The organism is Mesorhizobium sp. L2C084A000 (assembly GCF_000502875.1).
In the GTDB taxonomy this organism is placed as follows: domain Bacteria; phylum Pseudomonadota; class Alphaproteobacteria; order Rhizobiales; family Rhizobiaceae; genus Mesorhizobium.
Genome location: NZ_AYWX01000014.1, coordinates 55884 through 112340, shown reverse-complemented (window position 1 = coordinate 112340; position 56457 = coordinate 55884). Strand labels below are relative to the sequence as shown.

Below are 56457 nucleotides of genomic sequence, written 5' to 3'. Positions count from 1 at the left end.
GTTCGCCAAGCTTCACCAGACGGGTCGTGGTCTCGGACTTGTCGTGCAGCTCGCGGTTGAGGAGCGCCAGCTGATCGGCACGCTCGTTGACCACTCCTTCCGCGCGGCGCAGCTCGCTGATGTCGTTGAGCGTGAGGACCAGGCCGCCTTCGGACCTGCTGAGCGGACTGCAACTGGCGATGACCGGCAGATGCGAGCCGTCGGATCTGGTCAGGCGCACTTCGCCCTGGTGTTGCCGGCCCGTGGCTAACGCCATTTCGATGGGAGAAGCGCCAGCGGCGAACGCACCGCCTCTGGGGTCGCGAACCGTCAGCACCGAATCCCATTGCTGCCCGACGATCTTGTCGGCGCGCCGCCCGATCATCGTTGCCGCCGCTGGATTGGCGCTGGCGACGCGGCCGTCGCCGTTCAGAACCGCGATGCCTTCGGCAGCCGTTTCGACGATGTCCTCGACATGCGCACGCGCCGATGCAAGCTGGTCCGCCATCGTGTTGAAGCCATGGGCCAGCTGCCCGAATTCATCGTTGCGGGCGTGGCTGATGCGCGTCATGGCGTTGCCTTTCGCCAGCGCTTCCATGCCGCGCATCATGTCCCCGAGGCCAGAGCTGAAACGACGGAGCAGCAGCCATGCGAAGCCGACCGCGACCAGCACGGCGGCCGTCGCGCTGAGGCCAACCAGCCAGAGCAGGCTGTTGGTGCTTTGTTCGGCGGCCTGCAGAACGGGGTCATATTCCAGCAGCACGGCACCGATGATCGTATCCTCGGGATTTTCGATCGGAACGGCCAGTATGGCGTTCACTTCCTCCGGGTCGACAAATCTGCGCGGAATGCCGTCCGCCAAGGTCTGGCCTATTTCGTTGCCGGGGTCGTGACCGAATTTGTCGCCGACCTGGTGCTCTTCGTCGGCGGCATGGGCAAGGATGGTCTTGTTGTTGTCGAGGACCAGGAAATCCCGGTGCAGGCGGCGGTGCTGGTGCTCCATGAATTGCTTGAGCGCCTCGGGCCGCTCGAGCAGCGAAGGCGTCCCATCGGATGATTTGAAAACGATGGTGTCGGCCAATTCCCGCGCGACGTTGGTCGCTTCGGTCAACCCCAACGATTTGGTCGCCGCTATCTGCGTAAAGATCGCAACGCCGCCGACCAGCCCGATCAGGGCCGCGGCGGCCACCATGGAGAGAATGATCTGGCTCTTGATACGCATGTCATGGCTCCGCCGAGAACGACAGCATTGCGCATGTCAAATCGAGCCAGCATCTCATTTCCGGGTTTTTATTACCAAATGCTTATCAACGTCCTAACGATGGCAGGCGAAGCCGCTCCACACGCGGAGGGAGCGGACTGGGCTCCCCACCTCCCCCTTGTGGGGAGGTCGGACCGCAGGTCCGGGTGGGGGTGCTGGCGCCAACCCCCACCCCGATCCGCTTTGCGGATCGACTTGCCGGGGCGAGCCACCGGTCTCGCCCGTGCTTCGGACCCCCACAAGGGGGAGGGTAAAGTCACCCCGCCATGGCCATCGGCACGGCGCTCTTGTTGGGGATCTGGATGTCGATTTCCAGTGTCGACATGGTCTCGCCGCGGTCCATCGAGACCTGCAGATAGTCCTGGTCGATCTGCACATGCTTGGCAATGACGGCCATGATCTCCTCGCGCAGGATGGAGACGAGGTCGGGCTGGCTGCGGTTGCGGCGCTCGTAGGCGAGCAGCACTTGCAGCCGCTCGCGCGCCACCGGGGCGCTGGAGCGCCGCTTGAAGATGTCGAGCAGGTTCATGCCGCCCTCCTTCCCAAAAGACGATCGAGGAAGCCCTTGCGCTCGAAGGGCACGATGACGGGCAATTCCTCGCCCTCCAGCCGCCTGGCGGCGTCGATATAGGCCTTGGCGGCCGCATTGAGCGGCTCCGACAGCGTCACCGGCGAACCGAGGTTGGAGGCGCGCAGCACGTCCTGGCTCTCGGGGATGATGCCGAGCAGCGGCACCGACAGGATTTCCAGAACGTCGTCGATGGACAGCATTTCGCCACGCGAGGCGCGCGCTGCATCGTAGCGGGTGACCAGCACATGCTTGGCGATCTGCTCGCCCTGCTCGGCCCGCAAGGTGCGGGCGTCGAGCAGGCCGATGATGCGGTCGGAATCGCGCACCGACGACACTTCCGGGTTGGTGACGATGACCGCCTCGTCGGCAAAGCGCATGGCGAGCTGCGCGCCGCGCTCGATGCCGGCCGGGCTGTCGCAGAACACGTAGTCGAACACCGAGCGCAGCTTGTCGATGACTTCGCCGACGCCCTCCTCGGTCAGCGCATCCTTGTCGCGCGTCTGCGAGGCCGGCAGCAGGAACAGCGTCTCGACCCGCTTGTCGCGGATCAGCGCCTGCGAGAGTTTCGCCTGGCCCTGGATGACGTTGACGAGGTCGAACACCACCCGCCGCTCGGCGCCCATGATCAGGTCGAGGTTGCGCAGGCCGACGTCAAAGTCGACCAAGGCCACCCTCTTGCCGGTCTTGGCCACGGCCGCCCCGAGGGCCGCCGTCGAGGTCGTCTTGCCGACGCCCCCCTTGCCCGAGGTGACCACCACTACCTTGCCCATTGAATAGCCTCCGTTGTTGTTCATTTGTTTTTGGTCGAGCGGCCCTCGCCGCCCGGTCGAAGTCAGCTCAGCGTCGAAACCCGCAGCGCGTCCCCGTCGAGAAATGCCTGCACCGGCTTGCCGCGCGAAACGCCTTCCATCTCCTCGGCGGTGACGTACCAGCCGTCGACCGCCAGCAGTTCCGCCTCGTTCTTGCGGCAGAAGATGCGCGCGCTTTTGTTGCCCAGCGCACCCGCCGAAGCGCGCCCGCGCAGCGTGCCGTAGACATGGATCGAACCCGCCGCGATGATCTCCGACCCGGAAGCGACCGAACCCAGCACGATGACATCGCCATGCGGATGCACGATCGCCTGGCCGGAGCGGATCGGCGCCTTGATCATCAGCGTGCCCGAAGCTTCAACCTGCGGCTCGCTAACGCCCGCCTTGCTTGCGTCAACCTTGCCGACCTTGTCCTTGTCCGGGCCGGCTTCAGGCGCCCTGCCCTCGGCCTTGTCGAAACCCTCCGCCCGCGCCTCGCGGGGCAGCAACCCATCCGTCGTCGCCTCCTTGGCGCCGACCAGCACCGGCGGCAGGTTGGGCTCGAGTGCGGTGTGGCCGTCGAGCTCGATGGCGTAGATGCGGATGCCACGATGGCCAAGCACGCCGACCAGCGATTCGATCGCGGCGACATCGGGCTTCAAGGTGTTGAGATCAAGCACCACCGGCCGCCCGGCAAAATAGCCGGGCGAGTTGCCGATCCAGTGATCCAGCCCCTCGAGCCACACGTCCAAAGGCGCCTCCGGAGTCAACGTGAAAGCGACGAAAGAGCGGGCACGAAAACGAATGGATTTGGCCTCGAGGGGGGCGGCAAAGGTCACGGCTGGCGAATCCTTACTGAGAGGTAAACGCTAGCGGGAGGATGGTTAACGAATGGTTAATAAGGGTGTGGCTACTTGGCAGCCCGCGTGAGGTTGGAAGTTGGCTAGACGCCTGTAGTCAGACTGGCACATCGCCGGCAATGTCGCGACAGGACGACTCGTCTGCCTCCTATCGGCTTCCGAGCGCCTGACGCCGAGATCGTCGACTTGATGCAGCAACGGCAGATTCGCTCTCCGCGCACCGACGCTTTCCTCGACCAGATGCGTAGTGCTCCGTCCTGCGCCATGGAGAAGTAGGTCGCCCGAACGCTGAACCCTTTACATTCGTGCCGAATCCTTGGCGTATCCTGTCTCAAATGGCTGCAGGCGTGGATGTAGGCAGTTCTCGGCGAGCGAGCAGCTTGTCGATCCGCCTTCCGTCCATGTCCAGAATCTCGACGCGCCAGCCCTCGTAGTCAAAGTGCTCGCCAGCTTCAGGAAGGTGTCCAAGCTGGGACAAGGCAAAGCCTGCGAATGTGTGAAAATCACCCTCCGCCAATCCTGACTTGAAGCCAAGTCGCGCGAAGGCATCGTGCGCCAGCATCATGCCGTCGATCAGGAGGGAGCCGTCCTCCCGCACGACGACATCGGGGTCTTCACCGTCCAGATCCGGCAGGTCTCCGGCGATGGCTTCGAGCAGATCGGTCTGGGTGACAATCCCCTCCAGGCTGCCATATTCGTCGATGACGATCGCCAGGCGCACCGGGGCCCTCTTGAATTGATCGAGCACGCGGAAGATCGGCGTACCCTCGTGAACGATCACAGGTTCGCGCATGACCGCCATCGGATCGAGCGCCTTGCCGTCGAGCACCTGGTCGAGGAGATCCTTCTTCAGGATCATGCCCAACGGTTCGTCGATGTCGCCTCGGCCGACCAACAGCTGTTCATGGCGGCAGTCCCGAATGGTGCGTAGAATCTCGTCAGGACTATCATCGGCATCGATCCAGTCAACGTCGCGGCGCGGCGTCATAATATCTGCGATACGTCGGTCGCCTATGTTGAAGACGCGCTCGACGAGTTCCTGCTGTGTCTGGTGGAGCAATCCGGCTTCCTGACTTGCGGCGACGAGCAGCTTCAGCTCTTCGGGCGAATGCAGGGATCCCTCGCCTGTGCCCGGCCGCAGGCCGCACAGGCGCAGCACAAGGTTGCCTAGACCGTTCAGACCGATGATGGCCGGGCGCAGCAGAAACAGGAAGAGCCCGAGTGGACGCACCACCCAGAGCGCGGTCCCCTCGCTGCGCTGGAGTGCCAGGCTCTTGGGCGCCAGCTCACCGAGCACGATATGCAGCGCCGTTATGATGACGAAGGAAATCGCGACAGCGATCACGTGAGAACTGGCCGTGGCAAGCGATCCCGGCAACGCGCTTAACAAGGGCTCGATCAGATGGGCGAGCGCGGGTTCGCCGACCCAGCCAAGGGCCAGCGAGGATATGGTGATGCCGAGCTGCGTTGCCGCCAGATTGGCGTCGAGGTTGTCGACGGCGCGCTTCAAAGCGATGGCATTGAGCCGACCCGAATTGACTAGTTCGGTTACGCGGCTGCGACGGACAGCGACAAGTGAAAATTCCGCCGCGACAAAGAACCCATTGGCGGCGACGAGGGCAAGTACGGCGAATATTCCGAGTAAATCGTAAATACTGCCATCGGGACTAGACATGATCTCCTTTTGGGCGGAATGCGCCACGTACTGTTGATGGAATCTATGTATAACATGGCCTCGTCGCAGCACCACGGATATGCCTGCGGCGGTGGGACGCGGGCCGTTGGTACTCCGCTCCTTGCCGTGCCCGCTGAAGTGGGAAGGCGGCGAGTATTTGTCCTGCCGTCCCGGCAGCGAACATGCCCTGCCCGATTGGACAAGGCATGTTCGACCATTTCGTCACATCATGCGTTTGATGTCGGCATAAGCGCCGTCCGTCTTCAGCGTCACAGTGACCTCGGCATCGGTCCGGTTGCGCCAGAACCAGCCGTGATTGCCGTCGAAAGCCGCTTCGAGCACGCCTGAGCTCTCAGCCACGGCGCGGCCCTTCTCGTAACTGATCGTTTTCCCGCCGCCGTCACCGTGCATGTCGAAGTTTACTGCCGCTCCGTTGGCCGTCCATGAATAGACCGCCTTGGCTCCGATCGCCATCGCAAGCTTGACCTCCGCGCCTTCGCCCGGCTTCAGCGTAACCGATATCTCGTCGGCGCGTCCCGCTGGCGCTGACTGGGCAGCGGCGGAACCGATCACCAATTCGGCGAAGACGCGTCCCAGCAGGCTCGATTCCTGATCGGGAGCGGCGGGAGCGGGAGCTTCGCCCTGCTGGCTGGCGGCACGGTCTCGTTCCGCCTCGTCGGCGAGCTGGGTTTTGATCTCTCCCATCTCTGTGAGATTGAGCGCCCGCCCGATGCCCGTTGGATCGATGGCGTATTCGGCAGGCAGCACGATGGTTACGAGGATGGCGGCAGCTGCGATGATGGCGATGACGGTTGAGCGGAGCAGCTGCCTGGAGGTCGGCAGTTCGGCGCGGGTCGGAATGTCGGTGTTGTACATGGAGAAGTCCTTCTCTTGACGTTCAGGAAACAAACAAGCCAGTGAGCTGATATCCGATCAGCACGAACCCGGCGGTCATCATGACGGTGTTGGCGGCGTAAGCGTGCCGCCAGAAACTATCGGTCCGCCGCCAGAAGCCCATGACGATCAGGATGGCGGCAAGCGCCAGAAGCTGGCCGATCTCGACGCCGACATTGAAGGCGAGCAGGTTGGGCACCAGGCCATCGGGCGAGATGTCGTATTCGATGATCTTGGTCGACAGGCCGAAGCCGTGGAAGAAGCCGAAGATCAGGGTCGCGATCTTGGTGTTCGGCTGGAAGCCAAGCCATCTTTGGAAAGCGCCCATGTTGTCGAGCGCCTTGTAGACGACCGACAGGCCGATGATCGCGTCGATGACGTAGCTGTTGATCCCGACGTTGAAATAGACGCCGAGCAGCATGGTCGTGGAGTGGCCGAGCGCGAACAGACTGACATAGATGCCGATGTGCTTCATCCGGTAGAGGAAGAAAATCACGCCGAACAGGAACAGGATGTGGTCGTATCCTGTCACCATGTGTTTGGCGCCGAGATAGATGAAGGGCAAGAGATTGATGCCCGAGATCTCCTGGATGTAGCCCTTGTCGCCGGCGGCGACGGCATGGGCGAACGCCGCTCCGGCCAGGAGAGGCAGGGTCAGGAGAGCGAGCAACATAGGAATGGCGGGCCGCCAGCGCGCGCAAGGCGAGCATGGCGGGCCCTGATAGCAGGGTCCTTGCATGAGAATTCCAATCTTCGTCGTTGAGGGTGGCCGCGCGAGCGGCCGCGATCATGCGGCGAGGATCGGTCGCGGAGGGCGATCGAGCCGGGAGCTTGCTTCCGGATCGGGCAAGGACGGCGGATAAATCACCCAGTTCCGCCCGGCCGCAGGGACGGCCGGCGCGAAGTCCGGAAGCGTGCTCGCCGTCTCGTGCGAGTGGTCGGCCGGATTATGGCCATGGGAATGGCCGGGCCCCTGCTCCTCGGTCGCACCGTCATCGTGGACGTGCCCGTGAGTCTCGATCTGTCCCGCCAGTTCGGCATGGCGGGCGGCCTCGGCGGCAGCAAGCGCGATAGGATCGTGCGAGATCGAACCGCCCATAGGCGAGAGCAGCATGCCGAGCGCCATCGCGAAAGCGATGACGAGGCGAAAGGCTGCGCTATGGACCCAATTCGGCATGCTTGGCGATTATTCCCTAAAATCTTAACGAGTGGTTACATGCACGGAATCGGGGCTAGTTTGAGGCTTGTATATCCTCTCCAGGAGGATAGTATCAATGGCATGAGCGAGCAATCTCACATCCACGAAACCCATCCCGATATCGTCAAGCGCCTGAAACGAGCCAACGGACATCTTAAGGGCGTCATCGAAATGATCGAAGCGGCCCGGCCCTGCCTCGATCTCGCCCAACAGCTTCATGCTGTCGAGAAGGCCATTTCGCAGGCCAAGAAGACCTTGATCCAGGATCACCTCAACCATTGCCTTGAAGACGTCGTCGGGCCGCTGGCGCGCGAGCAGCGCCGCTCAATCGACGAGTTCAAGGATATCACCAAGTACCTGTGAGAAGCGCCATGATGGACAAAGTTCGCGATTGGTTCGGGTTTGGCCCGATGACGCATGGTATAGGCGGGCACGGACATGATCACGGTGATGGCGGCCATGGCCACACCCATGGCGTCATCGATCCGACGATCGCCACGACGACGCGCGGCATCTGGGCGATCAAATGGTCGTTCGTCGTTCTGGCCATCACGGCAGCGCTCCAGCTTGTGATCGTGCTCCTCTCCGGCAGCGTGGCGCTGCTGGCCGACACGATCCACAATGTCGGCGACGCCGTCACTGCCATTCCGCTGTGGATCGCCTTCCTGCTGGCTCGCCGCAAACCCAGCAAGACATTCACCTACGGCCTGGGCCGGGTCGAGGATCTGGCCGGGATCGTCATCGTTCTGATCATCCTCTTCAGCGCCCTCGTCGCCGGCTATGAGGCGATCGACCGGTTGATCAATCCGAAGCCCATCACATTTCTTGGCTGGGTCGCCATCGCCGGCATCATAGGCTTCATCGGCAACGAGGCCGTCGCCGTGTTTCGTATCCGTGTCGGCCGCGAGATCAACAGCGCGGCACTGATCGCCGACGGCTATCATGCCCGCACCGACGGCTTTACCAGTCTGGCGGTCGTGCTTGGCGCCATTGGCGTGTGGCTGGGCTTTCCGCTTGCCGATCCGATCATCGGACTGTTGATCACGCTGGCGATCTTCGCCATCGTATGGCAGTCGTCGAAAGCCGTGTTGACCCGCATGCTCGACGGCGTCGAGCCTGGCATCGTCGATGAAATCCATCATGCCGCCAAGCATGTATCCGGCATCGAGCGTGTCCAAAGCGTGCAGGCGCGCTGGATCGGCCACCGCCTGCATGCNTGCCGCCAAGCATGTATCCGGCATCGAGCGTGTCCAAAGCGTGCAGGCGCGCTGGATCGGCCACCGCCTGCATGCGGACGTGGCCATCAGTGTTCCGGAGATGGCGACGGCCAACGACGTGCTGGGTGTAACTGAAGCCCTCAAAGAGGAGCTGTTCGCCCACTTGCCGGCGTTGGCCGAGGCCAACGTTCGCTTGGTGAGCCCGGCCGCCACTGGCGCGGAAACCTCTCATGCTCACCATCATCCGCCGGAGCCCTTCAAGGTCGCCTGCGATCTGGCTGAAGGGACATTGGAAATCGTCGATACACCGGCTGGNCCGCCGGAGCCCTTCAAGGTCGCCTGCGATCTGGCTGAAGGGACATTGGAAATCGTCGATACACCGGCTGGCGAGCGGATGCTGCTGACCGTCGATCGGCATGTCGACGATCTGACGGCGACGGTATTCATCGACCGGCCCAACGGGACGGAGACGCTTCGCCTTGAGCCTGTCGCTGACAACCATCATCGGCTTGAGAGCTCGGTGGCTCCGGCCGAGCCGCATCAATTCCAGGCAAGGCTAGTGCTGACTGCGAAAGATCGCGAACAGGTGCTGCCGTTCAAGATGGTCGAACCCGAAGGTCACCATTATTAGGTCGACAGACAGATACGCTGTTCAATGACCGATCTCGCAGCCTACGCTGGTCTTTTCCTGGCAGCCTTNATTAGGTCGACAGACAGATACGCTGTTCAATGACCGATCTCGCAGCCTACGCTGGTCTTTTCCTGGCAGCCTTCATCGCCGCGACGATCTTGCCGATGCAATCGGAAGCGGTGCTGATCGGGCTCTTGCTTGCGGATTATTCGCCCTGGTTGCTAATCGGAGTCGCGAGCGCCGGCAACGTGCTTGGGTCGGTGATCAACTGGTTGCTCGGCCGAGGCATTGAGCGCTTTCGGGACCGGCGGTGGTTTCCGGCGAACCAAACGCNCATTTCGGCCTGCTTGCAATGCCAGACGTGCTGCCTGACCGGAAACGATGAAGTGCGAGTGAAAATGCGACCGACAGGCATGGTATCAGGCGTCGCGCTGTTGCTCGCTTCCGCCGCGGCGGCGAACGCCCATCCGCATGTCTTTGCCGAAGCGAAGCTCGACCTGACCGTCGGTCCAGACAGGACCGTTAAGTCGCTTCGGCATCTCTGGCGTTTCGACGACCTCTTTTCCAGCACTGTGCTGATGGAATTCGACAAGAATTCCGACCNCCCGTTGGCTCTTGCTGGAAAAGTCAGCATCGGCGTCTATGACCCGACCTTCTACACGGCGATCGATTTTACCGACGACGACAAGATTGCTGTGGCTGGCCTGCCTGAAGCCTGCTCGCGCGCGGTCGTGCGTCCCGATCCGGACACGGCCATCGCGCAGAACCAGAAGAGCCTGACAGACGCGTTCTTTAGCGACCCGACGGGGACCGATCTCGGCAAAATTTTCGCGACGCGCCTTGAATTGACGTGCGGCTGAAGCGGAGCCGTTTCGATGGCCTTGTTCCAAACGATTGTCGAATTCCAGCGTACGATCTACCTGGCGCTGGCCGAGCAGATCAAGCTGCTTTCGGCCGGTGGCGATTGGCTGGCATTCATGGCCTTCCTGCCGATGGGGGTTCTATTCGGTGCGGCGCACGCCTTGACCCCTGGGCACAGCAAGGCTGTACTCGCGACATATCTAGCTGGTTCAGGCGCGAAGGTTTCGCGCGGCCTTCTCGTATCACTGACACTTTCCTTCACGCATGTGACGATTGCGGTGATGATCGCAGCTCTCTCGTTGCCTCTCGTCTCAATTGCCCTGGGAAGCGTTGGCCGCGCTCCGCTGCTGGAAGACATCAGCCGCGGACTGCTTGGGTTGATCGGACTATGGATGCTGTGGCGAGCACTCAGTCATGGGCGCCATCACAAGCACGAAGGTGAAGCCGTCGGAGTCATGGCCGGACTAATTCCTTGTCCGCTCACCCTATTCGTCATGACATTTGCGATCACGCGCGGCGTGCCGGCGGCCGGCATTCTGTTCGCCGGCACAATGATGATCGGCGTGGCGATCACGTTGTCAGCCGTCGCAGTTCTCTCGATCCTGTTACGCGAACGCCTGGTGAGGTTTGTCGAAGGCAGGTCGCGTCTATTCGAAGCGATCACCCGCTCCATTGAGGGCTTGGCTGGCACTGCCCTGATCGTCCTCGCGATCCACGAAATACGTCCCTGATTTGACGAAGCGCCGGCCAAAACGCAAAAACCCGCCTGCGCGGCGGGTCACCGGCGCAAATCAGCACCATAGGCAAAAATGTAGCATAGCTGCCCTCACCGGTCAAGAAAAAATTCCTATCGGCATCGACACAGGCTGCCTGCCCGGACACATGCATTCCCGACCAAAGGCCAGCGGCGCAACTGCGGTGGAGGCCGACATTTCAACGAAAGTAAATTCAGATCCAGCTTGACGGAACATTAGCCATAGCTAATTGTTGATCTGTGCGGCAGGTGGTGCCCTCCATCGCCTGCCGAAGATCGGCCGTCCGATCGGCCCGCGTCCTCCGCCAGAGGCGCGGGCTTTCGGGGCCGCCGCGCAATCCAGCCGGTATTTTCCGTTCTTCAGCTTCCGATCATTTCGCCAGTCCCTCATCGGGGTTTCGCCGCCTTTTGGCCTTGAGGCCGCGGGCGGCTTGCTCCACCGCGGCGCGGTCGTTGCCCAGGCGGTCGAGCAGTTCCTGCGCCTCGTCGCCGGAGATGCCGGTGCGCACCGCCAGCGCCTCGACCTCCAGCACGTCGGAGCTGGCGATCTCGCCGGTTTCAGGCAGCGCATCGTCCGCCGTCAGCGGCAGGGCTGCCTCGCGGTCGATCTCGGCCTCGGCCTGGTGCCAGTGCCGCTCAGGGTCGCCTTGCATGCGGCCTTCCCGTTCCCAGATCTGGTAGGCGCGCTCACGAATTCTGTCGTCCCGGTCGTCGCTCATGGTCAGTCCTCCTTGGGGTCAGAGTTGAACGCCGCGCCAATGCGGACGCTCCGGATAATCCGCGCGATCGGATCGTGCGGCGCGCGGGCTCTACTGGCATTGCCGTCTCGGCCCGCCGGAGTATGGCTGATAGGAGTTGTCTTCCGGGCGATAGGAGCGGTAGCGGCTGAAGCAGTAATCGACATGGTCGGCCGAAAGTGCTTCGCCGCCATCGTCGGCAGCGTAGACCCCCAGGCCGGCGCCGTTTTCGTCGCCATCGCCGGCAACCGGCTGGCCGACCTGACCGGCGGCTTGAAGATAGGGCGAGATGCAGGGGCGCAGCTGCCCGCTGTAGGAGCGATAGCTGTTGTCGTCCGGATGGTAGGAGCGATAGCGGCTGGCGCACCAGGCGAGATGCGGAGGCGGCAATTCGGTCGTCTTGGGCGCGATGGCGCCGGTGACGGTGGGGTCGGGCGGTGTTTCCTGCGGTTTGGCGGGGATGTCGGGCGGCGCGGACTGTTTGGCCGGCAGGCGTTCGAGGCCCTGCCCGGCTTTGTTCACCGGCCGCGCCTTTTTGGTCCACAGCTCCGCCACGCTGACGGTGGCCGTTGCCTGGCGCGGCGGCTTTGCGGCAAGCAGCCAGGCCGCAAAACCCAGTCCGCTGCCGAAGACCGCAAGGGTCAGCACGAAGCCGCAGACCAGTCCCAAAACCGCTTTCACGACACGCTCCTTAAGTCCCTGCTCATAGAATGCGGGGCCTCAAGGCTGGTTCCAGAAAAAGGCCGGCGCCGAAGCTGCCAATCTCCCCACAAGTGGGGGTTGAGAAGTGGTCCGCGTAGCGGACGGAAAGCCAATTGCTTGGCTTTCCGAACGACGAACGGCCGGCAGGCCAGAGGGGGGCGCCGTAGGGCGCGACGGGCGGAGGCTTCCCTCCCCCGCAAGCCCCGACAAAGAGGGCCAAAACCCCCGCCCAGACACAGTTCAGAAACAATATTCAACAGTTCGGAAAAACTGGCGAAAAGATCGGATGGCATAAGCATCCCACAACAACTGGAAAAATGGCCGTGCCGGGCGATGCCCGGCCTGGACGGGAAAGTATGGAAATGGATCACGGTGTCGACATCGCCGAACTGGACGCGGAACGATCGGGGCTGGAAAGCGGCCCGGCAGATGTCGATGCGCTGGTAAAAACGGCCCCCGCAACAGCCAGGCGCGGGCAAATCCTGACGGGCGCCGACTTTGCCCGGCACGGCCTCCCCGGCGAGCGGCTCGACACCGTCTTCGAACAGCTTGCCGAAATGTTTGCAGCGCTGCCGGCGGTGATCTCCGACGGGCGTGTCTGGACCTATCGTGAACTGGACAGCCGGGCCAACCAGTTCGCCCGCCTGCTGGTCAAGCGCGGCTTGCGACCGGGCCACCGCGTCGGGCTTATCCTCGACCGCTCGGCGGAGACCTATGTCGCGCTGCTCGCGGTGATGAAGGCAGGTGCTGCCTTCGTGCCGCTGGCCACCGCTTTTCCCGAGGAGCGGATGGCGCTCATCATCGAAGACGCCGGCGTCAGCCTGATCGTCACCATCGCCGCCTATGCATCGCGCGCCGGTCAACTGCCGGTTCCGCATCTGCTGATCGACAGCACTGCCGCCGAAATCTCCAAAGAGTCCGGCGCGCCGCTGAAGCCGAATGCGAAGGCCGCTTCATCAGACGACACCTGCTACATCCTCTACACCTCGGGCACCACAGGCAAGCCCAAGGGCGTCGTCATCAAGCACCAGAGTTTCGTCAATTTCATCCGCGTCGCCGCCGCCTCCTACGGCTACCGGCCGGGCGATCGCGTCTACCAGGGCATGACCATCGCCTTCGACTTTTCCTCCGAAGAGATCTGGGTGCCGTTCGTCGCCGGCGCGACGGTGGTGCCGGCACCGGGCCAGATGCCGCTGGTGGGCGAGGAACTGGCCGATTTCCTGCGGCTCCATGACATCACCTGCATCGCCTGCAGCCCGACGCTGCTGTCGTCGATGACGTCAGATGTGCCCAGCCTGCGCACGCTGCTGGTCGGCGGCGAGGCCTGCCCGCACAATCTGGTGGTGCGCTGGTCGAAGCCGGGGCGGCAGATCCTCAACACCTATGGCCCGACCGAGGCGACCGTCACCGCCACAATGGGCGCGCTGACGCCGGACAGCCCCGTCACCATCGGTGCGCCGCTGCCGACCTACTCGATCGTCATTCTCGACGCTTCGCTGCCGCAGCTCGCCGAGCCGGGCGAACTGGGCGAGATCGGCATCGCCGGCATCGGGCTCGCGGTCGGCTATCTCAACAGGCCTGACCTGACCGAACAGAAATTCATCGCCGATTTCGTCGGCCTGCCGAACAATCCGTCGAAGCGCATCTACCGGACCGGCGACCTTGGCCGCATCAACGACCAAAGCGAGATCGAATATAACGGCCGCATCGACACCCAGGTCAAGATCCGCGGCTACCGCATCGAGCTCGGCGAGATCGAGGCGGTGCTGCTCGATCAGCCCGAGATCGCCCAGGCCGCGGTCACCACCTGGGAGATCGAGCCCGGCCGCGTCGAACTCGTCGCCTATTACGCAGCGAAGGCCGGCCAGAAGGCGATCTCGCGCGCCGACCTCGCCAGGACGATGAAGCGGCGGCTGCCCGACTACATGGTGCCCTCCTATCTGGAGGAACTGCCTGTTATCCCGATGACGGTCTCCAACAAGGTGGATTTGCGCCAGCTGCCGAAGCCGACAAGTGTGCGGCTTTCGGGCGATCGCGCCATGGTCGCGCCCGCCAATGACGACGAGCGTTTCCTGGCCGACGCACTGGCCGCCGTATTGAAATTCGAGGAAGTGTCCGTCGAGGACAATTTCTTCGACGATCTCGGCGCCAACTCGCTGCTGATGGCGCATTTCTGCGCGCGCCTGCGCACCAGGAAGGAATGGGCGACGGCGTCGATGCGCGACATCTATCTCCACCCGACCGTGGCGCGGCTCGCGCTGCATCTCGGCGTGGCGGACGAGATGACGACGGCCACCAACGAGCCCGTCCTCACCCGCCGGGCCTCGAATTTCGCCTACTGGACCTGCGGCGCCGCACAGCTGCTGTTCTACGCGCTCTACAGCTATGGCGCCCTGTGGGCGGTCAATGACGGCCTCAACTGGATGTATGACGCGCTCGACGATCCGCTGCAGCTGTACATCAGGTGCGTGGCGCTTTCGGCCGCCGTGTTCTTTGGTATGTCGGGCTTTGCCGTCATCGCCAAATGGGTGCTGGTCGGCCGCTGGAAGGCCGAGGCGTTTCCCATCTGGGGCGTGCGTTACTTCCGCTTCTGGGTGGTCAAGACGTTGATCCGCACCGCGCCCGTCGTGCTGTTCCGCGGCAGCCCGCTCTACAGCATCTATCTGCAGCTTCTCGGCACCAAGCTCGGCAAGAACGCCGTCATCGAATCGAAATCCGTGCCCGTCTGCACGGATCTCATCTCGATCGGCGCCAACACCATCCTGCGCAAGGAATCGATGATCCTCGGCTTCCGGGCGCAGTCCGGCTATATCCACACCGGGCCGCTGACCATCGGCCGCGATGCCTTCGTCGGCGTCGGCTCGACGCTCGACATCGACACGAGGATCGGCGATGGCGCCCAGCTCGGCCATTCGTCCTCGCTGCACCGCGGCCAAAGCATCCCCGACGGCGAACGCTGGCATGGCTCGCCGGCCGTGCCGACCACGGCCGACTATTGCAAGGTGCGCAATGTCGATCCTTCCAACATCCGGCGCTTCCTGTTCGAAGCGGTTCAGCTGATCGGGCTGTTTGCCATCGTCACTCCCTTGCCGCTCTTGTTCCACAGCTATTGGGAAAATGTCGGCGACGACTACCAGGAAACGATCGGTGTCGTCGCGATCGGCACCACGGTCACGCTGTTCGGCTACATGGCCGCATCCTTCCTGGCGGCGACGCTGGTGCCGCGCCTGGTCAGCCTGCTGTTGAAGCCCGGCCGCACCTACACGCTGTACGGCTTCCGCTACTGGCTGCAGACTGTCGCCGAATTCTCGAGCAACTCCCGCGTGCTCGGCCTGCTGGCCGGCGACAGCTCGGCCATCGTGCACTACATGCGAGCCATCGGCTGGAACCTCAACAAGGTGGTACAGACCGGCTCCAATTTCGGTTCCAACCAGCAGCACGAAAACCCGCTTCTGTGCGAGATCGGCACCGAGACCATGGTGTCGGACGGGCTGTTCATGATCAACATGCACAAATCCGCCTCCGCCTTCCGGCTCGAGCCGACGAGGATCGGCGAGCGCAACTATCTCGGCAACAACATCTACTATCCGCCGGACGGACGCACCGGCGACAACGTCCTGCTCGGCACCAAGGTGATGATCCCCATCGACGGGCCGCTGCGCGAGAATGTCGGGCTTCTGGGTTCGCCTGCCTTTGAAATCCCGCGCATGGTGAACCGCGACAAGGAACTCATCGCCGGCATCGACGAGGACGACCGGCGCCGGCGCATCCCGCACAAGAACCGCCACAATCTGGTGACGATCCTGCTGTTCGTGGCAACGCAATGGATCATGTTGTTCGCCACGCTAGCGATCTGGGACCGGGCGCTGAACTACTATACCGAATGGGCTGAAGTCGCACTGTTCGTCGCCGTGCTCCTGACCTCGGCGATCACCATTCCGTTCTACATCTTCGTGGAACGGGCGAGCCTTGGTTTCGGCCGGCTGAAGCCGCAGATGACGACGATCTACGACGTCACGTTCTGGCGCCACGAACGCCACTGGAAGCTGGCGGATTCGCCGATCGTGCGCCTGTTCGCCGGCACGCCGTTCCGGCCGATGATCCTGCGCCTGCTGGGCGTCAAGGTCGGCAAGCGGGTTTATGACGGCGGCAGCAATTTGACCGAACGCTCGCTGGTGGAGATCGGCGACGACGTCACCCTCAACGAGGGCTGCGTCATCCAGGCCCATTCGCTGGAAGAAGGCGCCTTCAAGTCCGACTTCATCCGCATCGGCAAGGGCTGCACGCTCGGACCCTCCGCCTTTGTCCATTACGGCGTCGTGATGGGCGAAGGCTCGGTGGTCGATGTCGACTCCTTCGTCATGAAGGGCGAAGAGCTGGAGCCCAACTCCATATGGCGTGGCAACCCGGCCAAGCTGCATCGCTTCGTCGNATGAAGGGCGAAGAGCTGGAGCCCAACTCCATATGGCGTGGCAACCCGGCCAAGCTGCATCGCTTCGTCGAACCGATCACCGACGATGGCTCCAAGGCATCGGCCAGGGCATCGGCTTGAAGAAGGGCATCGGCTTGAACACCGGAGATATCCGTCTCGTTGCCGTGACCGAGGCCAACCGTGCCCAGGTCATGGCCCTGGAACTCGCGCTGGAGCAGAGGGATTTCGTCGCCGGCAATGCGGACTCGCTGGAAGAAGCCGGGACTGACGAAGACGCGAGGCCACGCGTCGTCATGGCTGGCGATCGTGTTGTCGGCTTCCTGATGTACGAGGCGCCGGAGGATGACGACGAGGCACGCATCTATCGCTTCATGATCGACCGCGCCGCTCAGGGCAAAGGCTACGGCAAGGCCGCACTGCTCGAAGTGCTGGTCGAAATACAGGGGCTCGGCCACATCAGCCACGTCTCGATCTGCTACGAACCGGAGAACGATGCGGCGCGAAATCTCTATCGCAGCGCCGGTTTCGTCGAAGAAGGGCTCGACGAGGACGGAGAAATGATCGCCGATCTCGCTTTGCCGGCCCGGACGCACGAGCCGTGATGCGGCTGCCCGAGGAAATCGCCTTGGCCGAAGCGATCGCCGCCATCGCACCATCGGGAGTCCGGATCGGATGCCGGATGATCCGCGACGGCGACGACGCCCATCTGCTGCCTGGGGAAGCGCATTCCATCCCCGCGCGTCAGCCTGGCATGCGGCGCGCCAGCGGCGCGGCCCGGTGGATCGCGCACGGACTGCTGGCGGAGCTTGGCGTCGGCGACGTCGCCATCCTGCGCTCGCCAACCGGCGCGCCGGTCTGGCCCGACGGAATAACCGGTTCGCTCGCGCACGACGACGACATGGCCGTGGCGGCGATTGCACCGATTGGCGATATCGCCTCGCTCGGCATCGACGTCGAGCCCGCGCAGCCTCTCCCGGATGACATTTTGGCGCTCGTGACAACACCCGCGGACCGCACGGACGCAGCCGACCGGCATCTTGCCGGCCGCATCCTCTTTGCCGCCAAGGAAGCCGTTTACAAGGCCGTCTATCCGCTCGATCGCGAGGTGCTGGGCTATGAGGACATCGCCATCGACCTGAACGCAGGCCGCGCAACGACGAAGACGCGCCGCAAGGCCAGCCTCGCCTATTGCGTTGCCCCGCGCGTGGTGGTGCTGGCATTTGTCGAGAAAAACGCGCGGTAGCGCGCAGCCCTATTCGCCAACGATCTCCCTATATCCCCTCACCCCGCCATCGAGCCCGCGCAGCCGCCAGTTCTCGCCGTCCCGTCCCTCGACATGGCAAGGCCCGATCGGCACCTTGCCGCCGCCCTCCGGCAGGTCGAGCACATAGACGGGGTTGCAGATGCCCGACAGCCGCGCCCGCAGCGCTTCAGTCAGCGCCTGTCCCTGTGCAATCGTCGTGCGCCGGTGCGCCATGCCGCGCGCGAGGTCGCCATGGTGCAGGTAGTAGGGTTTGACGCCGAGGCGGTACATCAGCTCGCGGCAGAGTTCTTCCAGCGCCTCGATGCTGTCGTTGACGCCCTTGAGCAGAACGCTCTGGTTCAGCAGCACGAAGCCGGCTCGCCGAAGCGTGCGGCAGGCGGCCTCGGTTGCGTCGGTGATCTCGCGCGCATGGTTGAAATGGGTGACGACAGTGACCATCAGCCGGCCCTGCAGCGCCGCGACGAGCCCTGATGTAATGCGCGACGGCAGCACCACCGGCACGCGCGTATGGATGCGCAGCAGCCGCACATGCGCAATGGCTTCGATGCGCGCGAAGATTTCAGCCAGTACCTTGTCGGGCAGCGACAGCGGATCGCCGCCGGTCAGGATCACCTCACGGATTTCGGGGTGATCCGCGATGTAGGCCAGCGCCGGCTCCAACGCCTCGCGCGTATAACCCCTGCCGATCGAGGTCAGCGATTCCTTGCGGAAGCAGAACCGGCAATAGACCGCGCATTGATAGGTCGGGAACAACAGCACCCGGTCGGCATGGCGATGCGTCAATCGCGGCACCGGGCTGAAGTCATGGTCGGCGATCGGATCGTCGAGTTCGCCTTCCACCTCCTCCAGTTCCTGCGGAGAGGGGATGACCTGCGCCCGGATCGGATCGGCGGGGTCATTCCAGTCGATCAGGTCGAGATAGGCTTTGGGCGCACGCACCTTGTGGTTCGCGGCCGCCGCTTGCGCCGCCGCGCGCTCAGCTGGCGACAACGGCAGGGACGCCAGATCGCGCACGTGGCGCACGCCGGCGCGAATTTCGGCCTGCCAGGCGGTGTCGGGGTGGAATTTGGTGTCTGTGGTCATCGGAGTTTCTCGGGCGGGTATATTTGGGCCGGACCTATCCGCTGGATGACTGATTAGGTCAACCACGCAGATTGTCAGCGCTGTGATCCTTCACACCCCCCTCTGTCCTGCCGGACATCTCCCCCGCAAGGGGGGAGATTGGATGTCGTTATCGCTTTCGCCAACCGTCGACGTCGCAAGACAAGCGCCGCGATTGAGGCGCCGATCTCCCCCCTTGCGGGGGAGATGCCCGGCAGGGCAGAGGGGGGTGTTCAAGCGCCAACCAACTTTCGCCGCATCGACCACAACCACAATTTCGGGCAAGCTCGCACCCGACAGCGCCGCATGGGGAGATGCGGCGCCGCCAGGGAGGACTGCCATGACCAACACACCGGCGCTGCCGCGCTATACCGATGCCATTGCACGCTTTCGCATCGACGATGAGATCGCAAGACTTCACGGCGATCCCGCGACGGGCATCAACGCCTGCATCGAATGCTGCGATCGCCACACCGGGCAAAACCGGCTGGCGCTGCGCGCCATCTCCGCCGGGGGCGCGCTGCGGGAATTCAGCTTCGACGATCTCAAGGACATGTCCGCGCGCGTCGGCAATACCCTCAAACAGGCCGGCGTCGGCTCCGGCGACATCGTCGCCGGCATGCTGCCGCGCATTCCCGAACTGGTGGCGCTCATCCTCGGCACCTGGCGCATCGGCGCGGTCTACCAGCCGCTGTTCACCGCCTTTGGCCCCAAGGCCATCGACCACCGGCTGAAGACCAGCGGCGCGAAGCTCGTCGTCACCAACATTGCCAATCGCGGCAAACTCGACCAGGTGGAGGATTGCCCTCGGGTTGCAACCATCCTTGCCCCAGGCGAAGCCCTGCCGGCCGGCGACATCGATTTCCGCGCCGACTTCGCCGCCGCCTCGCCCGAGTGCCAGCCGGTGATGCGCAAGGGCGACGATTTGTTCATGATGATGTCGACCTCGGGCACGACAGGTTTCCCCAAGGGCGTTCCGGTGCCGCTCAGCGCGCTGCTGGCCTTCGGCGCCTATATGCGGGATGCCATCGGGCTGCGGCCCGCCGACGTCTTCTGGAACATCGCCGATCCCGGCTGGGCCTACGGCCTCTATTACGCCATAACAGGCCCGCTGCTGCTTGGCATCGCCACGACCTTCAACGAGGGCGCCTTCACCGCCAGGAGCACCTACGACATCATCGAGCGCCTCGGCGTCACCAGCCTTGCCGGCTCGCCCACCGCCTTCCGCCTGCTGCTGGCCGAAGGACCCGAGGCCGCCGCCCGCGTCAAGGGCCGCCTGCGTGTGGTGAGCAGCGCCGGCGAGCCGCTCAACCCGGAGGTGATCCGCTGGTTCGACGCTCATCTCGCCGCCCCCATCCACGACCATTACGGCCAGACCGAGAACGGCATGATGGTCAACAACCATCACGGCCTGTCGCACCCCGTACGCCACGGCTCGGCCGGCTTTGCCATGCCGGGCTACCGCGTCGTCGTGCTCGACGAGGCCGGCAACGAGCTTAGCCCCAACCAGCCCGGCATTCTCGCCGTCGACATCGCCAACTCGCCGCTGCGCTGGTTCGGCGGCTATCATCAGGCCGAAACCCCTGCCATTGCGGGTGGCTATTACCGCACCGGCGACACGGTCGAGTTCGAGCCCGACGGTTCGATCTCCTTCATCGGCCGCGCCGACGACGTCATCACCTCGGCCGGCTACCGCATCGGCCCGTTCGACGTCGAAAGCGCGCTGCTCGAGCATCCGGCGGTCAACGAGGCAGCGGTCGTCGGCGTGCCCGATCCGCAGCGCACCGAAATCGTCAAGGCCTTCGTCGTTCTGGCGCCCGCCTTTCGAGGCAGCGAGGCGCTGGCCGAGGAACTGGCGCAGCATGTCCGCAAGCGCCTCTCGGCCCACGCCTATCCGCGCGAAGTCGAGTTCGTCAGCGAGTTGCCGAAGACGCCGAGCGGCAAGATCCAGCGGTTCCTGCTGAGGAAGGCCGAGGTGGAGAAGCGGAAGGGGTGACGCTGCCGATCTCCCCACTTGTGGGGGTGATCGCAGTTGCAACGCCGCGCTTCTGCTACTACCGCCCAGCGGTGCCCGCCATCGCCACAAAGGCGCTCTCGATGGTCTCGAACGTCAGCTCCGGATAGAGCGCGCCGGCTTCCGGCGTGGCCGTTTCGAGCGCCGTCTCACCGCGTATCCAAAACGCCCGCAGCAGTCCGAGCCAGGGGGCTGATGCGATCATCGCCTCAAGCTCCGCCGCACTCTGGGGCACGATGCGCGGCGAGCGGCCGCTGACCCGGCGCCACAGATCGATCATTTCGTTCTGGGTGATCTCGTTCTGGGCGATGCGGATCTCGCTGCGGATGGCACTGGGGTCGTTCAACGCGCGCAAGGTGACGGCGGCGATGTCCTTCTCGCTGACAAACGTCGCCGGCACATTGCCGTCGCCATAAAGCGTCACCTCTTCGGGCGGCAAGGGCGACGAGCCGAAGCGCATCAGGTCGCCCAGCGTCGTCACCCAGGTCGAGAAGAAGCCGTTGGTGTAGATCACCGTATAGGGCAGATCCGCTTGCCTGATCGCGTCGAACACGGCTCGCTTGAGGTCGAGCGGCGGAACCGAGCCCGGTGCAGCGGCGGCAAAGTCGAGGCCGAAGCCGGCGGAAGGTACATAGCGGGAGACGCCGGCATCCCTGAGCGCCCGCACCAACGTCATCTCGCTGGCCGAATCCACATGCACCGAGCTGATGACTCGATCCACCGCACCGGCGGCGCGGACAAGGCTGCCATAGTCGTCGAGATCGCCGACATGGATTTTGGCGCCGAGCTCCTTCAGCGAATGCAGCCGTTCTTCATTACCGGCTGTTGTCGGACGAACCAGAACGTGCAGGCGATCGCCATTGCCTGCGCTGGCCTTCGCCATCTCGCCACCCAGCAGCCCCGTCGCGCCGATGATCAGGGTGCTGGTCATATCGCCCTCCCATTGCGCAGGATGGAACCGTCCCGGTCGCGCTCGAAGCCGATGTCGTGCAAGCGATGGTTCGAGAAGCGTGAAACTCGGCGCAGCATGCGCCGGCGCTCGACGACTGCAGCGGTTCTGAGTGCAAGACCGCTCATCGCGGCGCCGATGGATTCGAAGGTCGGGTTCATTGTCCGTCTCCTGTATTTGCCTAGGCGCAAGCGTGCCGACGCCGTCCGCGGAGGACGAGCATGACGATTGCTCACACTGTTTCTGGTCGTTCAGCGCAACGGTGAGATGGAGAATCCGATCTGCATGCGCTGCTACACCAACAGATTGAACATTTCTGGGCTGGACGACAAACGACTCTTTGTGCAGGATTTGTGAGCAACGCTCACAGGTGGATCATGCCGCGCAGACTACCGCCCCTCACTGCCCTGCCCGCCTTCGAGGCCGCCGCCAGGCATCTGAGTTTCTCCAAGGCGGCGGCTGAACTCAACGTCACCCATGGCGCGGTCAGCCGCGCAATCCGCAACATCGAGGACCGGCTGGGCATCCAGCTTTTCGATCGGGGAACGCGGTCCGTTCGCCTGACGCCGGTGGGCGCCGCCTATGCATCGGAAGTCAGGACGGCGCTGGACCAGATCGCCGCCGCCACCATCGCCGCCACGCCCGACCGCACGACAGGCATCCTGAATGTCAGCACTTCGGACGGTTTTGCCGGCCGCTGGCTGGTGCCGAGGCTGCATCGTTTCCACCGCGCCAACGCCGATATCGACGTGCGGCTGTCGACCTCCGGCGTGCTTTCCGATTTCGTCAGCGACAGCATCGACATCGCCATCCGCTACGGCAAGGGCGGCTATGCCGGAGTGACAGCGGAATTTCTCGCCGATGAAGAGGTCTTCCCCGTCTGCAGCCCGGAACTGCTGCAAGGCGAACATCCGCTGCGCTTGCCGGCGGATCTCAGGCATCACAAATTGATCCATGATGCCTTTCGCATCGACTGGGCGACATGGCTGCAACATGCCGGCGTGGCAGATGTCGATCCGAAGCGCGGCGTGCGCTTCGATTCCGCCACCTTCGCCGTCGAGGCCGCGGTGCATGGCGAAGGCGTGCTGCTGGGCCGAAGCGCGCTGGTCTCGGCCGACCTCGCCGCCGGGCGGCTGGTTCGTCCCTTCGACCGCGCGCTGAAATCCGCCTCGCGCTACTACGTCGTCTACCGCGACGGCGCGCTGCGTCAGAAGAAGATCAGGGCGTTCCGCGACTGGCTGTTTGCCGAAATGGCGGCTGACTGGATTGGTGCGACGAAGGGCGATTGAAGCGGAGGTCTACGCTTGCAAACCCAAGCGCTGCAGCGCCGCGCAGACCCCCCACCCCGCTGCTTCGCATCGACCCTCCCCACAAGGGGGAGGGTGAGGAAGGCGCCCTGCCCGCCTGCCTTTTTTGGAAATGCGGAAAAGCTGGGCTCCCTACCTCCCCCTTGTGGGGAGGTCGGACCGGAGGTCCGGGTGGGGGTTCTGGCGCAAACTTTACTAGACTGGAGTTCCTCGCCTCACGAAGTCGGGAGAGGAGGTCGGCCCGGCACTACTCCTTTGCGCGAAAAACTTCCGGCACGACGAACACTTCGTCGGCCCGGCCATAGCCGCCGTCGGCGACCTCCTCCACCAGCACCATCGTGAAGGGGCGCGCACCCTCGCCGAAAAAGTCGACGAACATGGCTGTCGTTCGATGGATGAGGTCTTCCTTCTGCGCCCTGGAGAGCGCCGCTTGCGGTAGCTTGATGTTGGCGAATGGCATGATCTTTTCCTTTCTGTGGAGTTTCAGGTTCGGGGTGGAGCGGTCGGCGACGGCTCAGACGACGCCGCCATTGGCGCGGATGATTTGCCCGTTGACCCAGAAGCTGTCCGGACCGGCCAGAAACGAGACCAGCCCGGCAATGTCGTCGGGCTGACCGAGCCGGCCGAGCGGGATCATCTTGCCGATGGCCTCGATCTGCGCCTCGCTCTTGCCGTCCGTGAACAGCGCGGTCTCGATCGGTCCGGGCGCCACCGCGTTGACAGTGACACGGCGCGCGCCGAGCTCCTTGGCCAGGATGTGGGTCATCGCCTCGACACCCGCCTTGGTGGCGGCGTAGACGCCGTAGCCCGGCTGGTAGAGGCCGACGACGCTGCTGGAAAAATTGACGATGCGGCCGCCGTCGCGAAGCCGGCGCGCGCCTTCCCGCATGCCGCGGAACACGCCGCCGAGATTGATCGCGATCTGCGTGTCGAACGAAGCATCGTCGGTCTGCGCCATCGGCGACATCTTCATGACGCCGGCATTGTTGACGAGGATGTCGATGCCGCCGAACGCCTTCTCGCCGGCGTCGAACAGCGCTGCGATCCCATTCGGATCGGCGATATCGGCCTGAACGGCGATCGCCTTGCCGCCGCCGGCTTCGATGCTGCGCACAAGCTCTTCGGCCTCGGCGCGGCCCCGTGCATAGTTGACGACGACGGCGACGCCGTCGCGGGCGAGCCGCTGTGCGATGGCGGCGCCGATGCCTTTGGAGGCGCCGGTCACGATCGCGGTTCTGGTTTGGCCACCCGTATCTGTTTGATTGGATGTCATGGAAGTCTCTCCGTGTTGGTGACACGGATATAGGCCGGCCCGCTTTCCGGATAATCAGCCACCTATTGACATCACTATTCGGAAACTGCGAACAAAGGCCATGGATCGACTGGACACGATGCGGCTCTTCGTTCGCGTTCTGGAGCGGCGCAGCTTCACCGCTGCCGCAGCCGATCTCGGCCTGCCGCGTTCAACGGCGACGGAAGCCATCCGGCGACTGGAAGAGCATCTCGGCGCGCGGCTTCTGGAACGAACGACGCGGCAGGTGAACGCCACCCAGGACGGCGAAGCCTACTATCGGCGCTGCCTGTCGATCCTGGCCGAAATCGAGGATGCCGAAGCCGCCTTCCGCAATGCGGAGCCCTTCGGGCTGCTGCGCGTCGACGCCAGCACGCTGCTCACCCGCACATTCCTGTTGCCGCGCCTGCCGGAGTTCCTCGACCGCTATGCCAGAATCGACCTGCAGATCGGCCAAAGCGACCGGCTGGTCGATCTCGTGCGTGAAGGCGTCGACTGTGTCATCCGCGTCGGCGAGCTACCCGACAGCGGCATGATCATGCGGCGGCTGGCTGTCATCCGCGAGATCACCTGCGCCAGCCCTGGCTATCTCGAACGCCACGGCACGCCCGCCTCCCCCGATGCGCTCGACGGTCACCAGGCGGTGGGCTTTGTTTCGTCGCGCACTGGCGAGACCCTTCCGTTCGAATTCACCGTCGCCGGCAATATCCGTGAGGTGCGGCTGCCCGGCCGCGTCGCCGCCAACAATTCCGACACCGCCGCCGACCTGGCGCGGCTTGGCCTCGGCCTCATCCAGGCGCCGCGCTATCGCTTCGAAAAGGATCTGGCGGATGGGACACTCGTCGAGGTGCTGGCCGACTATCCGCCCTCGCCAACGCCGCTGTCGGCGCTCTACCCGCAGAACCGTCAGCTCTCGCCACGCCTGCGCGTCTTCCTCGACTGGGCCTCGCGCATCTTCGCCGAGGCCGATCTCTAGGGCGCAAAAACGCCCGCTCCCGGTCAATTCGGTTTTGCAAACCCCGCCAGGGACGCATAGCCGCGTACCACGCTCTTGCGTTCTTCGCGCGAAGCGACGGCGTCGATGTCATCAAAGCCATGCGGCGCCCGGGCCTCGACCAAGTCTATGACCGCTTCCGGCCCGCCTTGCCGATTGGCCAGCACGATGGCCGATGTGGCCGGCCGCCGCTCCCCATCATATCGCGCGAGCGCGGCTTCGACGGTTGGTCCCGCGGCCAGATGCATCGCGAGGCAGCCGGCGTCGAGTATTGCCTGGCTGGCTCCGTTCGACCCGACCGGATACATGGGATGCGCCGCATCGCCGAGCAGCGTCACCCGCCCGAACGACCATCGCGGCAGCGGGTCGCGGTCGCAGTTCGGATATTCGTAGAAGCCATCCGTTGCCTGGATGATCGAGGCAGGGTCGACAAAATCAAGCTGAAACCGGTCGCGCACGAAGGGCAGCACATCGTCGATCACGCCCGGGCGGCTCCAGTCGCCGGGACGCAGCGGTGATGTGCCGCTATCACCGGTATTGGCCATCACCGCCCAGTTCGTCAGCCTGGTCTCCGGCTCTTGGCGATCCGGCTCGATCGGATAATACACGAACTTGGCGAAATTGCCGCCGGCAACCGCCATGGTGCGCCCGTCGCGCCAGACCGGCCATGGCGTGGCGCCGCGCCACAGCATCGTGCCGTTCCAGATCGGCGGCCCTTCTTCGGGATAGAGCACGGCCCGGACGGCGGAATGGATCCCGTCAGCGCCTATGAGCAGGTCGCCATGCGCCTCGCCTCGCGAGCCGTCATGCCGGCGGAAATGCGCCACGACCCCGCCTTCGCTCTGCTCGAAGGCATCGACAAGGCTTGCCGTATTGATGATGTCGCCGCCAAGCCTGTTCACCACGGCCCTGTGGATCAGCCCCAGCAGTCTGCCGCGATGAATGCTGATTTGCGGAACCTCATAGCCGGCATCGATGCCGCGCAATTCCTGCCATACGATCTGGCCGAAGCGGTTGGTGTAGACAAGCTCGCGTGTCCTCACCCCCTCCGCGTCGAGCGCCGGCATCAGCCCAAGCCCGGCCAACTCCTTGACAGCGTGCGGGAGCATGTTGATGCCGACGCCAAGTTCGCGGATGTCGTCGGCCCGCTCGAACAGTTCGACCTCGATGCCTGCCTCATGCAGGAACAGAGCAGTGGTGAGGCCGCCGATGCCGGCCCCGGCGATCAATGCTTTCATCAGTCACTCCCTTGCTGTGAAAAATCGGTGCTCGGAAGACGGCCACACACCCGCCGTCGCTTCAGCACGGCATCGTCACCGCGATGCGCCCGACCCGGGATATTCGAGTTGCATGGCGACGAAGTCGGCCGTGCGGGCACCGTGGCTGGCGCTAGCAAGCGCCCTGTGGGCCAGTTGGCGTAGCAATCCGTGCTCCGCCACGACAAGGCCGGCGGCACCGGCACTGCTCCACAACGCAAGTCGCCAACTCATGGGGTCCGATCTCCAGATGGCTTGACGACGAGGGTATCGGCGTTACGTTTCGTCCGAAATGACATAAATCGGGCGAATACTGCCATGCGCAGGCAAGTTGCCGTCGTCGTTCACCCCGGTTTCCAGCTTCTGGATGCGGCCGGGCCGACTACAGTCTTCGAGATTGCGGAGCGCTGCCGCCCGGACAACTATGAGCTGGTTTTGCTGGCGCCCGGCGGCGGCGACGTTGAAAGCTCTTCGGGTCTGAAGCTCCTCACCAGGCCTCTGCGCGACGGCCCTTTCGACACCGTTATCGTATCGGGCGGCGAAATCATCCGCTCCATGGAGGCGATGGACGAGATCGTCGCCTGGTTGAGGCGCGCCTCGGCGCGGCGCATCAGCAGCGTCTGCACGGGCGCGTACCTGCTGGCAAAGGCGGGATTGCTCGACGGCCGCCGCGCGACCACGCACTGGGCCAGCAGTGACGACTTCCACCGCCGCTACCCGAAGGTCAGGCTCGATGCCGAGCGTATTTTCATCAGGGATGGCGACATCTGGACGTCGGCCGGCATCTCGGCCGGAATAGACCTGGCGCTCGCCCTCGTCGAAGATGACCTTGGCGCTGAGGTGGCGCGCCGCACCGCGCAGCAGATCGTCGTGCACCAGCGCCGGCCGGGCGGCCAGTCGCAATTCTCGGCCTTCGTCGAGCTGGGCGGGCGAACCGGCCGCTTCGCCGCGCTGATCGAATGGGTGCGGGCAAACCTGGCCGAACCGCTGACCGTCGAATGCCTGGCCGATCACGCGGCCATGAGTCCCCGCAACTTCGCCCGCGCCTTCACGGCCGAGACCGGCGTCACGCCGGCAAAGGCCGTAGAGCGCATGCGCCTTGAGACGGCCCGAACGGCGATCGAGATCAGCCATCTCCCGCTTGAGCGCATCGCCGAAACCGCCGGTTTTGGCGATCCCGGACGCATGCGGCGCGCCTTCCTGCGTACCCTTGGCCAGCCGCCGCAGGCGTTTCGGGCGGCTGCCGAACACAGGGGGCTTCAGCCGGGGCGGCCAGGCAGCGGCTCTGCCCGGCCTAAAGGCCGTTCCGGTCCAAAGGCGTAAAAGCGAATGAGCGCACTTGATCCGCAACCGAAGTTTCACGAAAATCCTCCCAAAGCCGGTTGCCGCCAGTCAGTGCGCCACATTCGGCCTGTTGGACTGGATATTGCGGCGCCTGGCCCAATCGCCGCAGATGAGGAACCGGATGGCCATTATGAGGAGACTGTTTATAACGGTCGCTGAAATCGCGATGACCAAGGGGAGACGATGCGCTACATACGTCCGCTTTCAATAGAAGATGCCGTTGGCCAGTTGGCCGGGTCGGCTGGTACGGCCGCCATCCTCGCGGGAGGCAGCGACCTCCTGGTCAGGATGAAGGGCGGCTTTGCCGAACCAGAACTGATCGTCGACATCAAGGCGATCGATGGCTTGAGCGAGATCCGGGAAACGGCTGAAGGCTTCAGCATCGGCGCCGCGGTTCCCTGCGCCGTCCTGGGAGAGAACACCGCCCTCAGGAAGGCATGGCCTGGTGTCGTCGAGGCGGCCAAGCTGATCGGCTCGAAGCAGGTGCAGGGACGCTGCACCATCGTGGGCAATCTCTGCAACGCCTCGCCGGCCGCCGATAGCGTGCCGGCGCTGGTTGCCGCCGGCGCCAAGGCAGTGGTCGTCGGGCCGGCGGGCCGGCGCACGATCCCCGTGCAGAGCGTGCCGACCGCGCCGGGCAAGACGTCACTCGCCAAAGGCGAGATCATCGAGGCGATCCTGCTCGACAGCCAAGCGCCGCGCTCGGGCGATGCCTATCTGCGTTTCATTCCACGCACCGAAATGGACATCGCGGTGGTCAGCGCCGGCGTGAACCTGACGCTCGATGAGCACGGTGTGGTCAAATCGGCCCGCGTGGCGCTGGGCGCCGTGGCGGCGACGGTGCTTCTGGTCGAAGAGGCGGCGGAGGTGCTCATCGGCTCCAAGCTGGACGAAGCGACGCTGGAGCGGCTCGCCAAGGTCTGCGCAGGGGCATGCCGTCCCATCGACGACAAGCGCGGCACTATTGAATTCCGGAGGAAAGTTGCGGGCGTGCTGGCCAAGCGGGCCGCCACGACCGCCTATGCACGTGCAGGAGGCAAATGATGGCTGGTGTTGCGGTTTCAACGACAATCAACGGCGACGCTGTCGAATATCTTTGCCAGCCCGACGAGACGCTGCTCGACGTCCTGCGCGATCGGCTGGGGCTGACGGGCGCCAAGGAAGGCTGCGGCACCGGCGACTGCGGCGCCTGCAGCATCATCCTCGACGACCGGCTGGTGTGCTCGTGCCTGGTGCTCGGCGCCGAGGCTGAAGGCCGTCGCGTCGAGACCATCGAGGGCATGGCCCATGGCGACACGCTGCATCCGCTGCAGCAGAAGTTCCTCGAGCATGCGGCGCTGCAATGCGGCATCTGCACGCCGGGTTTCCTGATCGCGGCCAAGGACCTCCTGGCCAAGAACCCCGACCCGACCGAGGAAGAAATCCGCTTCGGCCTCGCCGGGAACCTGTGCCGCTGCACCGGCTACGACAAGATCGTGCGCGCCGTCCAGGACGCCGCCATCGTGATGAAGGGAGCCTGACCATGAATTTCGATCCGCGTTATTCGGCCCGCAACTTCGCATCGGTAGGCACACGTCCGATCCGCCCCGACGGCGTCGACAAGGTGACGGGTCGTGCCCGCTACGGTGCGGACTTCAACATGGCCGGCCAGCTGGTCGGGCGCGTCCTCAGAAGCCCGCACGCCCACGCCAGGATCGCCAAGATCGACATTTCGAAGGCGGAAAAGCTCGCCGGCGTCAAGGCGGTGATCACCGCGGCCGACCTGCCCGATCTCACCGATGGCGATGCCGCCATGTACGACGTCCTCGACAATTGCATGGCGCGCACGAAAGCGCTCTATGACGGCCACGCGGTGGCCGCGGTCGCTGCGATCGACGCCCGCACCGCCAGGCAGGCGCTGAAGCTCATCGAGATCGAATACGAGCTGCTGCCGCATGTCACCGATGTCGACGAGGCGGCGAAGCACACGGCGCCCTTGATCAATGATGCCATCTTCACCGAGGGTCTCGAGGAGAAGCCGGTAAAACCCTCCAACGTCACCAAGCGCAGCCAGTTTGGCCATGGCGACGTCCATCAGGGTTTCGGCCACGCCGACTTCATCGTCGAGCGCTCCTTCAAGACCGAGCAGACGCACCAGGGCTATATCGAGCCGCATGCCTGCGTGGCGAATTTCAGCTCCGACGGCACCGCCGACCTCTGGGTCTGCACGCAGGGCCATTTCGTCTACCGCCAGCACTGCGCCCAGCTGCTTGGCATGGAAGCCTCGAAACTGCGCGTCACCTCCTCGGAGATCGGCGGCGGTTTTGGCGGCAAGACCCATGTCTGGGCCGAGCCGGTGGCGCTGGCGCTGTCGCGCAAGGCCGGCCGGCCGGTCAAGCTGGTGATGACCCGCGACGAGGTGTTCCGCGCCTCGGGCCCGACCAGTGCCACCTCGATCGACGTGAAGATCGGCGCCCGCAAGGACGGCACGATCACCGCCGCCGAAGCGACGCTGCGCTACAGCTGCGGCCCGTATGCCGGCTCCTGGGCCGAGATCGGCGCGATGACGGCCTTCGCCTGCTACAAGCTCGATAACGTCAAGACGGTGGGCTACGAAGTGCTGGTCAACCGGCCCAAGACCGCGGCCTACCGCGCGCCCTCCGCGCCCATGGCGGCGTTCGCGGTGGAAAGCGCTGTTGACGAGCTGGCCAAGAAGATCGGCATGGATCCGGTCGACTTCCGGATCAAAAACGCCGCGCAGGAAGGCACAAGATCCTCCTACGGTCCGGTCTACGGCCCGATCGGCATCGGCCCGACGCTCGAGGCGGTGAAGAGCCATCCGCACATGAAGGCGCCGCTGGGCCCGAACCAGGGCCGCGGCATGGCTTGCGGTTTCTGGTTCAACTTCGGCGGCCAGACCTGCACCGACCTCAACATCGGCATGGACGGCTCGGTCTCGCTGGCCGTCGGCACGGTCGATGTCGGCGGTTCGCGCGCGTCGCTGTCGCTGGTGGCGGCGGAGGAACTCGGCATCGACTATTCCCAGGTCAAGGCAATCGTCGCCGACACCTCCAGCCTCGGCTACAACGACATGACGGACGGCAGCCGCGGCACCTTCTCGTCTTCCATGGCGACGATCTCGGCCGCCCGCAATGCGATCAAGATCCTGCGCGAACGCGCCGCGCAGATGTGGGACATTGCCGTCGACGACGTGGTCTGGGAAAAGGGCCACGCGATCGCCAAGGGCGAGAAGCACGGCAATCTCGGCAAGCTGTCGCTGAAGGAGATCGCGGTCGAATCGGGCAAGACGGGCGGACCGATCGCCGGCCACAGCGAACTCGTCGCCGATGGCGCCGGCGTCTCCTTCGCCACCCATATCTGCGATATCGAGGTCGATCCCGATACCGGCGCCGCCAGGGTCATCCGCTACACGGTCGTGCAGGACGCCGGCAAGGCGGTGCACCCGACCTATGTCGAGGGGCAGTACCAGGGCGGTGCCGCGCAAGGCATCGGCTGGGCGCTCAACGAGGAGTATATCTACGGCAAGGACGGGCGGCTGCAGAACGCCGGCTTCCTCGACTACCGCATCCCGGTCTGCTCGGACCTGCCGATGATCGACACGCAGATCCTCGAAATCCCCAACCCCAACCACCCCTACGGGGTGCGCGGCGTCGGCGAGACGTCGATCGTGCCGCCGCTGGCGGCCATCGCCAATGCGGTGTCGAACGCCGCGGGCGTGCGCATGACGCACATCCCGATGTCGCCGCCGCGCATCCTGGCGGCGATCGAGGCGGCTAGAGCATGATGCCGAAAAGTGCGAAGCGGTTTTCGGATAACATCATGCTCCATCCCGAATAGGGGTCTCGCGAATGGTCGAAGTAACGCTCTGGGGCTCGCTCGCCGCGACCACCGGAGGCAACAGCAAGGTCGAGATCGAGGCCAAGGACATAAGGGAGCTGTTCAGGAAGCTGGCTGAACAGTATCCCGGCCTCGAGCCCTGGATCGAGAAAGGCATCGCGGTTGCGATCGACGGGACGATCTATCGCGATACGTGGTCGAAGAAGCTGCCGGCGGGGGCGGAGATTTTTTTGCTGCCGAGGCTGGCCGGGGGGTAAGGCGACAACTGACAGGGTAAAAAGTGCACTGCCGCCGTAATTTACACTGTCACCGTAATTCTACGAAGCGCTATTGCGTCCGACCGGGAGGAAGTCTGCTTCGTGCCTCATGTCGGTCATCGAACAGACTGTAGCCGCATCCCAGTAGCTGACATCGCTGAGGCCCCCGCGGCGACAGGGGTATGGCGTGAGGGGGAAATCCCGGTCCAGTGATGACGCTCTGTCCACCCGGCTTGCGCTGGGCAGCCTTCGAGCTCACTCGATGGGATCGCTGAGGGCCAGGAGCTCCGAAAATTTCCCTGCAGACCCATGCGGCGAGATTGTTCTCGCGATTCCGTAAGGTCTCTTTGATAAGCTAGATCTAATATCGACGTATTATCTGTCACTCAAACGTCGCAGACTTGATTTTACTGGTCACTGTTAGCTTCTTGGTAGCTCTCGTGACTATAAACGTCTTGCGGGCGAATAGCTTTCATGCTGCCTTCGGCGCACTCAGGAATCAGGGAGCTTAGGCATGGCGGAGCGGATTTTGGCGCGCGACGGGATTTGGGTTTTGCGCCTCGCGCGCTTGCAGCAGGACGTGTCGCTTCGCTGCAGCGCTTCCGCCCTTGCGATCCTTGCTGTCACACTCGCGCTGAATGTCGCGCCCGCTTGGGCCGATGGCGGCAATGGAAGCGGCGTAGGCGCCGGACAAGGGGGTGTGGACGGTGCACTAGCGGGTGCCACGGGTCAGAATGTCCCCAATGGCGCTACCGCGGGCGGCGGTGGTGGCGGCGTTGATCTCACGACGGGCAATGGTGCGCCCGGAGGGTCGGGATCGGGAAGCTCGACAGCCAACAACCCAAACGGCGTTGCCGGTGCGACTGGTGCTACGGGTCTGGTCATCTCCACAGACGGGACCATTGCAACCAGCATCAGCGGCGGAGCCGGCGCTTCGGGCTCACCTGGCACAAACAGCGTCGTCAGGAGCGGCGGCGGCGGTGGTGGCGGTGTGGGCGTCAGTGCCACGGCCGACGTTACGGTTACTGGCACAGGATCGGTGGTTGGTGGCACTGGTGGCCGAGGTGGGAACAGTGGCAACAGCGGCAGCGGTGGTGGCGGCGTCGGCATATTCTCGTCCGCAAATGTCGTTGTAGAGGCGGGCGGCAGCGTTACCGGTGGCACTAGTGGCTCTACAGTTGGGGCCCAAGCAGGCGGCGGCGGCGGCGCGGCTGCCATCGTCCTGATCGGCGGCGGGACAATCCAGAACAGCGGGAATCTGCTGGGGGGCGCCGGCGGAAGAGCCCTTCTCGGCGGCGGTGGGGACGGTGGCGCCGCTGTTCTGCTGCTCTCAGGTGGAACCGTCATCAACAATCAAGGTGCGACGATTATTGGCGGCAGTGGCGGCCAGGGCTCCTTGGCAGGCGGCGATGGCGCAGCGGGGATCAAGGGCGCCAACATCGCGGTTATCAATGCGGGCACGATCAGCGGCGGCGCCGTCGGCGCCGGTGGTGGAACTCCGATCACCGGCAAGGCTATCGAGTTCACAGGCGGAGTTAATTCTCTGGAGCTTCAAGCGAGCTCGGTAATCGGCGGCAATGTGGTTGCATTCAGCACTGCCGACACTTTCAAGCTGGGCGGCGACAGCAGCGCCAGTTTTGATGTGTCCAAGATCGGCGCTGGCGCCAAATACGACGGCTTCGGATTGTATGAAAAGACAGGAAGCAGCACCTGGACACTGACGGGGACGACGACCGCCCTTACGCCCTGGACTTTGAGCAGCGGGGCCCTGCAAATTTCGAATGACAACAATCTGGGCGCCGCCTCCGGCGGGTTGACCTTCAGTGGCGGCACACTGCAGACGACCGCCGACATCACCAGCGGCCGGACAATCGCCCTGACAGGAGGCGGAACGTTTCTGACTGATGTCGGCACGATCCTCACGCTCAGCAATGTCATCTCCGGAGCAGGCGGTCTCACGAAAGCAGGCGGCGGGACGATGGTTTTGTCGGGCGCCAACACTTACACCGGCGGCACTGTCATCAATAACGGCACGCTCCAAGTCGGCGATGGCGGCAGCATTGTCGGCAATGTCCTCGACGACAGCACGCTGACATTCAACCGCTCAGATGCATTGATCGTCGATGGTACGATCTCAGGCAGCGGCGCGGTGGTTCAGCAGGGCTCGTGCAGCACGACACTGACCGGCCTGAACAGCTACAGCGGCGGCACGGTGATCACCGGCGGCACGTTGATCGGTCAAGCCTCGAGCCTCGGCACCGGCGGAATCCTCAACGACGGAGCGCTCGTCTTCGACCAGCCGACCGACGCCACCTTTGCCGGCTCCATCGATGGCAGCGGCTCCCTTACCAAGCAGGGTCTTGGCAATCTGAGCCTTACGGGAACCAGCACTCTCAGCGGCCCGACGACGGTCGAGGCCGGCAAGCTTGTCGTGAGGGTTCGCTCGGCAGCTCGCAGACGACGGTCAACAGCGGTGCGACGCTGGGCGGCTCCGGCTCGATCGGCGGCGCGGTCATCATCGCCGATGGCGGCATGCTGGCGCCGGGGTCCAGCCCTGGCACCCTCACGGTCGGATCGCTCAGCCTGAGCTCCGGCTCGATCCTTGATTATGAGCTTGGCCAAGCCGGCATTGTCGGCGGCGGCGTCAATGACCTGATTGAGGTGACCGGAAACCTGACGCTGGACGGCAGCCTCGACATTACCGATGTCGGCGGCTTCGGCCCCGGTGTCTACCGGCTGATCAATTATGGCGGCGCGCTGACCGACAACGGCCTCGAGTTGGGCAATCTGCCGGCCGGCGTAACGACAGCCGACCTGACGGTGCAGACCTCGGTCGCCAACCAGGTCAATCTGGTCAGCAGCGCCGGCAATGACCTGTTGTTCTGGGACGGTGACGCGGCCGGGAATGCCAACAACAATCTGGTCGACGGTGGCAACGGCACCTGGACGGCGACGAGCCCGAACTGGACGACGAGCACCGGCTTGGTGACAGGCGCGATGAAGCCGCAGCCCGGTTTCGCCATCTTCCAGACACTTGGCGGTACCGTCAGCGCCGACGACAGCGCTGGCGAGCTTGCGGTCACCGGAATGCAGTTCGCCGCCGACGGCTATCGCATCGAGGGAGACGCCATCACGCTTGCCGGCGCTGGCGGCGAGAGCATCATTCGGGTCGGCGACGGCACCTTGGCCGGAGCAGGCTATACCGCCACCATCGCCTCCGTGCTGACCGGGGCGAGCAGCCTGACCAAGACCGATGCCGGCACGCTGGTGCTGTCGGGCGCCAACACCTACACAGGCGGAACGGCCGTCTCGGGCGGCGTGCTTTCGGTTGCGGCCGACAACAATCTCGGCGACGCCGCCGGCGACCTGACCCTCTCCGGCGGTACGCTGCGCAACACCGCCGTCTTCTCCTCGGCGCGAGACATCACGCTTGCGGCGCCCGGCGGTACCTTCGACACCTTGGCCGACCTCACTTTGTCCGGCGCGATCTCGGGTGCCGGCAATCTTGCCAAGACCGGCGCCGGCACGCTGACGCTGACCGAAACGAACAGCTATGGCGGCAACACGCTGGTGAGTGCCGGCACGCTGGTCGGCAACGCGGCTTCGATCCGTGGCGACATCGGCAATTCCGGCACTGTCGTGTTCGACCAGGTGGCGGATGCCAGCTTTGCCGGCGATATCTCCGGCACCGGCACGATGGTGAAGGACGGTGCCGGCACGCTGAAGCTAGCCGGCACCTCGCTGCTCGACTGGACCGTCGACCAGGGTGGCCTCGTCTCGGCGGCCGAGCGCTTCGGTGGCGATGTCTCTATCGGCGCGGGCAACTCCTTCACCTTCGACCAGGTCGCCAACTCCAGCTATGCCGGCGTGCTCTCGGGTGCCGGCACGTTCATCAAGGACGGCCAGGGCACCCTGGTGCTCGCGTCCGGCAACTCAGGCTTTACCGGCGCCACATCGGTCAGCGGCGGCACGCTTGCCGCAGGCGCAGAAAACGCATTCAGTTCCTCCTCGCAGTTCTCGGTCGCCTCAGGCGCCACGCTCGATCTCGCCGGCACTTCGCAGACCATTGCTGGCCTGACCAATGCCGGGACCGTGGGCATTGCCGGCAGCCTTGGAAGCAAGCTGACCGTCAGCGGCGACTATGTCGGCAATGGCGGCAACATTCTCATCGGCACCGCCCTGGGTGCAGACAACTCGCAGACCAACATGCTGGTTATCGCCGGGGATACGTCAGGCACGGGTACGCTCCAGGTTGTCAATCTCGGCGGCGGCGGGGCGCAGACGGTCGAAGGCATCAAGATCGTCGATGTCGGCGGCGTCTCGAATGGCAGCTTCTCGCTAAAGGGCAACTATACTTTCGAAGGCGATCAGGCGGTGGTCGGCGGCGCCTATGCCTACAGGCTCTATCAGGACGGCACGAGCACGACCGGCGACGGCGACTGGTATCTGCGTTCTGCCTTGATCGATGGCGGTGGACCCGGAACTCCGCTCTATCAGGCAGGCGCACCGCTCTATGAGGCCTATGCGGGCGTATTGCAGACCTTCAACCAGCTGGGCACGCTGCAGCAGCGGCTCGGCAACCGGTCCTGGACCATCGAAGCGCAAGGCGCCGACGGAATCTCCGACGAGGTGAAGGCCGAGGCCGGTATCGGGCTGTGGGGCAGGATCGAGGGCACCAGCGGCTCCTACGATCCGGAAAGCTCCACCACCGCAACGACATATGACACATCGACCTGGAGGCTGCAGACCGGCGCCGACATGCTTTTGTCCGATAGCGCGGCCGGCCAGCTCATCGGCGGCGTCGCCTTCCAGTATGGCACCGTGTCCGCCGACGTCTCGTCGGTCTTCGGCAGCGGGTCGATCGACAGCACCGGCACCGGGGTTTCCGGCTCGCTGACCTGGTACGGCGCGGAAGGCTTCTACCTCGACGGCCAGGCGCAGGTGATCTGGTACGACAGCAATCTCGATTCGGCGACCGCCGGACAGCGGCTCGTCGACGGCAACAACGGTGTCGGCTACGCGCTCGGCGTCGAAGCGGGCAAACGCATCATGCTCGATCCCAATTGGTCGCTGACGCCGCAAGCCCAGTTGGCTTGGTCGTCGGTCGACCTCGACGCCTTCACCGACGCCTTTGGCGCGAGGGTCACCCCAGGCACCAACGACAGCCTGCTTGGCCGCCTCGGCCTCTCGCNCTTCACCGACGCCTTTGGCGCGAGGGTCACCCCAGGCACCAACGACAGCCTGCTTGGCCGCCTCGGCCTCTCGCTCGGCCATCAGACGCAGTGGCAGGACCGCACGGGCCGCGCCGGCCACACGAATCTCTACGGCATCGCCAACCTCTATTACGACTTTGAGGATGGCTCATCTGTCGACCTCGCCGGCAGCACCCTTTCGAACCGCAACGAGCAACTCTGGGGCGGCCTCGGTATTGGCGGCACGATCAACTGGGCCGACGACAGGTTCTCGGTGTTCGGCGAAGCCGCCGCCCGGACGGGCCTCAAAGACTTCGGTGACAGTCATGCGCTGACCGGTTCACTGGGCTTGCGGGTCAAGTGGTGACTTGCTTGGCACTTACTGGCTGATGTTGATCGCGCCATGACTGCTTAGGTCCAACGGCGGCTCTCCACTCGCGCCGCTTCGCAGCCCCGGTGCCTTTGGGGCCGGGAAGGCGCGGCAGGGCTATGGATACTTCGTCGGCGGCACGCCAGGGTTCAAATCGCCCTGCAGTTCCTTCGGCAGCGGCAAGCTTGAACATTGCAGGTGCACTTCGCGGGCGAACAGCTTTCGTTGCTTCTGCTCATGCTCCTTGATGGCTGCGACGAGCCCCATCGAGTATGGACCAAGCAAGACGCCGAAACCCCACCCCGGATGCTCTTTCTCGCGAGCCTCGTAATCCGAAGCCGCCCTGCGGGCCTGCTGGCATGCCGGCGAAGCCCATTTCTGGTCCTGCTGCGAAAGCGACGCCTCATAGTCGACCGGGGAGGTCGCGCATCCGGCCACTGCCGCGGTCAATGCGAGGCAGATTGCGATTCTCATCCGAAGCCTCTCCTGAGCCTTGTGAAGGGCCTGCATAGACCTCTTCATCCCGCAAGGCGATAGCTGCGGTCGGGCGCCTTCCCCACCCTTCGCAACCCGCCGCCCTCTCCCCGGCCCTCCAGCCGCCGGATTCGAACCCATGCCTGGAACCAAATCGCGGGGCCTGGAACCAAATCACGGGCGAGACTGTTCAGTTGTAACTTTGATCCGACGCTGCGGCCGGCAAAGCGGCTACATTGAGGAGTTCTCACCATGAAGATTTCATCCGGATTTCGTTCCATCGCGGTTGCCGCCATCGCCACCGCGAGCATCGGCTTTGCCAGCGCCGCGCATGCCGACAGCGGCACGATCCGCTTCGCCGTCTACAAGGCTGCCTTCTTTGTCGGTGGCTCCGGAGGCGAAGGAACGCTGACCTTCCATGGCCGCCGCTATCCCATCTCGGTCGGCGGCGTCTCGGGCGGTCTCGCCTTCGGCGTCTCCAAAACCTATTTTCAAGGTACCGTGCGCCACATCAAACGCGCACGGGATGTGACCGGGGTCTATGGTGCGGCAGGCGGTGGCGGCGCGCTTGGCAAAGGGGCTCAGGTGATCGTCATGAGCAACGACAAGGGCGCCCGGCTCGAATTGACGGGCAGGCAGGTCGGCCTGCAGGTCAACGCCGACCTCAGCGGCATGAGCATCTCGCTGCGGTAAGGGCCTAGCTCCTCAATCCCGGCGCTTCCTGCCCCGTCCGCTCGACATATTCCGTATAGCCACCGCCATAGGTGTGGATGCCTTCGGGCGTCAATTCCAGCACGCGGTTGGAAAGCGCCGCCAGAAAATGTCGGTCGTGCGAGACGAACAGCATGGTGCCCTCGTACTGCGAAAGTGCGGTGATCAGCATCTCCTTGGTGGCGATGTCGAGATGGTTGGTCGGCTCGTCCAGCACCAGAAGGTTGGGCGGGTCGAACAGCATCAGCGCCATCACCAACCGCGCCTTCTCACCGCCTGACAGCACACGGCATTTCTTCTCGATCTCGTCGCCGGAAAAACCGAAGCAGCCGGCGAGTGCCCGCAGCGGCGCCTGGCCAGCTTGCGGAAACGCGTCCTCCAGTGTCTGAAACACAGTGCGCTCGCCTTCCAGCACTTCCATCGCGTGCTGGGCGAAATAACCCATTTTGACACTTGGCCCGCGCGCCACCGTGCCGGTGTCGGGCTCGGAAGCGCCGGCGACCAGCTTCAGGAGCGTCGACTTGCCGGCGCCGTTGACGCCCATGATGCACCAGCGCTCGCGGCGGCGGACCTGGAAGTCGAGCCCCTCATAGATGGAGCGGCTGCCATAGCCTTTGTGGACGTTCTTCAGCGTCACGACATCCTCGCCGCAGCGCGGCGCCGGCAGGAAATCGAACGAAACCGTCTGGCGGCGCTTGGGCGGCTCGACGCGGTCGATCTTGTCCAGCTTCTTCACCCGGCTCTGCACCTGCGCGGCATGCGAGGCGCGCGCCTTGAAGCGCTCGATGAAGGCGATCTCCTTGGCCAGCATCGCCTGCTGGCGTTCGAACTGCGCCTGCTGCTGCTTGTCGGCGATCGCCCGCTGCTGCTGGTAGAATTCATAATTGCCGGAATAGCCGGTCAGCGAACCGCCATCGATCTCGACCACCTTGTTGACGATGCGGTTCATGAACTCGCGGTCGTGCGAGGTCATCAGCAGCGCGCCGTCATAATTTTTCAGGAAGGACTCCAGCCAGATCAGGCTCTCCAGATCGAGATGGTTGCTTGGCTCATCGAGCAGCATGGCGTCGGGCCGCATCAACAGGATGCGGGCCAGCGCCACGCGCATCTTCCAGCCGCCGGACAGCTTTCCGACATCGCCGTCCATCATCTCCTGCGAAAAGCCGAGACCGTCCAGCACTTCGCGGGCGCGGCCATCCAGCGCATAACCGTCGAGTTCCTCGAAGCGGTGCTGCGCCTCGCCATATTTTTCGATGATCTCGTCCGTCCGGTCGGCCTGCTCGGGATCGGCCATGGCCGCCTCGAGGGCTGCCATCTCGGCCGCGACTTCGGACACCGGCCCGGCGCCGTTCATCACTTCGGCCACAGCGCTGTGGCCTTCCATGTCGCCGACATCCTGGCTGAAATAGCCGATGGTGACGCCGCGATCGACCTGCACCTGGCCTTCGTCGGGCTGCTCCTGGCCGGTGATCATGCGAAACAGCGTCGTCTTGCCGGCGCCGTTCGGCCCGACGAGGCCGACCTTCTCGCCCTTCTGCAGCGACGCCGACGCTTCGATGAAGACAAGCTGACGGCCGTTCTGCTTGCTGATGCTTTCAAGTCTGATCATGCGGTGTCCGGGCTATATGCTTGCGTGAAAGGATTTGCCCGGCGCCTTACGCGAAGGAGGGCCGCAAAGGAAGAGGCGCAAGCGCCGCAGCGCTTCACCTCCCCTTGTGGGGAGGGTCGGCGCACCGGGGTTGCGAAGCAAGGTCGGTGGGACGGGGTGGGGGCGCGGCGCTGCAAAAGACCCCCCCCCCCCCCCCCCCCCCCCNCCGACCCTCCCCACAAGGGGGAGGGTGAAGACGCTCCACCAGACACACTTCGGAAACAACATTCAACATCCGGGAAAACTCGCGAAAACATCGCCTGTCATAACCACCGTCGCGGCGGTCAAGCGGGCTGCTGTACAACGCGAAGAAATGGTCCCGAAACATGCAACGACGTTCGACCGGATGGATCGGTGCCCTGACAGGCATTTCGCTCGCCATGCTGGCGGTCGCACAATCGGGTGCGGACGCTGCGGTCACCCGGAGCGAATATTGCAGCCAGCTCGGCCTTCAACTCGACGGGGCCATCCAAACGAAGGCCACCCCAGGCACCAGCGCAAGCCAGATCGCCGAAGCAACCGCGCTCCAGGACAAGGCGAACCGGTTTTGTGCCGAGCGCAAACAGGCCCAAGGCATCAGGACCTACGCCAACGCCCTGAAGCTTCTTGGCGTGACGCCGGTCGACCTGAACCAGTGACAGCAACCATCAATCCTTGAAGAAAGGGCCGCCTCTCTCGCAGAGTGAGGGCGGTTTTTCCAGCGCATCGCACCGCGGAAGTTCCTGTCGACTACTTCTCGCCCAGATACTGGAAGACGGCCTGTTTCCACCAATCGCTTTCGATGGTCTGCAGGAGGGCGACATCGAGAGACTTGCGCAACGGGCTGCCGAGCGGCAGCGCAATGGCATATTGCTGCTGGTCGAAGGTCGCATCGAGAACCTGCAGGCTCGTCGCGTAATTCTGCCCGACCAGCCAGCCAAGCAGCGGCTTGTCGTGCACCAGCGCATCGATCTTGCCGGCGCGAAGCGCGTTGAGGCCCTGCTGGATCGAGGCAAAGTCCTGATGACGGATCTGGGTCGAATCCAGATAGGACGCCGTCGACGAGCTCTGCACCGCGCCGACCGTGACCTGGGCGAGATCGCTTTCGCCCTGCACCATTCCTTCCATCTGCGTCACCGTCAGCACCGATGTGACGCCCGCGGTGAACACCGCGATGGCAATGATCGATCCCATCATCCAGAGCGCGGCCAGCACGCGCCCCGGCACGGTTCGCGGACCGAAGTCGCCGGTGCTGGCTTGCGTCGCGGCGATGGTCGACCACCACATGCTGGAAAACAGTCCCTTGGCGACGCCGCCGCCGAAATCGTCATTGTGCCGACGTTCGAACATCCAGATCAGGACGCCGACCACCACCGATATGATGACCAGCCCCAGCACCGCCTGCAGGAAGCCGAACGACGTCAGGGCATGCAGCACCGGCCGCCATGACGGCTGGTTGTTGAGCGGTGTCGCAATGCCGAGCCCGGTCGTGAAGAAGGGCTGCGTGAAGTCGACGGCCTTTTCGCGGTCGGCCGTGACCGTGATCGCGGCCATCGCCGCATCGAACCTGCCGTTGACGACGCCATCGATCTGGTCCTGCACGGCAGGCACTTCGACATAGCGGAAGCGAAGGTTGAGCCGCCCGGCTATTTTCTGCCAGAGGTCGATGCTCAATCCCGACCAGCTGCCGTCCTGCAGCTTGAACGCAAAAGGCGGCGCCTCCTTGATCCCGACCGAGATCTCTTTTGCCGGCGAGGCCGAGGGAGAAGCCAGGTCGGGAGACGTCTGGTCGGGCGAGGTCTGGGCAAGCGTGGCGCCGGCTCCCACACACGCGACGATGACAATGAGACCCAGCGCCATCGTCCACGAAGCAACTCTTCTCAACGGCAACGACTCCCAGCGTCCGCCGCTCGATCGTCGCGGCTTTCGAAGGGTAGCCGCCGTGCCGTCCTTCGTCCACCGGCGATGTCGTTGCTGAAGCAGCCGCGCGACGCGCCGACCATCGAATTGCGCAAAAACAAGCAGTTGGAACAATTTCACGATTCAGATCCTGAAGCGCTTCGCGCAACGCCGGATCCCGTGCGGACAGGCTTGCCGTGCCGAAGACGAACTGGCGCCCAAACCAGCCCACCCCAAACCTTACTTCCTGCCTTGCGGGTAGATCGTCTCGCCGCGCTTCAGCATTGCCACAAACGTCTCGATCTTCTTCTTGCGCCCGGCCTCGGTCTTCATGTTGTGGGTGCGGAAGGCGAGCGCGAAACGGTTCTGCGCACTGAGTTTTGCCAGCATCGCCTTCGCAGCGGGTTCGGCGTCGATTGCCGCTTGCAGATCATCGGGGATCTTCATCTCCTTGCCGCTGCCATAGGCGCGCGCCCAGCGCCCGTCCGCCTTGGCCGCCTCGACCTGTTTGAGCCCATGCTCGGTCATGCGGCCCTCCTCGACCAGCCGCGCGACATTGTCGATGTTGATCAGGCTCCAGATGCTCTTCCGACCGCGCGGCGTGTAGCGCTGCAGGAAACTCTTGTCGTCCAACCCCTTGCGCACCGCATCGATCCAGCCGAAGCACAGCACCACGTCGATGGCTTGCTTGGGGGTGATCGACTTCAGTCCCGACCCCACCTTGTGAACCTTGATCCACACTTCGGTTTCCGTGGCGTGGTGCTTGCCGAGCCATGCGTAGAAGCTGCCCGGATCCGGGAATTCATGGACCTTGTCGGGATCAACCTTGACCGGCGCCATTAGCCGGCCTGTCCTTTCGGTGTCGCTCGCGCCATCAGTTCCCTCTCTGTCGTCCCTGGCATTGCCCGTCATCGACCAGAATGGCACGAGTCGCTGTCAGTTTCCGGCAGCAAACTTGGCGGGCGCCTAGGGCGTTCCTTCGCGCCCCTCGACCTGAACATTTTTCTCCCGGCCCCGCTGTATGAAATTTCGGAATACCTGCCATGCTCGTGCTCGGGCACGCCATCTCGCTCCCGGGGGAATATGCCATGAAATCTCTGTTGCTCGCCTTTGTGTTGTCTCTCCCCACGGCCGCCCTCGCCGAGCCAATCGAAACCCGGAAGATCATCACAGCGGTGACCGGGGACTTCAACGGCGACGGCGCCGTCGATCTCGCCATGGTGGTGGAGACCGAGCCCGGCCACCCGATGGATGTCCACTTCTTCCTCAGGGACAAGGAGCACAATTACCTCAAGCCCGTCGAAACCGTGCACGAGCAGATCCACGGGGAATGGAACGGCTACGACCGGCCGGGTTACGAGAACTCCGACACCGAGCCGGAACTGACGATGCTGCCCAACGGTTCGATCAAATTCTACCTGCCGGCGATGCCGGTCGGCAGCGAACGGACCGACATGACGCTGACCATCGCCTGGTGCGACGCTGCCTTCATCGTCGCCGGCTTCGCCTATGACCATGATGACTATTTGAAGGAGAATGCCGAAAGCGCCTGCGAGTACAATGTCCTGACCGGCAAAGGCACCGGCAGCGAAAAGCAGCCGGACGGCAGCACCAAGCACAAGACCGTCTCGGTCGAAGGCCNGACCGGCAAAGGCACCGGCAGCGAAAAGCAGCCGGACGGCAGCACCAAGCACAAGACCGTCTCGGTCGAAGGCCAGACCATCGCCTTCAAGGACTGGAACCCGGGCACCGCCTTCACCGCTTGCGGCAACTGATCGCCCTGCATCATCGGCGCTTCCGATAGCGCTATCGGTTTCTTCCGTTTTCACTTGCCGTACCGAACTGCCAATTCCCTGCCCTTCTCCATCCAAGCAAAGGCAGAGCGAATGAGCATTTCAAATGAGAAAATCCTGATCGTCGGTGGCGGCTCTGGCATGGGTCTGGCGCTGGCCCGGCGCTGCGTCGAGGCCGGCGCCGAGGTGATCATCGCCGGGCGCGGCGAGAACCGGCTGCGGCAGGCGCGCCAGGCGCTTGGCAATCCCGCCGAGGCCCTGGCCGCGATGGCCGAGCGGCTGCCCGTCGGGCGAATTGGCAACCCGATGACATCGCCGACGCCATCGACGCGTCTACTGCAGTTGCGGCTTTTTCAGAAAACTGCCGCGGTCGGCCGATTTGACGCGCAGCCAGGTTTCGCGGCCGTCGCGCAACACCCGCATTGGAATCTCGGCCCCCGCCGAGCCGCTCTCCCACAGCTTGCGATAGAAATCGGCCAGCCCGTCGACCGCGCCGTCCCGGATGTCGGAGATGATGTCGCCTTGGCGCAGGCCGGCCTTGGCCGCCGGGCCGCCCTCGGTCACGCTCATCACCACCACTCTGCCGTCGCTTTCGGCCGACAGGGCGCCGAGCCACGGGCGCGGCGGCTTGGCCACCTGGCCGCGTGTCAGGAGGTCGTCGAGAATGGGCGGCAAAAGATCGATCGGCACCACCATGTTGATATCGGCGACCTCGCCGTTGCGGCTCATCTGCAGGCGCAGCGAACCGATGCCGAGCAGCGAGCCGTCAGCGCCGAACAGCCCGGCACCGCCCCAGGACGGGTGCGCCGGTGCAATGAAGATCGCCTCGTCGAGCAGATATTCCCAATAGCCGGCGAATTCCTGCTTGGTCACGATCCTGGCCTGCACAGACTGACCGATACCGTCGGCCAGCACGACGGCGTCACCGATCCTGGCCTTGCCGGCATCGCCCAGCGCCACCGCCGGCAGGCCGAGCGGCGCCAGCGCCTGCACCAGGCCGAAGCCCGATTCCTGGTCGTAGGCCAGCGCGTGCGCGGGGATGACGCGGCCGTCATGACTGGTCAGCCAGACTTCTTCCGCCTCCGTGATGAGATAGCCGATGGTCAGCACCAGCCCGTCGTTGCGAATGACGACGCCGCTGCCTTCCCTGAGCGTGCCGAGCGCCCCGGCCGTAAAGGCATCTTCGGGGACAGTGGCCCGCACGGCGACGACCGAGCGCGGATTGGGATTGATGGTCATGCTTCTGTCCTGGGTGGGCTTTGGTGACATCTTCTATAGGTATGCCACGCAGGAGAAGGCGCAAGGGTGAGGAAGTGCCCAATTGCCGATGTTGGCAATGCGGGCATCGATAATAGTTCAACGCAAGTTGAACTTACACATCCGCAGCCCTAGTTTATGGCGACCTGCCATCCTTCCCCGACACGAGGCCACGAAATGACCGACTACACACCGCCGAAAGTATGGACCTGGAACAAGCCGAGCGGCGGAGCCTTTGCCAGCATCAACCGGCCGATCGCCGGGCCGACGCAAGACAAGGAACTGCCCGTCGGCAAGCATCCGTTGCAGCTCTATTCGCTGGCGACGCCGAACGGCGTCAAGGTCACCGTCATGCTGGAAGAGCTTCTGGCGCGCGGCCACAAGGGCGCTGAATACGATGCCTGGCTGATCCGGATCAACGATGGCGACCAGTTCGGCAGCGGCTTCGTCGAGGTCAATCCCAACTCCAAGATCCCGGCCCTGATGGACCGCAGCGGCAAGACGCCGGTGCGCATCTTCGAATCCGGTTCGATCCTGGTCTATCTCGCCGAAAAGTTCGGCGAATTCCTGCCTACCGAACAGCCGGCGCGCGCCGAAGTGCTGTCCTGGCTGTTCTGGCAGATGGGCTCGGCGCCGTATCTGGGCGGCGGCTTCGGCCATTTCTACGCCTATGCGCCGGAAAAGTTCGAATATGCCATCGACCGCTTCTCGATGGAGGTGAAACGCCAGATGGATGTGCTCGACCGCCGGCTGGCCGAGACTGAATATCTCGGCGGCAAGGACTATTCCATCGCCGATATGGCCGTGTGGCCCTGGTATGGCGGGCTGGCGCTCGGACGCATGTACAATGATTCCGCCGAGTTCCTATCCGTGCAGGAATACGCACATGTGCAACGCTGGGCCAAGGCGATCGACGCCCGACCGGCGGTCAAGCGCGGCCGCATGGTCAACCGCGCTTTCGGCGAGCCTGCCATGCAACTGCATGAGCGCCACGACGCCAGCGATTTCGAGACCAAGACGCAGGATAGACTGGCCGCCGAATAGGCCATCGCGGATCGCGACAAAAGGAAACCCGCCACCGACGCGACGTCGGGGCGGGTTTTTCCCAAGGTCCAGTGCTGCGGGAACCCCTTAGTGCAGCACTTCAACGATCTGGCGGGTCTCCGGGTCGACGAGGACCGTCTGGTCATTGATCACCGCGACGCGGTATTTGACGTCGGGCACTTCACGCAGTTCGACAGTGTCCGGTACCGACGAGCCGAGCTTGAGTTCGACCCCCAGAAGGTTCACCGAGGCAAGCGGTTCCCTCTTGATGTATTCGCGAACGACCGTCTCCTGCTGCGGCTGGACGACGACGACGCTCTCCGCCAGCGCCGCACCAATGCCGCCCGTCAGGACGATGGCAGCCGCCGCGCTTGTAAGATAAAGTTTCATGACCGTCTCCTAGTGACAATTGAATTCCGCCCTCCATAAAAACTCCACCGCTGCCATGTGGTTCCATCCAACTTCAGAATTGAAGATGTTATGTTTGCAGCCCGGATATTAATTTGTTGCTGATCAAGCATGCGGCAGACAGCGCGGAAATGCTTGAAAACTTGCACAAATGTGTACGGACATTAGAAGACGAAAAATCCCTTCTGCAGCCGAATTGGCGAAGCACCTGTTGTCGCCGCGTCAAATCAGCCTCGCGTCCTCTATCTCGACGATGGGAGCACGAAAAAGACTCGCCCCGCCGGGAGCAGAGCGAGCCATGGCAGTGCCGATAGAGGTGGCAACCTCACCGGTACTGCTAGAGGACGCGAAGCATGATCACTTGTTCCACCTGACGGCCTGAGCCATGCGAAGCCGGTCGCGCATGCATCATGTTCCCACGACGACGCCGAAATGTTCCCACGATACGCTGTGCCGAAACCTCCAGCAGGGCTATGCCCAGACAACGCTGTCTCTCAGTGACCAAACACCGTGATCGCGCTGTGGGCGAGGTTCCCCGAATTTGCCCGGGCGCACACGCGCGAGTGATCCTGGCCAGCCGGTCTCAAAGCTGGACACCGTCGCGATGCAATGGCGGGAAGGCGTCTACCGGATCCTGGCTCGGCACGATATCGTGCGAGCGCCTGAAGATCAGCCTCATGATGAGCACGAAGTAGCCGACCTGCAGGACAAGCAGCGTCGCTATCGTCCAGGCAAATGCCTCCCAGAAAGAGCCGGTGACCATATAGGTCCACACCGCGACAATGAGAGCCGTGGCTGACATTCCTACGAGAAACTGCCCAAAATACATGGTTTCCCCAAACCGCCGAAACCGCGCCGGTTCCAACCAGTCCCTGCTCATCCCATTTCCCGCGAACAACATTTCATTATTTTAGCAACTTCGCAAGTAAGCGGCCGATCGCCACTGCGCGCTTTCCATTGCGCGGCGACTTGGCAACGGTGGCGATCCGGCGCGCGGCGGCGGTGCCGGCGGGGCTGGGCTGACGCGCCAGCCGTCGAAAATCCAGAAGCACGCCCGCTCTTTGCACTTCGAGCAGGGGAACAAATGCCGGCACGCCGAGTTTCGCCTCCAGTTTTTTCAAGGAAGGAGGCCGGCATGGCACCGCGCAACAAACCAAGCGCCGACATCGAAGATGACGCACCGCAGGCGGATGGGCCTACCATCGAGCAGCAGGATTGGGATGCGATCAAGGGCGGCGAGATCCTGCCAGAGTCCGTGCCGGAAAACGGCGACATGCGTTACGGCGTCGAAAAAGACGGCGATCTGCCCGACGAGGACGACGATAACGCGTACCAGGACAGCGACGATGCCCTTCCCGATGATGAGGAAGAAGCCGCGATCACGCGCGATCAGACCCGCGAGGGCCGATTCGACGAGACGTGAGCCATTCGTCGCCCGAGACATGACTGCCTGTTGTTGAACTTGCCAAAGCCACATTTTCCATGCCCGGTTCGCGGGAAAATGTGCTTGGCCGGCTAAGTTTTCCGCCTAGGCATTATATCAGATTTACCTAAAATAGCGGAACATCCAAGGGACATTATCGGAACTGAACAAGGCCCCTTGGACTTTTGCGCACGACGGATAAGACCTTGGTCCTACAGGAAAAAGCAAAAGCCCGACGTGACCGATTGAAGCTTCCAACGAGGGAACATCGGGGCCGTGTTCGTCGTTTGTCGAAAGCGGCCCCGCCGGGTGCCATGCCTGGAGAACAGCGCGATGCCCCACCGATCCACCATCATCAAGACGGGCCATGGCCCAGGAACGGCGATCGCCGTGCTCATGGTTGGATTAACGGCGGTGGGCATCGTGTTCCTTCTACTCGGCAGTTCACTTTACTTCAGTGAGCAGCCTGCGGACCAACGTGCCCTGTCTTCCCCGCCCGCTCGATCGATACACGCGGCCGATAGCAAAGCGGCAAACTGAACGAGCTACTGCTGAGCCATAGCGAGATTGCCGCCGCGCAAGTCCTCCAGACTTAGGCCAGGAAGATCCGCCATTGCCGCTGTCTGCAGTGCGGCGGCCGTGCTGGTGGTCATGCAGCGAAACGGACAGCTTCGGACGGTGTTTTGTCCATCGGAGAAGTTTTGGGTTGCTTGCATTAACATTAGATATATCTAATGTAGCGATGGCCGACGACCGCCAGAAGTCGGCTGGCCCGGCGTCCTCCCTTTGCACCTGGCTGCCGGGCCATTTCTTGTCCTCGCCTTGCCGTCTTCGCCTTTGTGTGGCGCGGATTCATCTTCGCGCCGTTTCGCCACGTATAGCTTCAGCCTCGACAAACAGCCTCCGGCTCGGCAGCCGCAGGAAAGATGCGGACGCCGAGCCCATCGCACTGATCAAATCGCTAGGACGTGCAGGCTAGCTGCTAAAATCGAAGGACGACCGAAGGGCCACGTCTGCGATAGCACCGGACGCGACGGCGACCATGCCGCCAGTAACTGCGGCAGACCCGTCTCCAACGCCGCCCGTGCCGGCGCCGGCGCCAGCCCCGATCCCGATCCCAGTCCCGATCCCAGCCCCGATCCCAGCGTCGATGGTCGACCGGCTGCACCTCCGCATGTGCACCTTCGTCGTCGAGGGCCTCTGCCTCAATTTCATCGAGAATGCCGTTTCCAGCGCTTGGAACACCGGCCGCTGCCTCGATCGGGCGAATTGCCCCTGCAAGGGCCGCGGCCCCGGCAATGCCAAACATCGCCGTCAAGAAGGATCGCCGATCCATAGTAACCTCCCAACGTTGCATAAGCTGAACGAAGCGCTCGGCTGCCGAATGAGCAGGCCAGCGCATGGTGAAAATAGAGGATTCGCCAGCCGCCGAAGCGGCTTGCGAATCCTATCAGCGCAGGAAGGGACGTTGCTGCGCCGATCGACGACATGTCAGCCAAGGACTATCCCCATCACCAGAAAGGTGACAGCTGTCGCGAAAATCGGTGCGAGCAACCAGCGCGCTTGGCCAACACTTTTGTCCATCTGTCTCTCCGAATTCCGGGAGACAAACAGCCATGAACAGAGAGCCGTTCCCGTCGGTAAGACCAATGCGCTCGCAGACCAGACTTAAGTCGCACGTCTCACCCGACCGAAGCCCCAGCGGAGGAACATTTTCATTTGGCTCAAGTTCAGTTGCCGTCAGCGTTGAACGATCCTGTCATGCTGACTCGCAAGGAGAAACGGTATGAAAATGCACCTAACGGGCGCCGCAGCGGCGCTATTGCTGTTGGCTGGTGTCGGCGCCGTTGCCGCTCAGGACGTTGTCATTCAGCCTGAACAGGACACGGTCATCCGCGAGTATGTGAAGAAGCAGCCTCTCGCTTCGGTCAAGGTTCCCGGTGTGGAACTGAATATTGGTAGCGCGTTGCCGGACACGGTCGAACTTCATGAGATCCCCGATGTCAAATACCGCTACGTGGTGGTCGACAACCGCACCGTCCTGGTGGATCCGGGCACCCGCAAGATCATCAAGGTCTACGATTGAATTTCGAACTGTCCAACCCGCCGCCAGCCATGGCGGCGGGTTGCCCAGCTTCCAATCAGGACGAGTGAAGATGACAAGCAAAGCTGTGACATCCCCTGCTTTGGGCGTTCGCCTGGCCGATCTCCAAGCCAGGATGCGTGATGCGCGGGTGACGGATGCCGAAATGAAAACCTTTCAAAAGGTCGCGGCCATCATGGAAGATCGTCATGGTCGGATCGATGCCGACGACCTGATTGCGGCATCGTTCCTCGCCGATCCGGTGCAGGACCCGGCAAACGCCCTGAGCGACATCCCGACAAGCCAGCAGACTTTTTGACTCCCTGACCGGGAAAGCGCGCCGAAAGTCTCAGCCGAATCCGCACTTTTGCTCCGGCCTATTCCGCTTTCGCGGAAGTTTCGAGCGGCCCGCAATGTGCAATGTTGCTAATGCGGCGGTACGAGCCGCCCTGGTTGACGCGGGCGCCCGAGCCATCCCAACAATGCGCCCCCCCCGTCCGCGTCGACCACGGCAGCCGCCTGTCTTCTCTCGCGAAGTCCTCAAGCCGGCCCGCCTGATAATGCGCGCTGCGGCGACGGTCGGGCTTCAGCCGCCGACAAGCGCCTTTGTGGTCACCAGATTGACGCCGGCCTCGGCGAATTCGCCATTGTGCCTGAGGATGACCTGCTCGGCACTCTCGCTGGCATTGTCCAGCGTGCTGTGCACATCGGAGACCACGGTCACGCCGAGCCCTCTGGCGATGGCGCCCTTGACCGTCGCGGCCACGCAAAAATCGGTCTGTGCGCCCAAGAGCACGACAGCACTCGCACCCTGACCGGCAAGCCAGTCGCCGAAGGCAGGATTGCTGAAAGCATCGCGAACGGATTTGGCAAAGGTCGGCTCGTCCGCCGCTTGGCCGAGCGCGGGCCAAACCGGCCAGCCCAGCTCATCCGGTGCCAACGGGTCGCCATCGGGTCCGTCATGCCTGATAAAAGCGACCTTGCGCCCGCCGCGCCGCGCCCAATCGATCACCGCCTTGGTGCGCTCGACAATATCAGGCGCATCATGGATCGGCTGCTCGTGCACACCGTCGAACATGCCGGTCTGGAGATCGATGACGATGAGCGGCGCATTGTCTGGGAGGCTGGGTGCTGGCATGGGTTTTACATAGCACGGCGGACAGGGTGATCAAGATTTCGCTCATTCCGGCGCGCCGGCAAACAGCACCACGCCGTCGCCGCCGGTGGCCGGCAGTCGCGGATGGTGCGGTCGTTGCCGCCGGTCAGCACCGCGCCGTCGGCGGCGAAGGCCACCGCATAAATCGGGCCGGTCTGGCTGTCCAACATTGCGATCCGGTTGCCGCTATTGGAGGGCGGGCGCCTTGCCGCGCCTCCTTGGATTTATTGCAGTTTGCCGATTTCAGCCCGCATGGTTGACAGATGGCCGCAGTCTGGCATCATCGGATCGGGATTTTAGGAGAGTCTGATATGAAAAAAATCTATGTGAAGCCATCGTTCTTGAAAAAAGGCCGGTTGTCGGCGGTCACTGCGGCCAACGGCTCCTCGTTGCCGACACCGCAATAATTTCAGCGCCACCTGCTCCTGGCGCGTCCAAACCTCAACGCACCAGGATCAGGTCGTCCAACACCATTTGCCAATAGTGCTTCGTCGACAGGCGAACACGCGTTACAGCTTTGAGCATTGGAGCGTAGTGCAGCGGCGTTAGCGCCGACAGCGTGACCTCGTCGCTTGCAATCAGCTGCTCGCCAAGCCAGCTTTCGATCAGCGCCACCTCCCCTTCCGACGCCAGCCAGGCGGCGCTCAGCATGACCGAGTGAAAGCCGAACGGCCGTTCGCAGCTGAATTCGGCCGGCAGCCCGCTGCTGGTGTAGAGCACATGGTCGCCGGAAACATTACCATTGACATAGCCCTGGCTGTCCTTGGTGAAGTCGCGGGCCATCGCATTCAGGTTGCGCCACGCCAATCCGGCATGGCCAGCCGGAATTTTCCTGAGGCTGCGCGACGTCACATCGTCGAAATCGATCGTTTCGAGGGCGGCATCAGTGTCGATGCCGGCGCGTTGCGGCGACAGCAGGCCGAGATCCGCCGAGTAGGGCGATAGCGTCAGCCGCCGCGCCAAGCCGCCGCCGCTGACGCTGACCGTGTCGGCTTCTTCAGCCAGGTCGAAGCTGAAGACGGCACCCGGCGCCAGTGCCCGCGTCTCCAGGACGTACCCATTCCCCGACACGGAGAGGGTCGCTGGTCCATCGCCGGCGACGCGCCCGCTGACGCGGCGCGGCGGTGCCAGACCGACAGGCAGCAGCATCTCCTGCGATACCATCCCGGCCGGCGAACCCGGCAGCGGCAGGAAGTGTCGGGACTGAATGTCATTTTCGCTTTTCGCCTGCCAGCCGGGCGGCACCGAAACCACAAAGCGCCAGTTGCCCGGCTTGCGGATCACTGCCTTTCTGCTTTTCACCGACATGGGAAAGTTGGCAAAGCCGGCATTGTTGGTGCGCGCGGACGCGGCGAGCTTGCCGGCTTCGTCATACAGCCGCACCATGATCCCGGCCATCGGCCGGTCTCCGGCGCCGTATTTGCCGTCGCGATCGACATCGAAATAGACGAAGGACGAGTAATTGAGCATACCCCCGCGGGCGTTCCAATCGGTACGGACGGCATAGTCGGCAGCCGGATTGGTTAGCCGCCGTCCCTTGCGACGGCTGCGCTTCCGCCACAGCAGCCAGGACGCGACAGCAGCCGCAAGCACCACAATGGCGGCGGCCAGTATCTGGACAGCGCCCAAGTCAGGCATGGAGCCTCGCTTCACAAATCTCATGGGGGATTGCGTTCACGGGCGATCCGGCTGCGTTGGGCTACTTGCCGACAGGTTATTGCATGTCGGCCAAAAGCGAACCCGGATTTGGGACAGCGACATGCATCGAGACAAAGACTTAAAGCGCGTTGCAGGAATCCGTTCAAGCGCGACGCATGAAAGCAGTCGCCTTACTTCAATTCCACCCACACCGGCGCATGGTCGCTGGCGCCGTCCTCGCCGCGCACGTCGCGGTCGATGCCGGCAACGGTCAGGCGGCGTGCCAGTTTCTTCGACAGCAGGATGTGATCGAGCCGGAGGCCCGCATCGCGCGGCCAGCGGTTGCGGCGATAGTCCCAGAATGTGTAGAGCGTTTCCTTCGGATGCTTCTTGCGCAGGGCATCAAGCCAACCCTGGTCGAGCAGGCGCTGGAACGACGCCCGGCTTTCCGGCTGCACCAGCGCGTTGTCCTCATAGGAGCGGGTGGGGTAGATATCGCGCGGCTCGGGCACGATGTTGTAGTCGCCGGCCAGCACCACCGGCAGGCCGGTGTCGAGCAACTGTTCGGCATGCACCTCCAGCCGCGCGTGCCAGGCGAGTTTGTAGGCGAATTTCGGGCCGGGCTGAGGATTGCCGTTCGGCGCATAGAGACAAGCGACGATGATGCCGTTCACCGCCGCCTCGATATAGCGGCTCTGCCTGTCGGCATCGTCGCCGGGCAAGGCATCGCGGGTCAGCACTGGCTCGGCACCCCGCGCCAGGATGGCAACACCGTTCCACGTCGGCTCGCCCTTCCACACCGCGCCATAGCCGGCCGCCGCCAATGCCGAGCGCGGAAACTGCATGTCGCGCGCCTTCAGTTCCTGCAGGCAGACGACATCGGGTTTTGCCGCAGCCAGCCAAGCCAGCAAATTTTCAAGCCGGCTGTTGATGTTGTTGATGTTGAAGGAGGCGATCTTCATCGCTTCAGGAAGCGATCCGACCCGACCACGCCTTCACCGTCTCGGCCAGCGTCTTCAGATGGTCGGCCGCCGAAAATCCCGAGATGCTCTTGCGTGGCTTGAGATCATGGTCGCCATCCTCCAGCCAGATAATCTCGATGCGGTCGGAAAGGCCATAAGTCGCAACCCCGTCCCTGGTGCCGAACTCGTCGCGCGTGCCCTGGAAGATCAGCGTCGGCGTCTTCAACCCGGCGAGGTGTTTTGTCCGCAATTGCTCGGGCTTGGCCGGCGGATGGAAGGGATAGCCGAGGCAGACCAGCCCTGAAATCTCGCCCTTGGCAAACATCTCGTCGGCGATCATGGAGGCGACGCGCCCGCCCATCGACTTGCCGCCGATGATCAGCGGTCCCGTCACGCCCTTTGCCCTGAGGTCGGCTATCGCCTTGATATATTCCGGGTTGACCGTCTCGGCCCGCGGCGGTGGCTTGCGGTGGCCGTAGCGGCGCGCGGCCATATAGTGGAATTCAAAGCGCGCGACCTGGAAGCCGGCCGCGGCCAGCGCCTTGGCGGTGGCGGTCATCGAGGGCGAATCCATCGACGCACCGGCGCCGTGGGCGAGCAGAATGGTGGTGGGCGCGGTGTCGGGACCGTCGAAGAGGAAGGCGGTCATGGGGCGGTCTCGCTGGAGAGGTCGAGTTCCGTCACACCCCCCTCTGTCCTGCCGGACATCTCCCCCGCAAGGGGGGAGATTGCGCGCTCAACCGCTTTCGCCAATCTCCCACTTTGCAAGAAGGAGCGGGACGCCCAAGCTTCCGATCTCCCCCCTTGCGGGGGAGATGGCCGGTAGGCCAGAGGGGGGTGTTCAAGCGCCAGCATCACTCACCCCGCCGCCCGCGCCAGCTGCAGATCCACGAACTGCACGCCCTTGGCTGCAACCCGTGCCCATTCGGACTCCGCGTCGAGTTCGAGATACCGCGCCCATAGCCGGCGCGCCTCCAGCAGATTGCCGGCGTCGAATTCCAGCCGGGCCAGATTGAACACCGGATCGGCATAGGTCTTGTCGAGCGCGATCGCTTTCTGCAGGTGCCTTCGCGCCGAGGCTTCGCGACCTTGCTCGCTCATCAGTCCGGCCAGGTTGAACCACGCCTCGACGAAGGCCGGGTCGAGTTTTATCGCATTGATATAGTCGTGCGCGGCGTCCGCCGCGTGGCCGCCGGCGCGCAGGCAGTTGGCGCGGTTGAAGGCGGCAATCGCATCGCTCGGATCGATGGCCAGGCAGCGCTGGTAGAGCGCGGCGGCCCCATCATTGTCGCCCTGCTCCTCCGCCGCTTCCGCCTCGGCGAACAACTCCTCTAGCGTGTCGTCACCCTCTGCCCCGGCTGTTCCGAGATCGAACAGCAACTGCCCATCGAGTTCGCTCTGGCCGCCTTCGAGATAGATGGCATCGGCGCGCCCATGCTGCGAGCCGACATTGAGCGACTTGGCGGTCAGCGACGCCACCGGGCCGGAGCGGTGGACGGAGCGCGCGATCGCCCCCCATGTCGCGCCGCCGGCGATGAGCCCGGCATATTTGCGCGCCAGGATCAGGTCGCGGAAGGAATAGGGTTCAACGTCATGCTCGAACGCATCGAACAGGCCGAGCAGGTCGAGGTCGGAGCCTGATAGCCGCGACTGATCGATCAGCGATTGCCGCGACAGCGAAGACGCTTCCGGTGTCTTCATCAGTCCGAGAAGGCGCAGGAATCCGTTCTCGCTGATCAGCGTTCGCCCGGCCGCGCGCTCGGCGGCGACACGGCGCTCGATCTCGGCATCGCCGTTCCTGGAGAGCCCGGCTTTGGCCAACAGTGTCCGGCCGAAGACGACATGCGTGGTGCGCCTGGTGATACCGCGCCGCAGCTGGCCGTGTCGGCGTTCCACTTCCCGCGCAGCCAGCCTGAGCGGAAAAGCCGCCAGCGCGCCTATCGTGCCAAAAACAGCGCCGGTCGGTGCCGTCATTTCTTGCTCTTGCCGACCGCCTTCAGCAGATTGGCCTTCAACGGATTTTCAGCAGCACCACCCGCTGCCGCCTTCTTCGCGGCGGGCTTGGCAACCTCGTCGGCCTTGCTTTTCGACTTGGCCGGCGGCTTCGATTGCGACAGGCTCGCCTTGAGCGCATCCATCAGATTGATGACATTACCGCGCTCGGGTGCCGCCGCGATGATCGGCTTGTGGCCTTTCAGCTTCTCGCGGATCATCGTCATGAGTGCCGCCTCGTAGCGGTCCTCATA

General features: G+C 63.8%; 55 protein-coding genes and 2 pseudogenes (2 of these 57 running past the window's edge). 26 read left to right on the top strand and 31 right to left on the bottom strand.

What is annotated here, in order from left to right; genetic code table 11:
* The 8 genes from X735_RS1000000166885 to X735_RS05120 all read right to left on the bottom strand — a co-directional run.
* On the bottom strand, positions 1 to 1201 hold the 5' portion of the coding sequence (locus X735_RS1000000166885; protein ID WP_023813380.1) for a diguanylate cyclase. The gene continues 1004 nt to the left of window position 1, outside the view; the window shows 1201 of its 2205 coding nt (coding positions 1-1201); the start codon lies at positions 1199 to 1201; its stop codon lies off the left edge, out of view.
* 295 nt (positions 1202 to 1496) lie between these two features.
* Positions 1497 to 1769, bottom strand: coding sequence for a cell division topological specificity factor MinE (minE, locus tag X735_RS140810; RefSeq protein ID WP_023813379.1), 273 nt, complete (start codon positions 1767 to 1769; stop codon positions 1497 to 1499).
* Positions 1766 to 2581: a septum site-determining protein MinD gene (minD, locus tag X735_RS140815; protein ID WP_031213651.1), complete on the bottom strand. Its 816-nt coding sequence runs from the start codon at positions 2579 to 2581 to the stop codon at positions 1766 to 1768. Before minD ends, minE begins: the two co-directional genes overlap by 4 nt.
* A gap of 62 nt (positions 2582 to 2643) precedes the next feature.
* Positions 2644 to 3438: a septum site-determining protein MinC gene (gene minC / locus X735_RS140820; RefSeq protein ID WP_031213650.1), complete on the bottom strand. Its 795-nt coding sequence runs from the start codon at positions 3436 to 3438 to the stop codon at positions 2644 to 2646.
* Positions 3439 to 3790: 352 nt separating this feature from the next.
* Complete coding sequence (locus tag X735_RS140825; protein WP_031213649.1) at positions 3791 to 5134, bottom strand: hemolysin family protein; 1344 nt, start codon at positions 5132 to 5134, stop codon at positions 3791 to 3793.
* A gap of 222 nt (positions 5135 to 5356) precedes the next feature.
* Positions 5357 to 6010 (bottom strand): hypothetical protein, encoded by a 654-nt coding sequence (locus tag X735_RS140830; RefSeq protein ID WP_023813375.1) that lies wholly within the window; start codon positions 6008 to 6010, stop codon positions 5357 to 5359.
* Positions 6011 to 6032: 22 nt separating this feature from the next.
* On the bottom strand, positions 6033 to 6701 hold the full coding sequence (locus X735_RS140835) for a HupE/UreJ family protein (RefSeq protein WP_023813374.1): 669 nt from the start codon (positions 6699 to 6701) through the stop codon (positions 6033 to 6035).
* A gap of 114 nt (positions 6702 to 6815) precedes the next feature.
* On the bottom strand, positions 6816 to 7205 hold the full coding sequence (locus X735_RS05120) for a hypothetical protein (protein ID WP_023813373.1): 390 nt from the start codon (positions 7203 to 7205) through the stop codon (positions 6816 to 6818).
* A gap of 102 nt (positions 7206 to 7307) precedes the next feature.
* On the opposite strand from X735_RS05120, the gene X735_RS140840 reads away from it, so the two are divergent.
* The 5 genes and pseudogenes from X735_RS140840 (at position 7308) to X735_RS140845 (ending at position 10666) form a co-directional block, all read left to right on the top strand.
* Entirely contained in the window at positions 7308 to 7589 is a 282-nt protein-coding gene (locus X735_RS140840; RefSeq protein WP_023813372.1) for a metal-sensing transcriptional repressor, read from the top strand.
* Between the two features lie 8 nt (positions 7590 to 7597).
* The gene (locus tag X735_RS1000000169390) at positions 7598 to 8578 is read left to right on the top strand and encodes a cation diffusion facilitator family transporter (RefSeq protein WP_023813371.1); all 981 of its coding nucleotides are present in this window, start codon (positions 7598 to 7600) and stop codon (positions 8576 to 8578) included.
* A gap of 594 nt (positions 8579 to 9172) precedes the next feature.
* Positions 9173 to 9394: pseudogene (locus X735_RS0134980) on the top strand (DedA family protein); the annotation flags it as partial.
* 93 nt (positions 9395 to 9487) lie between these two features.
* Entirely contained in the window at positions 9488 to 9934 is a 447-nt protein-coding gene (locus X735_RS0134975) for a DUF1007 family protein (protein ID WP_031213656.1), read from the top strand.
* A 21-nt stretch (positions 9935 to 9955) separates the two neighbouring features.
* A complete protein-coding gene (locus X735_RS140845; RefSeq protein ID WP_031213644.1) occupies positions 9956 to 10666 on the top strand; it encodes an ABC transporter permease in 711 nt (236 codons plus the stop codon).
* A gap of 394 nt (positions 10667 to 11060) precedes the next feature.
* Here the strand turns inward: X735_RS140845 and X735_RS140850 are convergent, their stop codons facing one another.
* Positions 11061 to 11408, bottom strand: a complete 348-nt coding sequence (locus X735_RS140850) for a DUF2934 domain-containing protein (RefSeq protein WP_023813367.1) — start codon at positions 11406 to 11408, stop codon at positions 11061 to 11063.
* Between the two features lie 90 nt (positions 11409 to 11498).
* Entirely contained in the window at positions 11499 to 12107 is a 609-nt protein-coding gene (locus X735_RS140855) for a BA14K family protein (RefSeq protein WP_023813366.1), read from the bottom strand.
* Positions 12108 to 12490: 383 nt separating this feature from the next.
* Between X735_RS140855 and X735_RS140860 the strand changes: the two genes are divergently transcribed.
* The 3 genes from X735_RS140860 to X735_RS140870 all read left to right on the top strand — a co-directional run bounded on the left by X735_RS140860 (position 12491) and on the right by X735_RS140870 (position 17803).
* Positions 12491 to 16564 (top strand): Pls/PosA family non-ribosomal peptide synthetase, encoded by a 4074-nt coding sequence (locus tag X735_RS140860; RefSeq protein ID WP_031213643.1) that lies wholly within the window; start codon positions 12491 to 12493, stop codon positions 16562 to 16564.
* 112 nt (positions 16565 to 16676) lie between these two features.
* Positions 16677 to 17162: a GNAT family N-acetyltransferase gene (locus X735_RS140865; RefSeq protein ID WP_023813363.1), complete on the top strand. Its 486-nt coding sequence runs from the start codon at positions 16677 to 16679 to the stop codon at positions 17160 to 17162.
* Positions 17162 to 17803 (top strand): 4'-phosphopantetheinyl transferase superfamily protein, encoded by a 642-nt coding sequence (locus tag X735_RS140870; RefSeq protein WP_023813362.1) that lies wholly within the window; start codon positions 17162 to 17164, stop codon positions 17801 to 17803. The genes X735_RS140865 and X735_RS140870 overlap by 1 nt, the downstream gene beginning before the upstream one ends.
* Before the next feature lie 9 nt (positions 17804 to 17812).
* Here X735_RS140870 and X735_RS140875 read toward each other — a convergent pair whose 3' ends face one another.
* Positions 17813 to 18907, bottom strand: a complete 1095-nt coding sequence (locus X735_RS140875; RefSeq protein ID WP_023813361.1) for a KamA family radical SAM protein — start codon at positions 18905 to 18907, stop codon at positions 17813 to 17815.
* 358 nt (positions 18908 to 19265) lie between these two features.
* Between X735_RS140875 and X735_RS140880 the strand changes: the two genes are divergently transcribed.
* Entirely contained in the window at positions 19266 to 20921 is a 1656-nt protein-coding gene (locus X735_RS140880; protein ID WP_023813360.1) for an acyl-CoA synthetase, read from the top strand.
* A 58-nt stretch (positions 20922 to 20979) separates the two neighbouring features.
* Here X735_RS140880 and X735_RS140885 read toward each other — a convergent pair whose 3' ends face one another.
* Both X735_RS140885 and X735_RS140890 read right to left on the bottom strand, forming a co-directional pair.
* Positions 20980 to 21870 (bottom strand): NmrA family NAD(P)-binding protein, encoded by an 891-nt coding sequence (locus tag X735_RS140885; protein ID WP_023813359.1) that lies wholly within the window; start codon positions 21868 to 21870, stop codon positions 20980 to 20982.
* Entirely contained in the window at positions 21867 to 22049 is a 183-nt protein-coding gene (locus tag X735_RS140890; protein WP_023813358.1) for a hypothetical protein, read from the bottom strand. The genes X735_RS140885 and X735_RS140890 overlap by 4 nt, the downstream gene beginning before the upstream one ends.
* A gap of 216 nt (positions 22050 to 22265) precedes the next feature.
* On the opposite strand from X735_RS140890, the gene X735_RS140895 reads away from it, so the two are divergent.
* Positions 22266 to 23177, top strand: a complete 912-nt coding sequence (locus X735_RS140895) for a transcriptional regulator GcvA (protein WP_023813356.1) — start codon at positions 22266 to 22268, stop codon at positions 23175 to 23177.
* A 265-nt stretch (positions 23178 to 23442) separates the two neighbouring features.
* Here the strand turns inward: X735_RS140895 and X735_RS140900 are convergent, their stop codons facing one another.
* Complete coding sequence (locus tag X735_RS140900; RefSeq protein ID WP_023813355.1) at positions 23443 to 23655, bottom strand: 4-oxalocrotonate tautomerase family protein; 213 nt, start codon at positions 23653 to 23655, stop codon at positions 23443 to 23445.
* A 54-nt stretch (positions 23656 to 23709) separates the two neighbouring features.
* The gene (locus X735_RS140905) at positions 23710 to 24468 is read right to left on the bottom strand and encodes an SDR family oxidoreductase (RefSeq protein WP_023813354.1); all 759 of its coding nucleotides are present in this window, start codon (positions 24466 to 24468) and stop codon (positions 23710 to 23712) included.
* Positions 24469 to 24568: 100 nt separating this feature from the next.
* On the opposite strand from X735_RS140905, the gene X735_RS140910 reads away from it, so the two are divergent.
* On the top strand, positions 24569 to 25462 hold the full coding sequence (locus X735_RS140910; RefSeq protein ID WP_023813353.1) for a LysR family transcriptional regulator: 894 nt from the start codon (positions 24569 to 24571) through the stop codon (positions 25460 to 25462).
* A 23-nt stretch (positions 25463 to 25485) separates the two neighbouring features.
* On the opposite strand, the gene X735_RS140915 is transcribed toward X735_RS140910, so the two are convergent.
* Positions 25486 to 26718: a flavin-dependent oxidoreductase gene (locus tag X735_RS140915; protein WP_023813352.1), complete on the bottom strand. Its 1233-nt coding sequence runs from the start codon at positions 26716 to 26718 to the stop codon at positions 25486 to 25488.
* Positions 26719 to 26793: 75 nt separating this feature from the next.
* The gene (locus X735_RS1000000168980; RefSeq protein ID WP_023813351.1) at positions 26794 to 26970 is read right to left on the bottom strand and encodes a hypothetical protein; all 177 of its coding nucleotides are present in this window, start codon (positions 26968 to 26970) and stop codon (positions 26794 to 26796) included.
* A gap of 84 nt (positions 26971 to 27054) precedes the next feature.
* Here X735_RS1000000168980 and X735_RS140920 point away from each other — a divergent pair, with 84 nt between their 5' ends.
* From X735_RS140920 to X735_RS1000000166875, 7 genes are all read left to right on the top strand, one after another.
* Positions 27055 to 28059 carry a GlxA family transcriptional regulator gene (locus tag X735_RS140920; protein ID WP_023813350.1) on the top strand — a complete coding sequence of 335 codons (1005 nt, stop codon included), beginning with the start codon at positions 27055 to 27057 and terminating at the stop codon, positions 28057 to 28059.
* Positions 28060 to 28263: 204 nt separating this feature from the next.
* On the top strand, positions 28264 to 29124 hold the full coding sequence (locus tag X735_RS140925) for a xanthine dehydrogenase family protein subunit M (protein ID WP_023813349.1): 861 nt from the start codon (positions 28264 to 28266) through the stop codon (positions 29122 to 29124).
* Complete coding sequence (locus tag X735_RS140930) at positions 29124 to 29600, top strand: (2Fe-2S)-binding protein (RefSeq protein WP_023813348.1); 477 nt, start codon at positions 29124 to 29126, stop codon at positions 29598 to 29600. The genes X735_RS140925 and X735_RS140930 overlap by 1 nt, the downstream gene beginning before the upstream one ends.
* A 2-nt stretch (positions 29601 to 29602) precedes the next feature.
* Entirely contained in the window at positions 29603 to 31864 is a 2262-nt protein-coding gene (locus X735_RS140935; RefSeq protein ID WP_023813347.1) for a xanthine dehydrogenase family protein molybdopterin-binding subunit, read from the top strand.
* 64 nt (positions 31865 to 31928) lie between these two features.
* Positions 31929 to 32174 (top strand): MoaD/ThiS family protein, encoded by a 246-nt coding sequence (locus tag X735_RS140940; RefSeq protein WP_023813346.1) that lies wholly within the window; start codon positions 31929 to 31931, stop codon positions 32172 to 32174.
* A gap of 514 nt (positions 32175 to 32688) precedes the next feature.
* Complete coding sequence (locus X735_RS1000000166880) at positions 32689 to 34761, top strand: autotransporter-associated beta strand repeat-containing protein (protein WP_023813345.1); 2073 nt, start codon at positions 32689 to 32691, stop codon at positions 34759 to 34761.
* A complete protein-coding gene (locus tag X735_RS1000000166875; RefSeq protein WP_023813344.1) occupies positions 34707 to 37733 on the top strand; it encodes an autotransporter outer membrane beta-barrel domain-containing protein in 3027 nt (1008 codons plus the stop codon). Before X735_RS1000000166880 ends, X735_RS1000000166875 begins: the two co-directional genes overlap by 55 nt.
* Positions 37734 to 37853: 120 nt before the next feature.
* Here the strand turns inward: X735_RS1000000166875 and X735_RS140945 are convergent, their stop codons facing one another.
* Positions 37854 to 38210 carry a hypothetical protein gene (locus X735_RS140945; RefSeq protein ID WP_031213633.1) on the bottom strand — a complete coding sequence of 119 codons (357 nt, stop codon included), beginning with the start codon at positions 38208 to 38210 and terminating at the stop codon, positions 37854 to 37856.
* A gap of 252 nt (positions 38211 to 38462) precedes the next feature.
* Here X735_RS140945 and X735_RS140950 point away from each other — a divergent pair, with 252 nt between their 5' ends.
* Entirely contained in the window at positions 38463 to 38903 is a 441-nt protein-coding gene (locus tag X735_RS140950; RefSeq protein WP_023813342.1) for a hypothetical protein, read from the top strand.
* 4 nt (positions 38904 to 38907) lie between these two features.
* On the opposite strand, the gene abc-f is transcribed toward X735_RS140950, so the two are convergent.
* On the bottom strand, positions 38908 to 40530 hold the full coding sequence (gene abc-f / locus X735_RS140955; protein WP_023813341.1) for a ribosomal protection-like ABC-F family protein: 1623 nt from the start codon (positions 40528 to 40530) through the stop codon (positions 38908 to 38910).
* 365 nt (positions 40531 to 40895) lie between these two features.
* Between abc-f and X735_RS140960 the strand changes: the two genes are divergently transcribed.
* Positions 40896 to 41207, top strand: a complete 312-nt coding sequence (locus tag X735_RS140960; protein WP_023813340.1) for a hypothetical protein — start codon at positions 40896 to 40898, stop codon at positions 41205 to 41207.
* A 91-nt stretch (positions 41208 to 41298) separates the two neighbouring features.
* Here X735_RS140960 and X735_RS140965 read toward each other — a convergent pair whose 3' ends face one another.
* Both X735_RS140965 and X735_RS140970 read right to left on the bottom strand, forming a co-directional pair.
* The gene (locus tag X735_RS140965) at positions 41299 to 42432 is read right to left on the bottom strand and encodes a transporter substrate-binding domain-containing protein (RefSeq protein ID WP_245273287.1); all 1134 of its coding nucleotides are present in this window, start codon (positions 42430 to 42432) and stop codon (positions 41299 to 41301) included.
* 255 nt (positions 42433 to 42687) lie between these two features.
* Complete coding sequence (locus X735_RS140970) at positions 42688 to 43287, bottom strand: YdeI/OmpD-associated family protein (RefSeq protein WP_023813338.1); 600 nt, start codon at positions 43285 to 43287, stop codon at positions 42688 to 42690.
* 248 nt (positions 43288 to 43535) lie between these two features.
* Here X735_RS140970 and X735_RS140975 point away from each other — a divergent pair, with 248 nt between their 5' ends.
* Both X735_RS140975 and X735_RS1000000170325 read left to right on the top strand, forming a co-directional pair.
* Complete coding sequence (locus tag X735_RS140975; protein ID WP_031213632.1) at positions 43536 to 44222, top strand: hypothetical protein; 687 nt, start codon at positions 43536 to 43538, stop codon at positions 44220 to 44222.
* Positions 44223 to 44333: 111 nt separating this feature from the next.
* Positions 44334 to 44486: pseudogene (locus X735_RS1000000170325) on the top strand (SDR family NAD(P)-dependent oxidoreductase); the annotation flags it as partial.
* Positions 44487 to 44573: 87 nt separating this feature from the next.
* Here X735_RS1000000170325 and X735_RS140980 read toward each other — a convergent pair.
* Positions 44574 to 45479: a S1C family serine protease gene (locus tag X735_RS140980; protein WP_013530631.1), complete on the bottom strand. Its 906-nt coding sequence runs from the start codon at positions 45477 to 45479 to the stop codon at positions 44574 to 44576.
* A gap of 195 nt (positions 45480 to 45674) precedes the next feature.
* On the opposite strand from X735_RS140980, the gene yghU reads away from it, so the two are divergent.
* Positions 45675 to 46541, top strand: coding sequence for a glutathione-dependent disulfide-bond oxidoreductase (yghU, locus tag X735_RS140985; protein WP_023813336.1), 867 nt, complete (start codon positions 45675 to 45677; stop codon positions 46539 to 46541).
* A gap of 87 nt (positions 46542 to 46628) precedes the next feature.
* On the opposite strand, the gene X735_RS140990 is transcribed toward yghU, so the two are convergent.
* From X735_RS140990 to X735_RS140995, 3 genes are all read right to left on the bottom strand, one after another.
* Positions 46629 to 46931 carry a DUF1236 domain-containing protein gene (locus X735_RS140990; RefSeq protein WP_023813335.1) on the bottom strand — a complete coding sequence of 101 codons (303 nt, stop codon included), beginning with the start codon at positions 46929 to 46931 and terminating at the stop codon, positions 46629 to 46631.
* 601 nt (positions 46932 to 47532) lie between these two features.
* The gene (locus X735_RS0134940) at positions 47533 to 47751 is read right to left on the bottom strand and encodes an exopolysaccharide production repressor protein (RefSeq protein ID WP_245273286.1); all 219 of its coding nucleotides are present in this window, start codon (positions 47749 to 47751) and stop codon (positions 47533 to 47535) included.
* A 103-nt stretch (positions 47752 to 47854) separates the two neighbouring features.
* The gene (locus tag X735_RS140995; RefSeq protein ID WP_023813333.1) at positions 47855 to 48070 is read right to left on the bottom strand and encodes a hypothetical protein; all 216 of its coding nucleotides are present in this window, start codon (positions 48068 to 48070) and stop codon (positions 47855 to 47857) included.
* Between the two features lie 14 nt (positions 48071 to 48084).
* Here X735_RS140995 and X735_RS141000 point away from each other — a divergent pair, with 14 nt between their 5' ends.
* The 3 genes from X735_RS141000 (at position 48085) to X735_RS141015 (ending at position 50774) form a co-directional block, all read left to right on the top strand.
* Positions 48085 to 48372: a hypothetical protein gene (locus X735_RS141000; protein WP_023813332.1), complete on the top strand. Its 288-nt coding sequence runs from the start codon at positions 48085 to 48087 to the stop codon at positions 48370 to 48372.
* A 1786-nt stretch (positions 48373 to 50158) separates the two neighbouring features.
* Positions 50159 to 50458 (top strand): DUF1236 domain-containing protein, encoded by a 300-nt coding sequence (locus X735_RS141010; RefSeq protein WP_031213630.1) that lies wholly within the window; start codon positions 50159 to 50161, stop codon positions 50456 to 50458.
* Between the two features lie 70 nt (positions 50459 to 50528).
* Positions 50529 to 50774: a hypothetical protein gene (locus X735_RS141015; protein ID WP_031213628.1), complete on the top strand. Its 246-nt coding sequence runs from the start codon at positions 50529 to 50531 to the stop codon at positions 50772 to 50774.
* Positions 50775 to 51041: 267 nt separating this feature from the next.
* Here X735_RS141015 and X735_RS141020 read toward each other — a convergent pair whose 3' ends face one another.
* The 6 genes from X735_RS141020 to X735_RS141050 all read right to left on the bottom strand — a co-directional run.
* Entirely contained in the window at positions 51042 to 51593 is a 552-nt protein-coding gene (locus X735_RS141020) for an isochorismatase family protein (protein WP_023813326.1), read from the bottom strand.
* Between the two features lie 459 nt (positions 51594 to 52052).
* Entirely contained in the window at positions 52053 to 53249 is a 1197-nt protein-coding gene (locus X735_RS141030; RefSeq protein WP_023813323.1) for a hypothetical protein, read from the bottom strand.
* A gap of 191 nt (positions 53250 to 53440) precedes the next feature.
* Complete coding sequence (locus tag X735_RS141035; protein WP_023813322.1) at positions 53441 to 54211, bottom strand: exodeoxyribonuclease III; 771 nt, start codon at positions 54209 to 54211, stop codon at positions 53441 to 53443.
* A 4-nt stretch (positions 54212 to 54215) separates the two neighbouring features.
* Complete coding sequence (locus X735_RS141040) at positions 54216 to 54860, bottom strand: alpha/beta fold hydrolase (RefSeq protein WP_023813321.1); 645 nt, start codon at positions 54858 to 54860, stop codon at positions 54216 to 54218.
* 209 nt (positions 54861 to 55069) lie between these two features.
* Positions 55070 to 56185: a tetratricopeptide repeat protein gene (locus X735_RS141045; RefSeq protein ID WP_023813320.1), complete on the bottom strand. Its 1116-nt coding sequence runs from the start codon at positions 56183 to 56185 to the stop codon at positions 55070 to 55072.
* Positions 56182 to 56457, bottom strand: the final stretch of a protein-coding gene (locus X735_RS141050) for a Ku protein (protein ID WP_024501732.1). It continues 630 nt past the right edge of the window; only the last 276 of its 906 coding nucleotides appear in the window; its start codon lies beyond the right edge, outside the window; the stop codon is at positions 56182 to 56184. The genes X735_RS141045 and X735_RS141050 overlap by 4 nt, the downstream gene beginning before the upstream one ends.

Excerpts from the sequence above, each read along its gene's own strand:
- minE (WP_023813379.1), bottom strand. The coding sequence starts at position 1,769 with ATGAACCTGCTCGACATCTTCAAGCGGCGCTCCAGCGCCCCGGTGGCG.
- minD (WP_031213651.1), bottom strand. The coding sequence starts at position 2,581 with ATGGGCAAGGTAGTGGTGGTCACCTCGGGCAAGGGGGGCGTCGGCAAG.
- X735_RS140825 (WP_031213649.1), bottom strand. The coding sequence starts at position 5,134 with ATGTCTAGTCCCGATGGCAGTATTTACGATTTACTCGGAATATTCGCC.
- X735_RS140830 (WP_023813375.1), bottom strand. The coding sequence starts at position 6,010 with ATGTACAACACCGACATTCCGACCCGCGCCGAACTGCCGACCTCCAGG.
- X735_RS140835 (WP_023813374.1), bottom strand. The coding sequence starts at position 6,701 with ATGTTGCTCGCTCTCCTGACCCTGCCTCTCCTGGCCGGAGCGGCGTTC.
- X735_RS05120 (WP_023813373.1), bottom strand. The coding sequence starts at position 7,205 with ATGCCGAATTGGGTCCATAGCGCAGCCTTTCGCCTCGTCATCGCTTTC.
- X735_RS140840 (WP_023813372.1), top strand. The coding sequence starts at position 7,308 with ATGAGCGAGCAATCTCACATCCACGAAACCCATCCCGATATCGTCAAG.
- X735_RS140850 (WP_023813367.1), bottom strand. The coding sequence starts at position 11,408 with ATGAGCGACGACCGGGACGACAGAATTCGTGAGCGCGCCTACCAGATC.
- X735_RS140870 (WP_023813362.1), top strand. The coding sequence starts at position 17,162 with ATGCGGCTGCCCGAGGAAATCGCCTTGGCCGAAGCGATCGCCGCCATC.
- X735_RS140875 (WP_023813361.1), bottom strand. The coding sequence starts at position 18,907 with ATGACCACAGACACCAAATTCCACCCCGACACCGCCTGGCAGGCCGAA.
- X735_RS140880 (WP_023813360.1), top strand. The coding sequence starts at position 19,266 with ATGACCAACACACCGGCGCTGCCGCGCTATACCGATGCCATTGCACGC.
- X735_RS140885 (WP_023813359.1), bottom strand. The coding sequence starts at position 21,870 with ATGACCAGCACCCTGATCATCGGCGCGACGGGGCTGCTGGGTGGCGAG.
- X735_RS140890 (WP_023813358.1), bottom strand. The coding sequence starts at position 22,049 with ATGAACCCGACCTTCGAATCCATCGGCGCCGCGATGAGCGGTCTTGCA.
- X735_RS140895 (WP_023813356.1), top strand. The coding sequence starts at position 22,266 with ATGCCGCGCAGACTACCGCCCCTCACTGCCCTGCCCGCCTTCGAGGCC.
- X735_RS140900 (WP_023813355.1), bottom strand. The coding sequence starts at position 23,655 with ATGCCATTCGCCAACATCAAGCTACCGCAAGCGGCGCTCTCCAGGGCG.
- X735_RS140905 (WP_023813354.1), bottom strand. The coding sequence starts at position 24,468 with ATGACATCCAATCAAACAGATACGGGTGGCCAAACCAGAACCGCGATC.
- X735_RS140910 (WP_023813353.1), top strand. The coding sequence starts at position 24,569 with ATGGATCGACTGGACACGATGCGGCTCTTCGTTCGCGTTCTGGAGCGG.
- X735_RS140915 (WP_023813352.1), bottom strand. The coding sequence starts at position 26,718 with ATGAAAGCATTGATCGCCGGGGCCGGCATCGGCGGCCTCACCACTGCT.
- X735_RS1000000168980 (WP_023813351.1), bottom strand. The coding sequence starts at position 26,970 with ATGAGTTGGCGACTTGCGTTGTGGAGCAGTGCCGGTGCCGCCGGCCTT.
- X735_RS140920 (WP_023813350.1), top strand. The coding sequence starts at position 27,055 with ATGCGCAGGCAAGTTGCCGTCGTCGTTCACCCCGGTTTCCAGCTTCTG.
- X735_RS140925 (WP_023813349.1), top strand. The coding sequence starts at position 28,264 with ATGCGCTACATACGTCCGCTTTCAATAGAAGATGCCGTTGGCCAGTTG.
- X735_RS140930 (WP_023813348.1), top strand. The coding sequence starts at position 29,124 with ATGGCTGGTGTTGCGGTTTCAACGACAATCAACGGCGACGCTGTCGAA.
- X735_RS140935 (WP_023813347.1), top strand. The coding sequence starts at position 29,603 with ATGAATTTCGATCCGCGTTATTCGGCCCGCAACTTCGCATCGGTAGGC.
- X735_RS140940 (WP_023813346.1), top strand. The coding sequence starts at position 31,929 with ATGGTCGAAGTAACGCTCTGGGGCTCGCTCGCCGCGACCACCGGAGGC.
- X735_RS1000000166880 (WP_023813345.1), top strand. The coding sequence starts at position 32,689 with ATGGCGGAGCGGATTTTGGCGCGCGACGGGATTTGGGTTTTGCGCCTC.
- X735_RS140945 (WP_031213633.1), bottom strand. The coding sequence starts at position 38,210 with ATGAGAATCGCAATCTGCCTCGCATTGACCGCGGCAGTGGCCGGATGC.
- X735_RS140950 (WP_023813342.1), top strand. The coding sequence starts at position 38,463 with ATGAAGATTTCATCCGGATTTCGTTCCATCGCGGTTGCCGCCATCGCC.
- abc-f (WP_023813341.1), bottom strand. The coding sequence starts at position 40,530 with ATGATCAGACTTGAAAGCATCAGCAAGCAGAACGGCCGTCAGCTTGTC.
- X735_RS140960 (WP_023813340.1), top strand. The coding sequence starts at position 40,896 with ATGCAACGACGTTCGACCGGATGGATCGGTGCCCTGACAGGCATTTCG.
- X735_RS140970 (WP_023813338.1), bottom strand. The coding sequence starts at position 43,287 with ATGGCGCCGGTCAAGGTTGATCCCGACAAGGTCCATGAATTCCCGGAT.
- X735_RS140980 (WP_013530631.1), bottom strand. The coding sequence starts at position 45,479 with ATGACCATCAATCCCAATCCGCGCTCGGTCGTCGCCGTGCGGGCCACT.
- yghU (WP_023813336.1), top strand. The coding sequence starts at position 45,675 with ATGACCGACTACACACCGCCGAAAGTATGGACCTGGAACAAGCCGAGC.
- X735_RS140990 (WP_023813335.1), bottom strand. The coding sequence starts at position 46,931 with ATGAAACTTTATCTTACAAGCGCGGCGGCTGCCATCGTCCTGACGGGC.
- X735_RS0134940 (WP_245273286.1), bottom strand. The coding sequence starts at position 47,751 with ATGTCAGCCACGGCTCTCATTGTCGCGGTGTGGACCTATATGGTCACC.
- X735_RS141000 (WP_023813332.1), top strand. The coding sequence starts at position 48,085 with ATGGCACCGCGCAACAAACCAAGCGCCGACATCGAAGATGACGCACCG.
- X735_RS141010 (WP_031213630.1), top strand. The coding sequence starts at position 50,159 with ATGAAAATGCACCTAACGGGCGCCGCAGCGGCGCTATTGCTGTTGGCT.
- X735_RS141015 (WP_031213628.1), top strand. The coding sequence starts at position 50,529 with ATGACAAGCAAAGCTGTGACATCCCCTGCTTTGGGCGTTCGCCTGGCC.
- X735_RS141020 (WP_023813326.1), bottom strand. The coding sequence starts at position 51,593 with ATGCCAGCACCCAGCCTCCCAGACAATGCGCCGCTCATCGTCATCGAT.
- X735_RS141030 (WP_023813323.1), bottom strand. The coding sequence starts at position 53,249 with ATGCCTGACTTGGGCGCTGTCCAGATACTGGCCGCCGCCATTGTGGTG.
- X735_RS141035 (WP_023813322.1), bottom strand. The coding sequence starts at position 54,211 with ATGAAGATCGCCTCCTTCAACATCAACAACATCAACAGCCGGCTTGAA.
- X735_RS141040 (WP_023813321.1), bottom strand. The coding sequence starts at position 54,860 with ATGACCGCCTTCCTCTTCGACGGTCCCGACACCGCGCCCACCACCATT.
- X735_RS141045 (WP_023813320.1), bottom strand. The coding sequence starts at position 56,185 with ATGACGGCACCGACCGGCGCTGTTTTTGGCACGATAGGCGCGCTGGCG.